The following is a 56811-nucleotide window of genomic DNA, read 5'->3' as shown; positions in this document are numbered from 1 at the left end:
CGGTCGAACGATCGATGAGAATCGGGCGTTGGACGAGCCTCGGGATTTTTCGATCAATCCTCGAGTTCGCGCCCTCGCACCCGATCGAGCAATGTAGCGCAGGCGGGTTCGAGGGGATCGATGCGCGCAAGCCTCAACCGCGCCAAAGTCGCCGTCGGCAGCAGTTTGGTCTTTTTCGGCACGGCATCTACGAGATGGACGAGCAGATCTTCGAGCCCCGGGTTATGACCGAGGATCATCAGCCGCTGCGTCCCCTGATGTGCATGTCGCCCCGGCAGGGTGAGCAGATAGTCGAGTTCGGCTCCGTAGATCTTCGGATCGAAGAGAACGCCGGCTTGCGAGCGCCCCGCCCCTTGCGTGATCCGATCCAGAGTTTGCACGGTACGCACCGCGCTCGAGCATAGAATCGTATCCGGCCACCAGCCGGATCGTTCGAGATGGCGCCCCATCTTGAGCGCCTCTTTGCGTCCTCGCTCCGAGAGCGGACGCTCGAAATCCACCGAGGTCGATGCCTCCCAAGTGGCTTTGGCGTGGCGCAGGATCAGCAGTTCGTACATCGTCGATTCACCCCGACATCATGCCGGATGCTCGGATGATCCCGGGAGAAAGTGGATCAAGGCCACGAGGCCGCTCAATAAAAGGATGGCTCCGAATTGATGGGCGGCGGCGACGGCGATGGGGACATGGAGCAGCAAGGTGGAAATCCCCAATCCCGCTTGCAGCAAGGCCATCAGCAGGCAGGCGTGGGCCATCGAGCGGACCTTGCGGCGACCTTCGATTCCGACGATCGCCACCCATGCCCCGGCGATCGACAAGACGGTGAGCATCGCCAGCCAGCGATGGACGAACTGGGCGGCGACCGGATTCTCCCAAAGATTATTCCACCACGGGGAGAGATCGAGGATCCCCGGCGGGATCCAAAATGCCCCCATCTTCGGAAATGTCGGATAGACCAACCCGGCATCGAGGCCGGCGACGATGGCTCCGACGATCAAGGTCGCAAAGACCATCACTGTTGCGGCGATCGTCAAGCGCCGAGCGAGTGCGGTCTTCGGCGCGAACCCAGGTGAGAAACCCAAGCCCCTCGAAGTCCCTGCGGGGGTGGCCGATCGCGTCCTCGAAAGGGCGCTTGCTTGCGGGGCGAGGATTCGCAATCCCGACGCCAAGAGCCCGACCAAGATGGCGGCGGCCAATCCGAGGTGTGCCGCCAAGCGCAAGGGGCTGACCCGAGGCTCGTCCACCAACCCGCTTTTCACCATATACCAGCCGAGGAATCCTTGCGCGGCGCCGAGCACGAACAAACCCGAGATCGGCAAGATCATCCCCGGGGGGATTGCCCGACGCACGAGAAAAAAGAGGAAGGGAAGGGCGAAGGCGAGGCCGAGAGCGCGACCGAGTAGCCGGTGCGCATATTCCATCCAGAAGATGCCCTTGAAATCCTCCAAGGACATGCCGCGATTGATCAATCGGTACTCGGGGGAGGCGCGATAGGCATCGAATTCGATCTGCCAAGCGTGATCGCCGATCGGGGGGATCGTCCCCGAGATCGGCTCCCACCGGACCATCGACAAGCCGGATCCGGTCAGGCGGGTCAGCCCCCCGACGACGACCATCACGCTGACGAGGCCGGCGCAGACTATCAGCCACCAACCGACGGCCCGCACGAGGCGATCTCGCTTGTCCTTCGCCTCGATATGGGCTCCATATCGTGCATCGGGGCCGAAAGAATCGATGGAGGAGGTGGTCAAGGCGATCCTTCTTCCGATGAGGGGTAAAAAAGCGTTTTCGCGCTTTCCGGCGCTTTTCGGCAACGATGCGATCCAAGCGATGAATCGGTATCGAGGCAATGATAATGCCTTCCTTCGGGGCCTGTCATCGATCGCTCGATGATTCGACCGATCGTGCAAGGCCGCGGGTGGCGGATGAAGATCGGGAGTGTCAAGGAAATCCACCGGGAATTCGAAAAAAGACCCCCGAAAAAAAGTTCGTCTTCCAAGCGATATCGAGATCCGTTCGATCCCCTGCACCATCGTCTTTCGCAAAGGCATCGCGCATCGTCGCCTTCGGCGATCCATGGATGCGCCGAGGGCTCTTTGCCTTTATTCTTAAGGGATCGGGGACGGGGTGTCGTTTTATCCACGCACCGATACTTCGGATCTTTTCCGACAAGCCTTCCAAATTCTTGCAGTGTCGACCGACACTTATCCAAAGCGAGCCGAAAAATCCATGTCATCGACGACCCCTTCCACTTCGCTATCCACCCCTCGGCATCTGCCGGATACCAAGGTCTCGGTGCGCCGGGCCTTCAATATCGATAGCGATCTCGAAGTGCCGGCCTTCAGCGAAGCCACCGAACATGTTCCCAATGTGGACAGCGCCTATCGTTTCGATCCCGATACCACGCTTGCCATCCTCGCCGGTTTCGCCCATAACCGCCGCGTGCTGATTCAGGGATATCACGGCACCGGTAAATCCACCCATATCGAGCAGGTCGCGGCAAGGCTCAACTGGCCTTGCATTCGCATCAATCTCGATAGCCATATCAGCCGTATCGATTTGGTGGGCAAGGATGCCATCGTGCTGCGAGACGGCAAGCAGGTAACCGAATTTCGCGAGGGCATTCTTCCTTGGGCCTATCAGCACGCCTGCGCCTTAGTCTTCGATGAATACGATGCCGGTCGGCCGGATGTGATGTTCGTCATCCAGCGAGTTTTGGAGGCCGAGGGTCGTCTCACCCTCCTCGATCAATCGCGGGTGCTGCATCCCCATGCCGCCTTTCGCCTCTTCGCCACCTCCAATACCGTCGGCTTGGGCGATACCACCGGGCTCTATCACGGAACCCAGCAGATCAATCAGGGACAGATGGATCGTTGGAGTCTGGTTGCGACCCTCAATTACCTGCGCCATGAAGCGGAGTGCGATATCGTCATCGCCAAGGCTCCGGAATACGACAACCCCGAGGGCCGCGAACAGGTCGCAGCGATGGTCGAACTCGCCGCGCTCACCCGATCGGGTTTTGCCGCCGGGGATGTGTCGACGGTCATGAGTCCGCGGACCGTGATCACATGGGCGCAGAACGTTCGCATTTTCGCAGGGAGTATGGATTTCGCTTTCCGGCTGACCTTCCTCAATAAATGCGACGAAGTGGAGCGTCCGATCTTCGCCGAGTACTACCAGCGTTGCTTCGATACCGAGCTTGCGGAGACCGGTGTCGAGGCCAAGTTGAATTGAAATCACCGAGCCCGATGCATCGGACCGACCCTTGGCCGCCGAGGATCGTATCGCTCGCGGATTTCCTTGGCGCCACCGGCTCGGCGCCGGATGCGATTTTGCCGAAGAACAAAATTCCCACCGATTATTTGCCATGAGCACGAAAGTCAAGCAGCGCTCGAATCGGGTTCGCGCCGTCGATCCCAAAAAGGATGATCGACTCGATGAATTCCGGCGATCGGCGTCGGCCGCGGTGCGGGCGCTGGGGCAAAACCCGGCCCTCGAGGTCGAGTACGCAGGCGAGAGCGGCGGTGGTCGAGGCGGATCCGCCAAGGATCGAACCGCTTCGGGAACCGTGGTCAGGATCGATCGCCTCGATGCCTCGTTGCCCCGGGATCAAGTGGAGCGGGCTCGAGGGCAGGCTGATTCCCAAGCCTTGAAGGAGCGCCATCACGATTCGGCTCTCCATGCCCGCCGCTTGCCCGCAGCCCCTCCGGCTCGCCGTATCTACGATGCCTTGGAAAAGGCTCGGTACGAGTGCATCGGGGCGCGCTCGATGGCCGGGGTCGCCGTCAACTTGGATGCCGCGTTGGCCTTTCACCTTCGCAAGCTGGAATCGGAGGGTGCGCCGGAGGCCACCGCCGAAAGCGATCGTTTGCCCGCCGATGAAATGATCGCCTTGTTGGCGCGAGAGGCGATGCTCGGCCGGCCCTTGGCCGCCTCCGCCGCCTTCGCCGATTCCGATCGCTGCCTTGCGAAGTGGCGCGCCCGTATCGACTCCTTGGCCGAGATCGATCTCGCCTCCCTTGCGGATCATGTCGACGATCAGGCAGCTTATGCCAAGGAGATGCGCCGGCTGCTGTTGGGATTGGGATTCCCCGAGGAGCAGGTCGATCCGCCGCAGGATCGAAGCGAGGAAGACTCGGACGAGGATCAATCCGGGGCGCAGGAGGAAGGCGATGCCGGCGAAGGCGATGCGCAGTCGCTTCCCGGCGGGGATGAGAGCCTGGAGGCGGGCGATGCCGGCCAAGATGAGGGGGAAGAGGGGCAGGCGGATATCGCCGAGATCGGGGATATCGATCTCGACGAGGAGGGTAGCGGGGATGCCGGCGAAGCCCTCCTTCCATCGCCGCCCGCGGCGAACCGGAATTCATCGGAGGACTATCACGCCTACTGCACCGATTTCGATGAAATCGTCGATGCCTCCAAGCTTTGCGAGACCGATGAACTCACCCGGCTTCGCTCCACCCTCGATCAGCAGCTGACGCACCTGCAAAGCGTCATCGGCAAGCTCGCCAACCGCCTTCAGCGTCGATTGCTGGCGCGTCAGGTGCGTTCTTGGCAGTTCGATCTGGAAGAGGGCTATCTCGATACCGCCCGCTTGGCCCGGATCGTTGCCAACCCCGCCCATTCCCTGTCCTACAAGATCGAGACCGAGACGGGTTTTCGCGATACGGTGGTCAGTTTGCTGATCGACAACTCCGGTTCGATGCGTGGGCGGCCGATCATGGTGGCGGCGATGAGCGCGGATATCCTCGCCCGGACCCTCGAGCGCTGCGGGGTCAAAGTGGAAATTTTGGGGTTCACGACCTGCGCATGGAAGGGAGGGCAATCCCGCGAGCGCTGGCTTGCGCAGGGCAAGAGGCGCAATGCGGGGCGACTCAACGATCTGCGTCACATCATCTACAAATCCGCAAGTCAACCATGGCGTCGGGCGAGGCGCAATTTGGGGTTGATGCTGCGAGAGGGATTGCTCAAGGAAAATATCGACGGCGAATCCTTGGAATGGGCCCATAGGCGCTTGCTGGATTGCCCCGAGCAGCGGCGGATCTTGATGGTCATCAGCGACGGAGCCCCGGTGGACGATTCCACCCTCTCGGTCAATTCGAGCAACTATCTGGAGCGGCATCTGCGTCAGGTGATCGAGCGCATCGAGAGCCAAAATACGGTGGAGCTCCTGGCCATCGGGATCGGCCACGATGTCACCCGCTATTATCGAAGGGCGGTGACCTTGGTCGATGCCGAGCAGCTCGGGGGGACGGTGATGGAGCAGCTGGCGGATCTTTTCGATTCCGACCGCCCGCCGTCGTCGAAAAGAAAGACCAAGCGTTGAAAAGCGCCCTCGCTCGGTATTCATGGAGCGATCGTCGAAGGCCTATCGACCATGTCCGGTGCCGAGCCTCGTCTCATGCACCGTCGATGAGTGACTTAAGAGGCGGGCATCGGATCGGGCATCGCAAAAAGGAAACGAAAAGAAGCGGTGTAGACTGCGAACGCCATGTCCGATCCCTCTTTCACTTCCGTGCCGCCGAACCCGGTATCCGAGCCCCCGAACGCTTCTCGTCGTCGGATGTCGCCTTTCGATCTTCGTCGCCCGCTGTTGATGGCAGGGGTGCCCTTCCTCTTCGCCTTCGGTTTGGGGGCGGGGCTTTTCGATGGAGTGGGATCCTTCGGTCTTCGGGTGTTGGATATCTACGCCCAATCGCAGCTTGCGATCTTCGGGGCCTCGGGGCATGTCATCGACGGCCGTGCGCAATATGCAACGTTGGTCGAGGACGGGATATCGGGCGAGAATTTCGAAGCGGCATTGAATGCGATGGAGGGGATTCATTTCGAGCGCAAGATGGATCTTGCACATTGGTATGTGGTATCGACGGTCCCCGGGGATAGTCGATCCGTCGATGCTTTGGAGTCGGCCTCCTTCGTTCGCCTCGTGATCCCCAACCGGGGTTTGTGGTTTTGCGGTTGATAGCGACCTAAGCGGGATCGCTCGTGGAGGTCGGATCCGCCTTCTTTCTCGGCTACCCCCTTTGCGCTCGAATCACGAAAAAAACGATTGATGATAAGGCCTATCGAAGATCGGGAGCGATGAAATGTCCAAAGAGAAAAACCGTCCCATCGAACAGGATATCCACGAAAAGACCTGCACTTCGCTGGCCGAGGATCTTCGTGCGGGGAATTTGACTTCGGTTGCGATCACCGAGCATTTTCTCGCCCGCATCCATGAACGAAATCCCCGCCTCAACGCCTTTAGGCTCGTATGCGAGAAGCGGGCGTTGGCGCAGGCCAAGGCCGCCGACGATCTCTTCGAAGCGGGTGTCGACTTGGGTCCCTTGCACGGCATTCCTTATGCGGCCAAGGATCTTTACGATGTGGCGGGGTTGCCCACCACCGCCGGCTCTCCATTGCTCGAAGACAATATCGCAAAGCGCGATTGCGCGGTCGTCGCCTCTTTGAATCGGGCGGGGATGGTGCTGCTCGGCAAGACCAATACCGTGCAGTTCGCCTACGGCGGGGTCGGCATCAATCACCATCACGGAACCCCGCACAATCCATGGCATGCGCTCCCTCATGTGCCGGGGGGGTCGAGTTCCGGCAGCGGGGTGGCGGTGGCGGCGGGGATGGCGCCGATGGCCTTGGGCAGCGATACCGGCGGATCGGTGCGCATCCCGGCGGCGGTGTGCGGGATCACCGGACTCAAGACCACTGTCGGCAGGGTCAGCCGAGCCGGGGTGCAGCCCTTGAGCCACAGCCTCGATACCGTCGGTCCCTTGGTGCGCCGAACGATGGATGCGGCCCTTGTGCTCGATGCGATTCAAGGCCCGGATGCCGACGATCCCACCACCTCGGGGCGCACCTTCGGCAGCGTTTCCAAGGAGATCGATCGCAAGGCGAAGGATCTCGTTCTCGGCGTGCCCCGTCGGGTCTTTTTCGATGATTGCGATTCGGAGGTCGAGCGCTGCGTGCGAGATGCCATTGCCACATTCGAATCATGCGGCGCTCGGGTGGTCGATATCGATTTCGACGAGGCCACCCAAGCCATGGAGCTCAATCCTCGAGGCCTGATCATCGCCGCCGAGGCCTATTCCGTCTACGCCGATCTGCTCGAATCCGAGGGGGCCAAGGTGGATCCCGTGGTGGCCGGTCGCATCGAAAGGGGGCGCGATATCCCGGCCCATGAATATATCAAGACGGTGCGCTCTTGGGAGGCATTGCGGCGGCGAGCGCTCGACAGGCTGGCCGATATCGACGCCCTGCTTTGCCCCACGGTGATGATCCCGCCGCCGTCGGTCGAGGAGGCGATGCGCAGCCTCGATGACTATACAAGGTTCAATTTGCAGATGCTCAGGAATACCACGATCGGCAATATCCTCGATCTTTGCGGGCTGAGCGTCCCTTGCGGATATACCGAGAAGGGATTCCCGGTGGGGTTGATGATCTACGGACGACCTTTCGACGAAGCCGGCATCTTGCGCATCGGCCGCACCTTCGAGCGCATGACGAGATGGCATGAGCGGCGCCCTGACCTGGCTTGGATCGGCTGATCGCTATCGCTATTCTTCCGATCACCGGAGATGGGCGATCTAAAAGCGCCAGTCCTCTCTAACGATCAAGTCCACGATCGGAAATCCAATCAAGACCCATATCAACGCATACATCGGGGATATTCGGCTTTTCGATAACGTTGGTCGGGCCTTGTAGGGTGATGACCACGAAAGGGGGTTCGCCAAGGCCGGCAACGGCGATCACGAAGGGATCGGCGGCCGAACGATTCTTGCGGGTATCGACAAGGCGAGGGTAGCGACGCAGGATATCCGCAACTTTGATCTGCAGATCGTCTCCTTCGATATCGACAAATATCGAAAGCCGCTCGTTGGCCCACCTCAACAGACCGTCATTGCGTTTTTTTATTTCGTTCAGGACCTCGATGGATGCGCATAGTCGATCCGCATCGATGAGGTCGTCGATGCGATTTAAAAAAGGACGGAAAATTCCGGATAGGATAGGAGCCCTAAGCATGAATCAATGCGCTGGTATCGATACAGAATCGATCTTCGATCATCGGGCGGCTTCCCCAAGGAGCATTCGTTCGACCTTGGGGATGTGATCGGTCTTCAAATTCAAATAATCCGATACATCCCGTAGCGTGATGCGATCGCCGGGAGATGGGGCTTGCATTTTATTTCTCTGCAAAGAAAATGGATTGCAACATATCATTACAATCGTTGCGGGGGAATTCATCGCCCTTTCATCGTGCATGCCTCGATGAAAAAGGGCATCCGATCACCGTGAACTTCGGGGTGTGAAACAAAGATTCGAGGCCGGAAAAAAGCGTCGATGGGGGGCTTTGAAATGATCGAAGACGATCCCGATGCCGTGATTCGAAGGGCGGCATTTCGTCATGTTCGCCACAATGTCGATCGAGACGGTTGTATCGAGGAAATCGAGCTGAGGAGGGGATTCGATTTCGGCGGGCAGCGGATGACCATCGTTCATCCGCAGATGGGGATCCACAAGCCGGCGAGGATGCGATTTTTGCTTTCGATCAAAACCGTCTTCCCCAGGCCCGGGGGACGCGTTTGGTATGACGATCAACAAGATATCCGAAAAAGGGTATTCGAAAGCGAAGAGAGTCTGGATTACGCCTTCATGAGCCGCGATCCGAAGCGGGCGCAAAATCGTCATCTTCGCGCGGCGATGGAAAATGAAATCCGGATCATCTACTTTTTAGGGGTCGCCCCCGGGCGTTATCAGGTGTTGATGCCGAGCTATATCACCGCTTGGGATGCCGATGGATTCAAAGCGGGCATCTCCTTCGGTCTTCCGGATCAAGAGATATTGCCCGCCCCTAACTTGAGTCAACGCCGCTACGCCCTGTCTTTATATAAACGGCGCCTGCACGATACATGGTTCAAGATGGCGGTCAGCCAAGCATACGACCATCGCTGTGCCATATCGCGCCTGCGAGATGCGAAGTTGGTGGAGGTGGCGCGTATCTTGCCGATCCGAACGGATCGCATCGCCCATTTCGAGGTGCGAGACGGATTGCTGCTTTCGAGGATGCATCATGCGGCGTTCGAGGAGGATTTGATCGGTATCGATGCCGATTATCGCTTGCATCTATCCGAGCGATTGAGCGGGTACGATCATGCTCCGATGCTGGATTCGTTGGTAGGATTGCAAGGTACGAAGATATCGCTTCCCGAGAGGATGCAAGATCGTCCGCATCGCGATCGCCTTGCGATGCGATTCGAACGTTTCAAAGAGCGAGGCTGAAATGAAACGATGGAAGGGACATGCGCTTTTTGCGCTCTTGGCGGTTTTGGCCCTCGCCCCCCGTTCGGGGCTGGCTTGCAGTTGCGTGGAGGCGACCCTCGATCAGCATGTCGATCGATCCGCTCGCATTTTCATCGGGCGCTTGATGGAGGCGAGGATCATCGAGCCGAAAGTTTCGCCAGGGGCATCCGCCGCCGACGGTGAAGCGTCAGGTCTCATGGACGAGTGGGAGCGGGTCGAGGCGATCTTCGAGCCCCGTTATCGGATAAAGGGCGAGATCGGGGATCGGGAAACGCTTCGCACCGGGATGGGCGGTGGCGATTGCGGGGTGAGGATGGAGGTGGGTTCGCTCTATATGATATTTCTCGACGAGGACGACCTGCGAATCGATATCTGCAGCGGCAGTCGGCAGATCGATCGCCTCGATCCGAGGGAGAAGGCCTTGGAACTGAAGTCGCTGATCGATTGACGAGAGGGCCCTTGACAACTGATCTAGCACCGCTTGCGCCGAGTATCACTCGAATCGCCTTCGAAGATGGGCCGGCGAAGATGATCCGCCCCTTTTCGAAGGCGCTTTTTTATGTCTTGCCGAAAGGCCTCTCGATATCCCCGACGATTCCGATCGATACTCAAAGTCCGGGGAAAGTACGAAGCCTTGGGGTGGGCGAATCGAGAGCATCGCCCCGATCGGCGATCTCCTTGTTCCCTTCGATGTCGAACAAGCCGCCGGCGGCTTGAATCGGAGGCAGTTCTCCCGCCGGACTCACCCAAGCCACGATCCCCTCTCGCTCGGCGGATACGATCGCTTCGGGCAGGGCTCCTCGGGCTCGCCAAAAGATATCGCCGGCGTCATCGGTGCGCACGAGTCGATGCACGCTTCGGCCAAGGGATACGAAGTCGTGGTGCAAGGTGCGGCCGCGGTTTTCTCCGGCGAGGATCGAAGTTTCGAGATCGAAGCCGATGCGGGCGATATGCAGATCCAGGGCCGGGGCTTGGATCACCGCCGGGGAAAGAGCCTCGAAACTCGCTTCGAAATGCCCGTCTCGGGCCTTGATTCGGATCGATCCGATCCGTTTTCCGGCCTCGGCGAGATCGAGTTCCCGGTTTCGAAACCAACCCCGCCATTCCCGTCCGCCGACGAAGAGTCCGGGGGTGTAGACCCCGCGAGAGAGCCCGTCCTTGCGGTATGTGCGCTGGCGGAGGCTGTTCTTCGAGGTGGCGAATCGATCCGGCCAGCCGATGTAATCCCAATAATCCACATGCAATGCGATCGGCACCACCCGTTGCCACAGATCGTCTCGATCCTTCAAGGCGTTGAGCCATTTCTCCGCCGGAGGACAGCTGCTGCAGCCCTCGGAGGTGAAGAGCTCGACCAAGAGGGCTCTCGTCGGCGGTCCTTGGATATCGACGGTTTGTGCGGACAAGGGGCGCATCGATAGCCAAGCGATCGCCAAGACGAGGGCGGCGACGAAGAAGCGGGGAGCGGGTCGGGATCGGGTCATGGTTTTTCTCGGGCGGGGATCGTTATCGAACCAAGGACGGGTTTGATCGGGCGGCGATGATATCGGCAACGGCCCGCATCGCCATGACGGTGATGAGATGAGCCCGATATTCGCCGCCGGCGTGAATATCGCTGTTGAGATCGTCGGCGGCGACCGATATCTCGGATATCGCCTCCGGGGTGAAGGATTCGCAAAGCGCTTTTTCCATCTCCCTCACCCGGAAAACGCTCGATCCGGCACCGGTGACCGCCACTCGCACCGCATCGCTCACCCGTTCATGGTCGCCCGCCTCGTTTAGCGCGCGGGCGATGAAGACGCCGACCAAGGGATAGCGCGAGGCGGGGTTGGGGAATTTTCGATAAGCGCACAAGGGGCGAAGGGGGAAGGAAATTCCGGTGATGATTTCTCGTTCGTCGAGGGCGGTTTCGAACATGCCGGTGAAGAAGGTATCGGCGGGCAGATCGCGGGCGTGGGTATGGACGATGGCATCGAGAGCGACCAGCGCCGCGGGATAGTCCGCCGCCGGATCCGCATTCGCCACCGAGCCGCCGATGGTGCCGAGATTCCTCACTTGGGGATCCCCGATATCCGCAGCGAGGGCCGCCAATCCCGGGAGGGATTGGCGGATATCGCTCGATTCGGCGATCTTCGAATGCCGGACCATGGCCCCGATCCTGATCCGATGGCCCTCGCGCCGGATCCCGCGCAGCGATTCGATGCCCGCAAGATCGATCAGATCCGAGGGGCGGGCGAGGCGCTGCTTCATGGTCGGCAAGAGGGTTTGCCCTCCGGCCAGCATCTTGGCTTCGGGGGCCTCGTTCAGTTTGGTCAGGGCCTCTTCGACGGAAGAGGGGCGGAAATAGCCGAAGGAATACATGGTTTTTTCTCTTGGACGGGATCGCCGTTCGAACAAGGCGAAAGATGCCGCTAATCGATCGCCGCCGTAGGATCGGGGCGATCGGCTTTTTGCATCTCTTTTTGCATCTCTTTGGCCCCGGCGATGATCGCCTTGACGATATTGTGATAGCCGGTGCAGCGGCATAGATTGCCCTCGAGCCAGCGACGAACGGTCGCCTCGTCCGGCTGCGGATGATGCCGCACGAGATCCAATGCGCTCATGATCATGCCCGGGGTGCAAAAGCCGCATTGCAGGCCGTGATGATCCTGAAAGGCCTGTTGCATCGGATGCAAGACGCCATCGCTCGCCAGCCCTTCGATGGTGCGCACCTCGCAGCCGTCGACCTGGACTGCGAGCATCGCGCAGCTCTTGACCGAGCGCCCGTCGACATGGACGACGCAGGCCCCGCACTGGCTGGTATCGCATCCGATATGGGTGCCGGTGAGGCGGAAACGATCGCGCAGCAGGCTTGCCAGCAGGGTTCGTTCCTCGACCGTCGCCGATACCGCGTCACCGTTCAAATCGAGGGATATATCGATGCTCATTCGGGATTCCTGATCGAGTCGTCGGGTATCGAGGATTTCGAGGGCGGGAGTCTTCCTTCCTCGAAGGCATGGCAAGCGACCAGCCGACCGTCTCTTCGGGTCGATTGCGGGATCTCCCTTCGGCAGCGCTCCTCGACATGCGGGCAGCGGGGATGGAAATGACATCCCGAGGGAGGGTTCAAGGGACTCGGGACCTCTCCCGCTACCGGGATGCGATCTTGCCCGGTCATCTTCAAATCGGGGATCGCATCTCGCAGCATGCGGGTATAGGGATGCATCGGGGCGTCGAAGATCGTGGCGGCATCGCTCCACTCGACCAGTCGCCCGAGATACATCACCCCGACTTCGTCGGAGATATGTCGCACCACCGCCAGATCGTGGCTGATGAACAGGCAGGTGAGTCCCAGTTCTTTTTGCAAGGATTTCATCAGGTTGAGGATCTGAGCCTGGACCGAGACATCCAAAGCCGAGGTCGGTTCGTCGCAGATCAGGAATTCCGGGCGACTGGCCAGCGCTCTGGCGATCGAGATCCGTTGGCGTTGTCCGCCGGAGAATTCGTGGGGGAATTTTCTGCCATCGAGGGGAGAAAGACCCACTTGCACCAAGAGTTCGGCGATGCGGGCATCGATCGCTTTTCGCCCTTGCAGCAGATTGCCCGCCCGAATCGGTTCGGCGATGATATCCTCGACCCGCCAGCGTGGATTCAGGCTGGCATAGGGATCTTGGAAGATCATCTGCATGCGCTTGCGGATGCCTTCGATCTCGCCTCGTCCGTCGATCCGAGCCAGATCCCGGCCCTCGAATTCGATGCGTCCCCCCGAAGGGGTATAAAGCCCCACGATGAGGCGAGCGACGGTGGATTTTCCGCAGCCGGACTCCCCGACCAAACTGAAGGTGCGCCCGCTTCGGATCGAAAAATCCACTCGATCCACCGCTTGGACCACGGATCGCTTGCCACCTTCGAAGATGCGATTGAGAAGGGGAGGCGAGATATCGAAATCCCGCGCCAGATCGCTGACCTGAACAAGGATATCGTCGGTGCCATCGGCCATGGTCGCCGTTCGTCCTTCGATCTCGTCGGTTTTTCGATCGATATCGCTTGCGCCCGCAGACGCTCGCTCTTTCGCTCGATCCGCGATATCGCTGTTCGCCTCGGCTTCGAGTCTCGCCGCATCCGGATCCGAGCCTTTGCCCGCCGCGTTGGCCTCCTCGCTCCTTCGCCCGGTCTTTTCGTCGCCTTCGAAGAGCCAACAGGCGACCTTGGCGTCGCCCACCCGGGCCAGATCCGGTCGCTCGGAGAAGCAGGTGGGCATCGCCTCTTTGCAGCGGGGGCTGAAGGCGCAGCCGGGAGGGATTTCCGTCAACCGCGGCATGGCGCCGTCGATCTGCACGAGATGATCCATATCGCGATCGATCATCGGGATCGAGCCCATCAGTCCGTGGGTATAGGGATGCATGGCACCCAAGATGACCTGTTGCACGGCCCCGATCTCGGCGATCCGGCCTGCGTACATCACCGCCACCCGATCCGCGGTCTCGGCGATGACGCCCATATCGTGGGTGATCAGCATGACCGAGGTCCCGTGCTCGACGCACAGGCGTTTGAGCAAGGTGATGATCTGGGCCTGAATCGAGACATCGAGGGCGGTGGTCGGTTCGTCGGCGATGATCAATCGGGGGTGGGCGGCCAAGGCGAGGGCGATCACCACCCGCTGCCGCATGCCCCCGGAAAATTGATGCGGATATTCATCGACCCGCTTCCCGGCATCGGGGATCCCCACTTCGAAGAGCAGTTCGATCGCATGTTTTCTGGCGGCCCTTTCGCTCATATCGAGATGGGTTCGGATGGTTTCGATCAGTTGGTGAGCGATGGTGTAGAGCGGATTCAAGGAGGTGAGCGGATCTTGGAAGATCATCGCGATATGGCGCCCGCGCAAACGGCGCATCTCTTGCCGACCCAAGGTGTCGATGCGCTCGCCCGCAAAAAGGATGCGTCCGCCCGCGATGCGTCCCGGGGGTTCGAGCAAACCGATGATCGCCGCCCCGGTCAGGGATTTTCCGGCTCCGGATTCCCCGACCACCCCCAAGACCTCGCCGGGATCGATCCGAAACGAGATATCGTCCACCGCCACCAGAGTGCCGCGCCGGGTCGGGAATTCCACCCGCAGGTTTTCCACTTGGAGGACCGGCGCTTTCGCGCTGCCGGCGGATTCGAGGACCGGGGCGCGGGTATTCATCGCAGTTTCGGATTGAGGGCGTCGCGCAGCCAGTCGCCGAGGAGATTCACCGCCAAGGCGAGGGCCACCAATGCCGTTCCCGGGAAGATGGTCATCCACCATTGACCGGAAAAGAGAAAGTTGTTTCCGAAGCGGATCAAGGTGCCCAAGGAGGGCTGGGTCGGCGGCACCCCGACCCCGAGAAAGGAAAGCGTGGCCTCGGTGATGATCGCCAACGCGAGATTGATGGTGGCGATGACCAATACCGGCCCCATCACGTTCGGAAGGATATGTTGCAGCATGATCGGCAGCGGACGCCGCCCGATGACCCTCGCCGCCTGAACGTATTCCTTGTTTTTCTCCACCATCGTCGAGCCCCGCACGGTGCGGGCGAATTGCACCCAACTGGAAAGGCCGATGGCGAAGATCAGCACCAATATCGCCACATCGTCCTGCATCCCTCGGGGCAGCACGGTCTTGGCGAAACCGAAGAGCAACAGGGCCACCAATACCGAGGGGAAACTGAGCTGCACATCCGCCACCCGCATGATGAAGTGATCGAGGCGACCGCCGACATAGCCCGATATCAAACCCAAGCCGACCCCCAACACCATGGCGAAAATGACGCTGGCAAAGCCGACGATCAGGGAGACCTGCATCCCGAACATGATCGCCGAGAGCACATCGCGTCCTTGATCGTCGGTCCCCAGGATATATCGCCAATCCCCTCCTTCGAGCCATACCGGGGGCAGCTCGGCGTTCATCAGATCCAAGGTGGCGACATCGTTGGTATCGTGCGGGGCGATCCACGGCGCCCCGAAAGCGCAGACGAAGCACAGCAAGGTCACCGCGAAGGCCGCCACGGTGATCGGTGATTTCCGAAAACTGTAGAAAACATCGCTGTCGACGAAGCGGTGCAAACGATCTCGCGCTCGGGCGAGGGTCCCGCCGCTTTCGGCCGCGGCAGCGAGATCCGTCGTCCCCGGTTGCCGCCGCTCGTGGTCGTCAGTGAATGGCATCGTTATTGACCGTGCACGCGCTTGTCGATGCGAAGACGGGGATCGATGGTGTAGTAAAGGAGATCGACCACCAGATTGATCAGCACGAAGATGAAGGCCACCAAGCATAGATAGGCGGCCATCACCGGAATGTCCACGAACTGAATCGCTTGCAGGAAGAGCAGGCCCATCCCCGGCCATTGGAAGACGGTCTCGGTGATGATGGCGAAGGCGATCAGATTGCCGATCTGCAAGCCGGTGATGGTGATCACCGGCACCAGCGTGTTTTTGAGGGCGTGGCCGAAATGGACGGCGCGGTTGGTCAGCCCCCGGGCGCGGGCGAATTTGATGTAGTCGGTGCGCAATACTTCGAGCATCTCGGCCCGCACCAAGCGCATTACCAAGGTCAGCTGGAAAAGACATAAGGTCAAGGCGGGCAAGATGATCGAGCGTAGACCGTCGAGCGAGACGAGATTGCTCTGCCAGCCGATATCCACGGTCTCTCCGCGGCCGAAGGAGGGCAGCCAATTCAGCCATACGGAGAAGACGAGGATCAGCAATATGCCGATCAGGAAGGTCGGCAGCGAGATGCCGATCAAGGAGACCGTCAGCAGGAGTCGCGACAGGGGGCTGTTGCGGTGCAATCCGGTATAGACCCCGAGCGGTACCCCGATGGCGAGGGAGAGCAAGGCGGCGACGAAGACGAGTTCCAAGGTCGCGGGCAAGCGCTCGGCGATGGCATCCTCCACCGGGACCGAAAGGCGAAAGGATTGGCCGAAATCCCCCCGAACGGCATTGGCGGCGAAGCGCGCGAACTGCACCGGGAAGGGATCGTTGAGCCCCAAGGATTCCGCCATCCGTTGGCGCTCTTCGATGGTGGCATCGATCCCGACCATGTTGTTGACCGGATCGCCGACGAAGTTGAACAAAGAGAATGCGATGAATCCCACCGCCACCATCACGAGCAGAGACTGGAAAAGACGCCGGATGATGAAAGCGAGCATCGAGTCGATCCCTTGTCGAAGGCTGCGGGTGGGCGAGGCTCTCGATCACTGAGGTCCGAGCCGATCGGGCTCGATCGCTCGAAACTCACCGATATCGGGCACTTGCGCCCGAAGGCGCTTTATTCCAGGAAAAAGAACGAGGGAGCGGGCCGACACTCGGTCGGCATCGCTCCTCGTCCGTGAAGCACCGTCTCGATCCTGCGCGATATTGCATGAAAGGGCTTGCGGTTTTCCGAGCCCCGAGACCCGACTACCCGATACCCCGGGGCCGACGGGATTCGATCCCCCTTGTCAGTTCATGATCACATAGCGCAGGTCGACATCGTTGAAGGGACGCTGCTTGACTTCCTTGACCCGCTTGCCGATCCCCCACGCCAAGGCTTGTTGATGCAGCGGGATATGTCCCACCTCGTCCTTGTGGATCTGGAAGGCTTCCCGGATCATTTCGTTGCGCTTGGCGGTATCGGTTTCCTTGGCGACGAGATCGGTCAGTTCCTCGACCCGGGGATTGGAATAGCGCCCGCTGTTCCAAGTGCCTTGGCCCTCGCCGTCGACGCTCATCAGCTGGTTGAGGGGATTGTGGGCATCGTAGCTGCCCGGAGTCCAGCCGAGCATGAAGAAGCTCGTATTCCAGTTCTCCGTCTGGCCGATCTTTTGGAAGTGCAACGATTTGGTCTGGGCGTTGAGCTTGACGTCGATTCCGACGCGTTTGAGCATCGGCACCACGGCGATGCAGATCGCCTCGTCGTTGACATAGCGATCGTTCGGGCAATCCAAGGTCACCTCGAAGCCATCGGGGTAGCCGGCCTCGGCCAGCAAGCGCTTGGATTCTTCCGGATCGTAGGCGAAGCGATCGTTCATATCCGCTTGATAGCCGTTGATTCCGGGGGCGATCATCAATCCTGCGGGAATCGAGGCATTGCGCATCACCGCTCGTTTGATGGCTTCGATATTGATCGCCTGGTAGAAGGCCTTGCGCACCCTGACATCCTTGAAGGGATTCTTGCCCGATCCCGGCATATCCAGCAGTTCGTCGCGATGTTGATCGAAGCCGAAGAAGATGGTGCGCAGCTCCGCCCCTTGCAAGGCGGTGATTCCCGGGGTGTTTTCCAATCGAGGAATATCCTGCAAGGGAACCGGATACATCAGATCGATTTCGCCGGAGAGCAAGGCGGCGACGCGGGTGGCGGCGTTGCCGATGGGGGTGAAGACCGCTTCGGTCAGGTTATGAGTCGGCGTGCCCCACCAATTCGGATTGGGCCGCAGCACGGTGCGGGTATCGGGTACCCACTCCGAAAGCATGAAGGGTCCGGTGCCGTTGACATTGAGGTTGGCGAAGGTCTTGACCGTCGCTCCGGTCTCGAGGGTGAAGGCGTCGTTTTCTTCCAGCCACTCTTTATCCATGATCCAAAAAAGAGGGAGGTTGAGCAGCAAGGTGGGATCCGGATTCTTGGTGATGATATCGATGGTGTGATCGTCGATCTTGTCGATCCGGTCGATGGAGGCGACCGCGAAGGTCATGTCGGAATCCGGCTGGCGTATGCGATCCAGCGATGCCAGCACATCGTCGGCGGTGAAGGGATTGCCGTTGTGGAATGTCACCCCTTTGCGCAGATTGAAGCGCCATTGCGTCGGCGTGTTTTGCTCCCAGTCCGTGGCCAGAGCGGGGTGTAGGGAGAGATCGTGAGAACGGTGCAGCAATCCCTCGTAGAGGTTGGATTTCATGGTATTGGTCGGCCCCTCGTTATTCGTATAGGGGTCGAGTCCCAAGATGTCGCCGGAAGTGGAGTAGCGGAAGGTCTCGGCGCCGACCGTCGTTCCGGCGACGGTGGTGAAGACGGCGACGATTGTGACGATCGTTTTCTTGATGTCCATCGAATCGGTTCTCCTGTCGGGGGTCGAATGGCTTCGCTCACCCATGATGATGCGTCGGATTTTCGTGCAGCCCGAGGCGCCGGGGCGGCGCTCGGGATTGATCGGCATCGCTTGCGAGCGATCGAGGTTCGGTCCGTCGATCGCTCGGCGAAGCCATTATGACCCGAAAGGCCATGTTTTTGGTTTTGAAAACGCATATCGCGCTCTTTTAGGTCCGGTACCCCTTTTTCTCGATCGAATCGATATCGGTGCGAAGGAATCCGCCTTTTTCGATGAGGCGATGGGGCGTAAGCCGGCGAAGAACGAGGGGTTAGAAGTCCGCGGCGACTTGATCGAACACGACGATGGGCGCTGCCCTTTTGCGTATACTCGGTTTCGTTTCATTCTCGATCGGTCGGATTCGACGCTTCGGATTCGAACCATCGAGTGCGCATTTCGGCAGCATCCACCTACAAAGATCATTTTTCGAGGAGGGTAAGGAGATGAACAAGCGGATAGGGATATCGCTGGGGGCGGCGCTGGCGTTCACGATGCTGGCGCCTTTGCAAGGGGCGCGCTCGGCCGATGTGACGGTGGGCTATCAGTTGGTCTACGGCCCGTGGAAGGCGAAGATGGACGAGTTGAAGGAAAAGGGCTTGGGAGGCAAGACCATCGAGTTCGTGAAGTTCACATCGGGAACCGAGGTGATCAACGCCATGGCATCGGGCTCGGTGGATATTTCCTTGAACGGTTCCTCGCCGACGGCGGCGGGATATAGCCGGGGGGTGGATCTGCAAGTGATCTACGTCTACGACAATATCAACGATGCCGAGGCCTTGGTGGTCGACGACACGATCGTGGCCCCGCAGGATTTGAAGGGCAAGAAGATCGGGGTGCCCTTCGGCTCGACGACGCACTTCCACATGATGTTCGCCTTGGAGCAGTTCGGCATGTCCCCGAGGGATTTGGATGTATTGGATATGTCGCCGCCGGATATGGTCGCCGCTTGGGAGCGAGGGGATATCAACGGCGGGTTCGTATGGGATCCGGCATTGGGGGCGATGAAGAAGAAGGGCCGGATACTGCTCACCTCGGGGGATTTGAGCAATTGGGGCAAAGCGACCTTCGATGCGATGGTGGCGCGCAAGGGGTTCACCTCGGAACACCCCGATTTCGCCTGCGAGTGGGTGAAGATGGTCTCGTCGGCGGATGCGGATTATCGTTCGAATCCCGATGACTACGGCCCGGGGACGATGAAGGCGATGGGGGTGGCCAAGGCGGTATCGGGGGACGAAAGCCAAGTGGGGATGGTGCTCTCGCTCTACGATTATCCGACCTTGGAAGAGCAGGTATCGCAGACTTGGTTGGGTGGCGGGGTGCAAAATGCGTTGATGGCGGCGTCGGAGTTTTTGGTATCGCAAGGCAAGCTGGATGGGGTATTGGATAGCTATGCGGATTCGGCGACCCCGAAATTCGCGCAAATGGTCTTGGACGGGGGGTGCTGATCCGGCGCTCGATCGACCGAGGTCCATCGTTTTTCCATTCGATTTCGCTCGAAAAGGCTCCGAAGCGATCCGCCCTTCGCGGACCCCTCCCTCGGATCTCGATCCCGAAAAGGCAAGGTGGTCAAAGGCAAGGGGGTCGATTTTTTCGACCCCCTTGTCGAAGGCTGCGAGATCCTCGATCCGATCCTAAAAAGGGGGGATCGTCTCCTTCCTTGCATGCTCCAAGAGCATCGGCGAGGGAATCGGGGAGCGAAAAGCGGATTCGGATGTTGCCGAAGATCGAGGGCTTCGGCGATGGGCGGCCATCGAATCCGATGCCAAGGGGAGGGCGCGCATGGCGACGGTGATCAGCCTGTCTCGGGTCTCGATGGAATTCCCGGCACTCGAGGGCGCAGGTACGGTCAAGGCTCTGGACAATATCGACTTCGATTTTCGAAGCGGTGAATTCGTGGTTGCCTTGGGGGCCTCGGGTTGCGGCAAGACCACCTTGCTCAATGTCATCGCCGGTTTTCTCACCCCCACCTCGGGGGAGATCCTCAATCACGGTCATCCGATCACCGGGCCGGGTCGCGATCGGGGGGTCGTCTTTCAAAAGCATGCCTTGCTGCCGTGGCTGAATGTGGTCGAGAACACCGAGTTCGGCCTGATGCTGCAAGGGATCCCGGCATCCGAACGCCGCCGGCGGGCGCAAGAGAACCTCTCGCTGGTGGGGCTATCCGATTTCCAACGCTATCCGATCTACCAGCTCTCCGGAGGCATGCAGCAACGGGTGGGGTTGGCGCGGGCCCTTACTTGCGATCCGGATATGTTGTTGATGGACGAGCCCTTGGGGGCGTTGGATGCCTTCACGCGGGAGAATATGCAAGAACTGATATTGAGAGTGTGGAAAGCCACCGACAAGGTGGTTTTTTTCATCACCCATAGCGTCGAGGAGGCGCTTTTCATGGCCACTCGCTTGGTGGTGATGTCTCCTCGACCGGGAAGGATCACCCACGAATATTCCTTGGATTTCTGCCATCGCTTCCTCGAAATCGGCGATGCCCGCAAGATCAAATCATCCACTGAATTCATTCGCATGCGAGAGGAGATCCTCTCGATCATCCATGGCGAGGAAGTCGACGAGATCGCCGATACCACCGCCGCCGGAGGTGCGCCGTGAGCCTCAATCCCTTCGCTCGCAAGGCCTCCCTTCCCATCGTCGATCAATACGGGGCTCCCGGGCGAGGCAACAGCACCTTCATCAGTTTGGTCACCATCGTGGTGATCCTCGGGGGCTGGTGGCTCATCACCCATCTCGAACTGATCCGTCCGCTTTTCCTGCCATCGCCGGAGATGGTGATCTCGAAATTCAACAAGATCGCCTGCACGAGCCACTATACGGAGGTGTTTTTGGTCTTCATCGGGGCCTTGGACGAGGTGAGCGCTCCCTGCCACGGATTCAGCGAGCACGCCCTGCACGAGCATATTCTGTGGAGTCTTTATCGGGTATTCACCTCGTTTTTCCTTGCGGCGATCACCGCCATACCCATCGGGGTGGCGATGGGCATGAGCCGCTTCACCCGCGGGGTCTTCGACCCCCCGATCGAGTTCTACCGCCCGATTCCTCCTTTGGCCTACCTGCCGCTGACCATCATCTGGTTCGGTATCGGTGAATCCGGCAAGATCTTCTTGATTTATCTGGCCTGTTTCGCGCCGATCGCCATCAACGCCCGCGCCGGGGTGCGATCGGTTTCGATCGAGCAGATCCACGCCGCCTATTCGATGGGGGCGAGCCGGGGGCAGGTGATCCGGCAAGTGGTGATCAAGGCCGCACTGCCCGAGATCCTCACCGGGATGCGGGTCGCCATCGCCTTCGGCTGGACCACCTTGGTGGCGGCGGAGATGGTGGCGGCGAAGGCGGGGATCGGGGTGATGGTGCTCAATGCCGCTCGCTTCCTTGCCACCGATATCGTCTTTCTCGGTATCGTGGTCATCGGGGCGGTGGCTTTCGTTTTCGACTTGGCCATGCGCCGGCTCGAAAAATCACTCGTTCCTTGGAAGGGCAAGGTCTGATGGGCGCTTTTTCGGGGAATAACGGCCGCCGATCGAAAAAACGCTTGCGCAAAGACGAGCCGTCGATCGGGGGCGAAGATCGATAAAGAGGAGATAAGACGATGACGAAGGATCGTTCGATATCCGCTCGAGGCATCGTGATGGCGGCGCTCGGCGCGCTCGCCCTTTGCGCCCTTTCGGCCTCGGCCGAGGCGGCCAAGGTGCTCAAACTTCAAGCCAGCCAGAATGCCGGCGATTTCACCTATCGGCAGCTGACCGAGGTTTGGGCGCCCAAGGTCAAGGAGATGTCCGGGGGCTCGTTGGAACTTCAAATCCTCCCCACCCGTTCGGTGGTTCCGCATCGAGAGACCATCGATGCCGTGGCCGTGGGTATCTTGGACGGCGACCTCAATGCCGTTTCCTATTTCTCGGGACGCGATCCCGTTTTCGCGATGCTCGGCGACCTCATCGCCGGCTACGACAATCCGGATCAGGTGCAGATCTTCTGCATGAACGGCGGCGGCAAGGAGATCTTGCAAAAGGCCTATGATCGATACGGCAAGGGCAAGATTCACGTCATCGGCTGCGGCCCTTACGCCCGGGAGGCATTGGTATCGACGAAGCCCATTCGCGGGGTCGACGATCTCGAAGGGATCAAAATCCGCTCTCCCGAGGGTCTGGCGTCCGAGGTCTTCAAGCGGGCGGGGGCGAGCCCGGTGGCGATTCCCTTCTCCGAGGTCTATACCTCGCTCGAAAAGGGCATCGTCGACGCCGCCGATGCCAGCGCCTATGTCAATAACAACGCCTCGGGGATGCACAAGATCGCTCGTTATCCGATCTATCCCGGCATCCACAGTCAGGCGGTATTGCAGTTCATCGTCAACAAGGATGTTTGGAACGATTTGAGCGAAGCCGAGCGTTCGATCCTGGAAGTATGGTATCTGGCGGCCTATACCGACCTTCGACGCACCGCCGATATCGAGGATCGCAACTTGGTGGCGAAGGATCGGGCCGGGCAGGGGACGGTCGAGGAGATCGTCGATTGGCCGCAAGCCGAGCGCGATCGATTTCGCCAAATCGCGATGTCCGCATGGGCCGATTTCGCCGAGCAGTCCGATCTGGCCAAGGAGGCCTACGAGGCTCATATCGACTTCATGAAGCGTTACGGCCTGCTCAAATAGTCGGATGCTCGAATGCCCAATCGCGAGAAATCCTCTCGCTTGGCCGGATCGGACAAGCCTTGATCGTTCGAACGCGCGAAAAGGCGAAGGCGAGGGGGTCGATGCTTTGATTGAAAAAGAGCGTCGTCTTCGGATGCTGCCTTGCCAAGGAATCCTCCCTGGCAAGGCAGCGAGCGTAAGCCGGTTGCAGGATCGACTCGTCGCCGGGCGGCGAAGACGGCTGCCCGGGGCGGGCGATCATCGGTCGCCGAGGGGCTTGCACCTCTTGGCTCCCTTTCCAAGGAGCGGGGAATGAAAGCCTTGAGGGCCTTGTCGATATCGGCGCTCATCGCCCTTTGGTTGACGGCCTGCACCTCGGCCGAGGATATCGTCTCCTCGGCCACGGGAGAGAGGATCGTGAATATGAAAGCGCATGGCCCCGGTGCTCGCTCCGGTTTCGACGGGACCGTCGACAGCAAGGCCGACCTCGAGCGATTGGTCGTTGCCGCATGGGGGGACGGCAGGCTGGGGCTCCATCGGGGACACGCCGACATTCAAAATGTGCTGGAGGCCTATCTCGGCATCACTCATCGGGAAATGCATGTATTGATGGAAGACGAGGGGATGAATTTGGCGGCGATTTGCGAAAAATTCGGATTCGATCCGGTCGATCTGATCGATACCCTGACGGCGAGCTTCGCCCCCTTCGTCGAGGAGGGGGTCGACAACGGCGTGATTTCTGCCAAGGAAGCCGATATCTGGATCGAGCGAATCGGAGCCGAATTTCGCAATCGGGTGCACTGGGAAGGGTGATCGGATGACTTTGCATCGGGCTCCGGCGCAAAGAGGCATCGCAATGAGCCTTGGCATGAGACTTGGGATCGAGCGCCCGCTCTTTTCTCGGACGGCCTTGGGGTAAGCCTTCGATGTCCACTTCATCCACGGGCTTGTCCGGCTTGCTCGGCTCGGCGTCGCCGACGCCGGAAGAGCCCGGGCACATCCCCCCGACGAAGGATCGATATACGGCGATCGACCATCTGAGCCATTTCAGCGGTCTCGCCGTGGCTCAGTTTTACATCCTGTGCGCGGCGATCACCTTGTACGAGGTGGTCATGCGCTACGTCTTCTCCGCTCCCACCCAATGGGCTTTCGAAGTGGTGATGGTGCTGTGCGCCTTCGCGTGGATGATCTCCGCAGGCTACGTCACCTTGAAGCGGCGCCATATCGGCATCACCGTGATCTACATCCTGATCGGTCAGCGGGCCAGGTGGCGCTTGGATCTCTTTGCGATGACGGTCGGGGTGGCGGCGCTTTTCCTGCTGCTTTGCGATGCCCTGACCCATGCCTTGGATTCGATCGATCTGATCGAGCGGGCGGGCAGCGCTTTCAATTCCCCGCAGCCGATGTTGCTCAAAAGCGTATTGGCCATCGGCGCCCTTCTTTATCTCTCGCAGCTCTCGGTCAATCTCTATCGTCATTTCGAAACGCCGCTGGCCAAGGGGATCGTGCTCATCGTTCTGGCCCTGATCGCGCTGCGCCTGTTGGCCATCGTGGTCGCCCATTACAGCGATGATGCGAGCGCGCTGGCCGCCCCGGATCGCTTTTTCTCGGGACTGGGGCAAGCCCTCGATCCCTCGCAAATGGTCGATATCCGGGGGCTGGGGATCGGTTGGCTCAGCCTGATCATCGTCGCCGCTTTGGTGCTGCTGATGATCACCGGGATGCCGCTGGGCATCGTCACCTTGATCGTCTCCGTGATCTGCGCGCTCTTCTTTTTCGGCCCCAAGGGCCTGTATCTGGTATCGACCAACGCCTTCGGCTTGTTGGAAAAATATCCGCTGGTGGCGGTGCCGCTTTTCGTGCTGATGGCTTCCATCTTGGAGCGCGCCGGGGTCGCCGAGGATCTTTTCGATGCCATGTCGATCTTCGCCGGCAATCTACGCGGCGGGGTCGCGGTGCAAACCGTGGTGGTGGCGGTGATCTTGGCGGCGATGTCGGGGGTGATGGGGGGCGAGATCGTGATGCTCGGGCTCGTCGCCTTGCCGCAGATGCTGCGCTTGGGCTACGACCGCAAACTGACGGTGGGGGTGATCTGCGCCTCCGGGGCGCTGGCGACCTTGATCCCGCCGAGCATCATCATGATCGTCTACGGGTTGACGGCGGAGGTCGCCATCGGCGATCTCTTCATGGCCGGGGCCGTACCGGGTTTGATGTTGGCTTTTTTCTACGCCTCCTTCGTGCTCCTTCGCTGCCATCTCAATCCCGCCTTGGCCCCCACGGCGGCGGAGGTCGCGAAGTTGACCGGTTCGAAATCCGGCCTTTCCCGCTCCCGCATGACCGCGGTGATCCTGTGCATTTTCCTGATCGCCTGCGTGATGGGATCGATTTATGCCGGGATCGCCTCGGTGACCGAGGCCGCGGCGGTCGGGGTCTTCGGGGCCATCGTGGTGGCGGCGGTGCGCAATCGCTTCGATTGGGATCTGTTGCAGGCCGCCCTTTCGGGCACCATGAGCACGGTCGGCACGATTATCTGGTTGATCTTGGGGGCGGTCAGTTTCGTCGGCATCTACAACCTGATCGGCGGCGGCGATTTCATGCGCAGCCTCCTGCTCGATCTCGGCTTGCCCGCCATCGGGGTGATCTTCGTGATGATGGGTATCCTCGTGATCCTGGGCACGTTCATGGAGTGGATCGCCATCGTTTTCATCACCGTGCCGGTTTTCGCCCCGGTGGTGACGGCGATGGCCCCGGAACTGGGTCTGGATTCCGATTGGGCGGCGGTCTGGTTCGGCATCCTCTTCGTGATGAGCATCCAGATCTATTTTCTCTCTCCGCCCTTCGGTCCGGCATGTTTTTGGTTGAAATCGGTGGCCCCGCCGCAAATCAGCCTGCAGGAAATTTTCGTTGCCGTGCTCCCCTTTATCGCCCTGCAAATCATCGGATTGATGCTGGTGATGTTTTTTCCGCCGATCGCCTTGTTCTTGCCCCAGTGGCTCGGTAGTTGACGCCTTCGGCTTCGAGCGATCCGCACCGCATTGCTTGCGCAATTGTGCGCTTTCGGGCGAGGCTTTCGATGGTGGGTATACTCGCCGATGGTCGACATCGCCGCTTCAATCCTTGCCTGCGAGGTCGATGTCGATCTCGGCCACTTCGAGGAATATCGACGAAATGATCGAAAAAGACTGGCGCGAAACGGATCGCACTTACGGTGTGTGGCCCGGTATCGTCGGCTTTGCCGCCGCCGCCGGCATCATCGTATCGATGTTCGCCCTTGCCACCGGATTTGCCTGATATGAGCCAAGAAAAGCCGGATAAACCCCAAATCTTTCGCAGCGGGCGTTGGTTCGACCCCGACGATCTGCGCAGTTTCGGCCATCGCTCCAGGGCGATGCAGATGGGCTACTCGCGCCGGGACTTCGAGGGCAAGCCCTTCATCGCCATCGTCAATACCTGGTCGGATATCAACCAATGCCATCAGCACTTTCGGCATCGGGTCGAGGATATCAAGCGCGGGGTCTTCCAAGCCGGAGGATTCCCCTTGGAACTGCCGGCGCTCTCCTTGTCCGAGCCCTTCGTCAAGCCGACCACCATGCTCTATCGCAACCTCCTCGCCATCGAGACCGAGGAGCTCCTGCGCAGCCATCCGATCGACGGGGCGGTGTTGATGGGAGGGTGCGACAAGACCACCCCGGGGTTGTTGATGGGGGCTTTGAGCGTCGGGCTGCCTTTCATCTTTTTCCCGGCGGGGCCGATGCTGCGGGGCAACTATAGGGGCGAAGTCTTGGGGAGCGGATCGGATACTTGGAAGTATTGGGACGAGCGGCGGGCGGGGAAGATCGGAATCGAGGAGTGGAACGAAGTCGAGGGCGGGATCGCCCGCTCCTACGGTCATTGCATGACCATGGGTACGGCCAGCACCATGACCGCGATCGCCGACGCCTTGGGATTATGCCTGCCGGGGGCGAGCTCGATCCCCGCCGCCGACTCCGGCCACCCTCGCATGGCCGCCGATTGCGGAAGGCGTATCGTCGAGATGGTGCTCGAAGATCTTCGCCCGGATCGAATCCTCGATGCCCGCGCCGTCGCCAATGCGCTGGCGGTGGCCATGTCCTTGGGTTGCTCGACCAATGCCATCATCCATCTGATCGCCATCGCTCGTCGAGCCGGGGTGCCTTTGTCGCTCGATGATTTCGATGCCGCCGGGAGGTCCACCCCGGTGATCGCCAATATTCGTCCATCGGGCGATCGCTATTTGATGGAGGATTTCTTCTACGCCGGCGGCTTGTGCGCCTTGATGCGGCGCCTTTCGGATCGCCTCGATCTCGAGGCCATGACCGTCAGCGGCCGGAGTCTCGGGCAGAGCATCGCCGATGCCGAGGTCTTCGACCCCGATGTCATTCGCTCCTTGGAGGATCCGATCTATCACGAGGGATCGCTTGCGGTGTTGCGGGGCAATCTCGCCCCCGACGGTTGCGTCATCAAACCGGCGGCTTGCGAGGCGCGCCTGCGTGAGCATGAGGGACGGGCATTGGTCTTCGACGACTATCCGCAGATGAAAGCGGCCATCGACGACGAATCCCTCGATGTGGATGCCGATACCGTTCTCGTCCTTCGCGGGGCCGGACCTCAAGGCGGCCCCGGTATGCCGGAGTGGGGGATGCTTCCGATCCCGAAAAAACTGCTTCGACAGGGGGTGCGAGACATGGTGCGCCTTTCCGATGCCCGCATGAGCGGGACCAGCTACGGGGCCTGCGTGCTCCATATCGCTCCCGAGTCGCATGTCGGGGGGCCGCTGGCCCTGCTTCGCAGCGGGGATCGGGTGCGTATCAGTGTGGGGGAGCGCCGCATCGACATGCTCGTTCCCGAGCAGGAGATCGCCGCTCGGCGTTCGGCGTGGATAGCGCCCGAGCCGCGTTTTCGGCGGGGTTATGGATGGATGTTCGCCCGTCATATCACCCAAGCCAACGAGGGCTGCGATTTCGATTATCTGCAAAGCGATTTCGGATCCAATCCCGGCGAGCCGGATATTTTTTGAAAGGGCGGCATTGGCCGCATCTTTGCCGCCCGATATCGTTTTCCGATATCGCTTGTCATGATCTCGTTCGAGATATCGTAGATCCGCAGGCGGGGTATCGATTGACGATCTCGCCGGGGCGATTAAAATAATCGACCCGGACTTATCCCAAGGCATCGACAAGATCTTTTGCAAAGAGCCATCATTCGCCTCGAACCGATATCGAAAAAACGCCATCGAGCCTCGAAGGGCGATGAAGCGCTTTTTCGGCTGCCTTGATAAGGGATATCCGCTCGAGGGATAGGGTGGTGGGCGCCCGAGGATATGATCGAGGCGCCGGCGTCGATGCCCTCGCTCGGGCTTTCGAGCGACGCCTTCTTCGGCGCACAATGCGGGCCTCGGATAAGGGCGGCGATCGATCGTCGCTTGCGATATCGCCTGTTCATTGCCCGCAAGGGGGCGGGATTCGTCGAAGGGCGAAGGGTCTTGCGGCATGGACAATATCGGTGCGAGCCGCCTTTCGGCTCCTTATGAAAAGGGGGAAATGCGATGCTTCTCATCCCGGCAATCGATATCAAGGATCGTCAATGCGTGCGCCTGCAACGGGGGCGGATGGAGACCGCGACCGTCTTTTCCGACGATCCTCTGGCGATGGCCGAGCGTTGGATCGAGGCCGGTGCCCGGCGCTTGCATATCGTCGATCTCGACGGGGCGGTCGCCGGCGAGCCGAAAAATGCCGGAGTGATCCGCTCCATCGCCGAGGCCTATCCCGAAATACCGGTGCAAGTCGGCGGCGGCATCCGGGACGAGGAAAAAATCGAGAGTTATATCCATGCCGGGGTGCGTTTCGTCATCCTCGGCACCCGCGCCGCCACCGCCCCTCATTTCATCGCCGATGTCTGCGCCGAATTCCCCGGCCGGATCATCATCGGCCTCGATGTGCGCGATGGAAAAATTGCGGTGGATGGCTGGTCGAAACTCTCAGGTCACAATATTCTCGATCTCGCCCTGCGCTTCGAACGAGATGGGGCGGAGGCCTTCGTCTTCACCGATATCAGCCGGGACGGGATGATGGACGGGGTGAATTTGGAAGCGACGGTCTCCTTGGCAAGGGAGGTATCGGTGCCGATCATCGCTTCCGGCGGGGTCAGTAGTTTGGATGATATCCGCGCGCTGTGCGAAGTCGAATACGAGGGGATCACCGGAGCGATCATCGGCCGCGCTCTTTATGAAGGAACGCTGGATTTCTCGCAAGCCCAAGCGCTGGCGGACGAGCTCGGCTCATAGGGAAGCCTTCGATCACCCTATCGCTGTGCCGGCGGCGACCATCCCACGATCTCTTGTAAAGAGTGTCCTCGACCGTTTCGGGTCTTCCAGCCAATCATCATGGCCTTATGAGTCTTCATCGACAAGAGCCGGAGGGCGCAGGGTGAGTCGAAGCCCGTATTTGATAAAGCGGTCTTTTTTGCCGGTGATGTCAGTGCAACGATTTTTTTCGATTCTTTTATATCGAGTCCTTATAAGCACGGCTTTTTAAAAGAACCATATTGAATAGCGCCGAAGGATCACCGAAGAAAAAGGGGCTCGTACGGAGCCCCTTTTTTTCTCGATTAGTCATCATACGCCCCGTTGTAGTTGCAGTAGAACACGCAAATAATGATTATAGGAATGAGAAACGCCTGCTGCGCTTCACCAAGAGTCTCCGCCGTCCTAATTACGGTTGCATCGTTATCTGCGAAATGAAAGCAGGAGTACGGGTCGGTATCGCAAAGCGGGTCGGTGCCTAGTTTGATGTCGTATTCCGGCTCCGGCTCCAAAAACGCTCCGCCGGTGCTGTCAGCCGGCATCGTCTCCGGCTTTGCAGAAGCCTGTCCGCTGAAGTGGTTGTCGCAGCTCTCATAACACCCTTTCCATCCAGACGAACCATTATCGTGGTGGTTGTCACATTGGAATTGGCATTCACCCAAAGTACTAACAGCAACCATCACCGGTTGTTCGACGCTTGCCTGCGGATTGCCGATTCCGCCTTGATTCGTCGCTTCTTGCAGGCCGGCGTGCACCGCACCGGCGAAGCCGAAAAGCACCGCAATCATTGCTATCTTTTTCATGGTTATTTCCTCCGTGATGATCAGTTCCGTACCTGTCCCTATACCTCTACCTTATTTTGAGCGAAATGTCAAGATGTTTCTTCGGCACTTTTCCGTATAACTTTCTATCGAATCGTCGAAGGTCTCGGATGAATCGAGGGCGTGCCCCTTTTTTCAAAGATCCTCGCTCCCGATCGCTCCTTCCTCCCGGGCTTTTTCGATGGTGGCATCGTCGAAACCGAGCACCTCGCGCATGATCTGCGTGGTGTGCTCGCCCAATAGCGGAGAGCGTTCGACCTCGGTGGATGAATCCGAGAGTTTGATCGGGTTGCCGACGGTCAAATAAGTCCCTCGCTCGGGGTGGTCCACCTCGACCACGGTACCGGCATCGTGCAACGAGCGCTCTTGCGCCAGCTCCTCCATCGAGAGGATCGGCCCGCATGGAATATTCAAGGGATTGAGAATATCCATGACCTCCAGTTTGGTTCGGGTCATGGTCCATTTCTCGATTTCGGCGAACATCCGATCGAGCTTCGCCAACCGAGCCTTGGGTGTATTCCACGTCGGATCTTCCAGCCAATCCTCATGGCCGATGACCTTGGCCAAGGCGGGGAAGGCCGCGGCTTGGGCGATGACATAGATATAGGCATTGGGATCTTTTTCCCAACCCTTGCACTTGACGACCCAACCCGGTTGTCCGCCTCCCGAGGCATTGCCGGATCGCGGTACGGCGCTGCCGAATTCACCGTTCGGATATTGGGGGTATTCGGTCAGCGGGCCGTGGGCCAAGCGTTGCTGATCCCGCAGTTTGACCCGACAAAGATTGAGCACCCCGTCTTGCATCGCACAGCTGACCCGTTGTCCGCGCCCGGTGCGCTCGCGTTGGAAAAGGGCGCCGACGATGCCCAATGCCAGATGCAAGCCGGTGCCGGAATCGCCGATCTGGGATCCGGTGACCATCGGCGGCCCATCGTCGAAGCCGGTGGTGCTTGCGGAGCCGCCGGTGCATTGGGCGACATTTTCGTAGACCTTGCAATGCTCGTAAGGCCCGGGACCGAAGCCCTTGATCGAGGCGTAGATGATGCGAGGGTTGATTTGCTGGATGCGTTCCCAAGGAAAGCCCATCCGATCGATGGCCCCCGGGGCGAAATTTTCGACCAGTACATCGCATTTTTCGAGCAAGCGTTCGAAGATGCGTTGGCCGGATTCGGTTTTGGGGTTGAGGGTGATGCTGCGCTTGTTATGGTTGAGCATCGTGAAATAAAGGCTATCGACATCGGGGATATCGCGTAGCTGTCCGCGGGTGGCATCGCCGACCCCCGGTCTTTCGACTTTGATGCAATCGGCGCCGAACCAAGCGAGCAGCTGGGTGCAGGTGGGTCCCGATTGGACATGGGTCATATCCAATATGCGAATTCCTTCGAGTGCTTTGCTCATGAAGTCTTTTTCCTTGTAGTCCATCGAAACACGTAGTCCATCGAAACACGTACTCCATCGAAACATGAGGGCGCTTTGGCGATAAAGCCGCCGTTTGCAAGGCTCGATCGCCGAAGGTTTTCGAGAATTTCGAGCCCTTATCGTGCCGGAACCGGATACGAGCCCCTTATTTATACATCGTCTGGTTTTTGGTTCCCGGGGCGTATTCGTCGGGATCGACCCAGATATTGATCACCGCCGAGCGGCCGCTGCCTCGCACTTCGGCTCTTGCGCGTTTCAATGCCGGGGCGATCTCGGCGGGGTCATGGACTTCCTCGCCGTAGCCGCCGAGCATCTGCGCGAATTGCGAGAAGGGGATATCTCCCAAGAGATTGCCGATATCGCCCCGATTCTCGCCGTATTTGGCGATCTGGCCGTAGCGGATCTGATTCATCGCCGAATTATTGCCGATCACCGCGATATAGGGGGCGCCGAAGCGATTGGCGGTTTCCATGTCGAAGGCGGTCATCCCGAAGGATCCATCGCCGTAGTAGCAAAGGATCTCTTTGTCGGGGTGGACGAGCTTGGAGGCAAGGGCGAAGCCGGTGCCCACCCCCAGCGATCCCAGCGCCCCGGGATCCATCCAATGCCCCGGGCGACGGGGCTGCACCGCTTGGGCGGAGATGGTGACCACATCGCCGCCGTCGCCGATATAGATCGTATCGTCGCCGAGAAATTCATTGAGTTCCCATGCCACTCGATAGGGGCTGATCGGAGTCTTGTCGGAGGTCAGCATCGGCATCAGGCGCTCGGTCTTGCTGCGCTCCAAGGCTCTTAGCTCGTCGAGCCAAGCGGTGCGCGTATTCGAGCGATTGTCCGAGCGGCCGCTGACGGCATCGCTCACCGCTTGGAGCACCGCTCCCGGATCCCCGACTATCCCGAGATCGACATCGCGGTTTTTGCCGACGGTGCGGTAATCCAGATCGATCTGCACGATGGTGGCCTGCGGGCTCAGTCGCTTTCCGTAGCCCATCCGAAAGTCGAAGGGGGTGCCGACGATCACGATGACATCGGCTTTTTTGAAGGCATCCCCGCGGGTGCGATGAAAGTGATGGGGATCCCCGGGGGGCAGCAGGCCGCGGCCGGAGCCGTTGAAGTAGGCGGGCAGGTTCAACGATCGCACGAGCCCCAAGGCTTCCTCGTGTCCGCGACAGGTCCAAACCTGAGTGCCCAAAAGAATGGCGGGACGCTCGGAGTGAACCAGAAGATCGGCGAGGCGTTCGATATCGGCCGGATCCCCGGCGGAGCGGATCGATGCCCGATATTTGCCGGCATCGGGCAGTACCGCGCTCTCGAGCGGCACTTCGCGATCCAGAACATCGCGGGGGATCTCCAAATAGCTCGGCCCCGGGGCCCCGGTGAAGCACTCCCTGGCGGCCATCGCCACCATATCCGCAACCCGCTCGGTGGAGGCGACGGTCGATGAGAACTTGGTGATCGGGCGCATCATGTCGACATGGGGCAGATCTTGCAAGCCCCCCATCCGATGTTGGCTCGAAGCGGCCTGTCCGCCGATATGCAGCACCGGGCTTTCGGATCGAAAGGCGGTGGCGATGCCGGTCACCGCATTGGTGCAACCGGGGCCTGCGGTCGTGACCACGCAGCCGAGCCTTCCGGTCTGGCGGGCATAGCCATCGGCGGCATGCGCGGCGACCTGTTCGTGACGCACATCGACCACCTTGATCCCTTCGTCGATGCAGCCGTCGTAGATATCGATGATATGCCCCCCGCAGAGGGTGAAGATGGTATCGACCCCCTCGCATTTCAGCGCCTTGGCCACCAGATGACCACCGGAGACGATCGTTTCCTCCCGGCTTTTTCGGGCCAGCGTATCGTGGGCGGTGCGCGAATTCGATGCTTTTTCTGTCGTATCGTTGGCCATGGGGGATATTCCTTCCTCGAAGGGTCTTCGTCGACGCCGAATGCAGGCATCGGAAAAAGACGAGTGGGGGGCGGTTTCGAATGGTTTTGGCCGATATCTCGGATCCGATATGCGCTTTTGCCGGTCAAAGAGATGATCGGGATCGTGAAGGGGCGTTTCGCTCTTCGTTGCCGGCTCGTGCCATCGAATCTCTCATCGCCCTCGAAGGCATCTACAACCCCGCCGCTCGATCCGATAGCCGGGCCCGGATGTATTTCACCAAGGGCAAGGCGAAGAGGACGAAGGAGATGGCCATGATCGTCGCTGCGATCGGGCGTTCGAAGAAGATCATCGGCGAGCCGTGGGCGATCAGCAGCGATTGGCGCAACGAGACCTCGGCCAAGGGGCCCAAGACGATCGCCAGCACCGCCGGGGCCATCGGATAGTCGAGTTTGCGCAGCAAATAGGCGGCGATGCCGAAAACGAACATCAGCCAGACATCGTGCATATTCTGGGTCGGCGCATAGCCACCGACCACGCAGAGGATGAAGATCACGGGGGCGAGGATCGTGAAGGGCATTTTCAATACCCAGATAAAAGCCGGGATGAAAGCGATATTCACGAGCACCGCAAAAAGATTGGCGATGTAGAGGCTGGCGATCAGCCCCCAGACGAACTCGGCTTGATCGACGAAGAGCCTGGGCCCGGGTTCGAGCCCCCAGATCACCATCCCTCCCAAGAGGATGGCGGTGGTCGGGGATCCGGGGATTCCCAAGGTCAGCATCGGCAGCATCGAGCCGGTGCTGGCGGCATTGTTGGCCGCCTCCGGAGCGGCGACCCCCGAGATATTGCCCTTGCCGAAGGAATCGGGTTTTTTCGATATCATCTTGGCCACGCCGTAGGCCATCATGGAGCCTGGGGTGGCCCCGGCGGCGGGCAGGATACCGACGAAATAGCCGAGAAAGGAACCGGCGAAGATGGCGCCCACCGCCTCCTTGGTGCGGCGTAAGGCCCCCAAGATGCGATCGACGCTGACCATGGCTTTCGAGACCCGGACATTCCCCCGGCTCGATTCGATGGTCCATAACATCTCGCCGATGCCGTAGATACCGATGGCCAATACGAGAAAGTTGATGCCGTGGAAGAATCCCTGGATATCGAAAAAGATCAGCCGCGGCTCGCCGCTGATGATATCGAGCCCCACCGCGCTCAACGCCAAGCCGATGAAAATCGAGAAGAGGGTCTTGGGGATATCGTCTCCCCCGAGCCCGATGAAGGTGGCGAAAGCCAACATCATCAACGCGAATTCCTCGGGGGAGCCGAAGGCCAGCGCCACCTCGGCCAAGGGGGGGGCGAAGCCGGTGAACAGGAGTACCGAGATGGTGCCGCCGACGAAGGAAGCCACCGCGGCCGCCGTCAGCGCCTGATCCGCCTCTCCGCGCAGGGCCATCGGGCGCCCGTCGAAAGTGGTCGCCACCGCGGTCGATGCCCCGGGAATGCCCAGCATGATCGAGCTGATGGCTCCGCCGTACATCGCCCCGTAGTAGATGGCGGCGAGAAAGATGATGGCCGAGGTCGGCGGAACGAGGAAGGTGGTGGGGAGCAGGATCGCCACCCCGTTGACCGAGCCCAAGCCCGGCATCGCTCCGATGAACAAGCCGACCGTGACCCCGACGATAACGAGAAGTAGATTGATAGGCTCGAGGGCGACGATGAATCCCTGTAACAGCGCATCCAAGATTTCCATCGCTAGACGCCTCGCATCACAAGAAGATTTCGTAAAGCGGGAAGAAAATGACGCGCTCGATCCATTCGATCGAGCCCTTGGGCAAGGTGATCTTCAGCGTGACTTCGAAGAAGAAAAAGATCGCTACCGGTATGGTCAAGGCCAGAGCGGAGGTCAATCTGAGGGAGTGGTTGCCGAACAGGCGAAGATAGAAGACCAGAAAAATGGGGACCGAGCCGTAGATGCCGATCAGATGGACCAAGCCGATCATCAAGGCCAACGAACCGGCGGCGATGATGAACAGGATCAGCGCCGGGCGATCCATGAAGGCTTCGACGGAGGTGGATGGCGGGGAGGTGCGCTGCCACCAGTTGAAGGCGATCCAGATACAGCAAACCAGCATGCCGGCGGCGAGCCAAAATGGAAAGGCTCCGCCGCCCGGTCCCTCATCCGGTATCCATCCGATTTCGAGTTCGGCGGATTTGATCATCAGCCCGATGGAGCATAGCCCCATCACGATGGCCATGATAATTTCCATTCGGCGCACGGAAAATGACTCTCCTATCGATATCGACATCAAGAACGCACGTCTTTTCGTACGCGCAGCGAAAAGAATCCGCTATCGAATATTCGACCTTCGGCAATTCTCAGTTAATGGGGTATTCGTCGAAAGAAAGTTTCGGCCTCGAAAGGGATCGGCTCTTGGGTGATATCGAGCCGATCCCTTTCGATGATTGACCGAAGTGGCTTTGAGGGCGCGGGCTTATATTTCCCCGATCGCCTTGAGGATCGTCTCGTGCCGGCCGTTGTTGTCCGTCCAGTAGGCGATCAGTTCATCACCGGTGATGAACTCGCCTTGGAGGCTTTTATCCGTCATGTACTTCTGCCACTCGGGAGAGTCGTAGACTTTCTTGAAGACGCCCCGATAATACTCCTCGGCCTCGTCGCTCATGGCTTGAGGGCCGACCACCGAGCGCTGCATGAAGTAGACGAAGTTCTTGCCGAGCTCCTTGAATGTCGGAGCCTCTTGGAACATCGGTAGCCGTTCCGGGGTGAAGGAGGCGATGGGCATCGTGGTTCCCGCCTCGTAGAAGCCGAGCTGCTCCGAGGGGTTGTTGACGGTGGAGTGGGCGTGTTTCCCCGCCAGCTCCTTGGCCACCCGACCGCCGCCTTTGAAGGGAACGTATTTCATTTGCAGCCCGTAGGCACCGTTGAGGAAGTCGGTGAGGAGCTGATCCTCCTGACCCTTGCCGGTCCCCGCCATGATCCAATCGCGCCCTTCGGCCTTCGCCGCTTTGACGAAGTCCTCGATATTGGTGATGCCGCTGTCTTTATGCACCCACAGCAAGAAGGTATCCTCGGCCATGCGTCCCACCGGAGTGAAGGATAGGGGATCGATTCCCAAATTCTTCTGGCGCATCGGGGTGGTGTAGAAGCTGTTGAGGGTTACCATCACGGTATGATCGGCGGCGATTCCCTTGGCGTTCTTCAGATGCAGCAGCGCTTCGGCACCGCTGCCGCCGGGTTTGTTGATGGGGATGAAGGGCTTCGATGCGAAATCGTTTTTTTCGATGACGCTTTGCATCAAACGGGCCATCCGATCGGCTCCGCCGCCTTTTCCGGCCATGATCACGAAATCCACCGGCTTTTTCGGCTCCCACGCGAAAGCCGCTTGGGAAAATGCCAACATGCTCGTGCCCAGCGCGAGAGTCGCTGCGAGACATCGAATGAAAAGTCCTTGCATTGTCTTCATGATCGAATCCTCCGTGCGATTCGGTTGGTTGCCATATCGATTCATGTTGCATCTTCGAGTGCGAAATCGATCTCGTCGATGCGCTCTTCCTTACCGTAAAGAGTACAACGCCAAGAGATGATAATCATGACACAAAAACACTTGCAATGCGAGAAACGAAAAAAAGAGGATCGGAAAACGAATCCGAGGCGTGGATGCGATCCTTGCGATGCCGGCATCGCAAGGATCGTCGAGCGCTCTTTCGAACCCGCCTCCTGTCGCCCCTTTCAAGCCTGTTTTTCAAGACCATGACCCTGGCCCGACGCATCATACCCTGCCTTGATATCGATGCCGGAAGGGTCGTCAAGGGCGTTCGTTTCGTCGATATCCGGGATGCGGGAGATCCGGTGGAGGTCGCCCGACGCTACGACGAGCAGGGAGCGGACGAGATCTGCTTTCTCGATATCACCGCATCTTCCGACGAGCGGAATACGATCGTTGCGGTGGTCGAGGCCGTTGCGGATCAGGTCTTCATTCCCTTGACCGTCGGCGGCGGGGTGCGCGGCATCGACGATGCCCGCCGCTTGCTGAATGCGGGAGCCGACAAGGTCTCGATCAACACCGCGGCGATCATCGATCCGGATATCGTTTCCCGCCTTGCGAATCGCTTCGGATCGCAGTGCATCGTGGTTGCGGTGGACGCCAAAATGACCGCCCCCGATCAGTGGGAGATTTTCACCCACGGGGGAAGGCGCGCCACCGGATTGGATGCGGTGCAGTGGTGTCGGCGGATGGCGGATCTCGGCGCCGGGGAGATCCTGTTGACGAGCATGGACAAAGACGGCACCAGGGACGGCTTCGATCTGGCATTGACGCGCTCGGTGAGCGATGCGGTGCCGATCCCGGTCATCGCCTCCGGCGGGGTCGGGGAATTGGAGCATTTGGCGCAAGGGGTGATCGATGGCGGCGCCGATGCGGTATTGGCCGCCAGCATCTTTCATTTCCAGGATCACCGTATCGTCGATGCGAAGCGTTATATGGCGGCGCGCGGGATCGAGGTGCGTCTATGAGGCAAGGTCCATCGATCCCTTTTCGCTGTCGGACTCAATCGAGATCGGCATATCCGTTATCGAGAACGATGACATCGCGTTCCAAGGCCCGGGTACGAAAGGAAACCCCCTTTCGCTGCGGCCACATCTCGGTTCGCAGGGTCTCCCCCGGCCATACCGGGGCGGTGAAACGAACCTGCATCGATCGAATGCGCTCGCCCTCGTAATCGCAAAGTGTGGCCATCAGCGAGTGACCGGCGTAGCCCATCGTACACATTCCATGCAGGATCGGGCGTTCGAAGCCCGCTTGGCGCGCCACCTCCGGATCGATATGCAAAGGATTTCGATCCCCGCTCAAGCGGTAGATCAGCGCGGCATCCAAGGGGATCGCCAGGTCGTGATGACGATCCGGCAGGCGATCCGGCAGGGGATGGATTGGCCGCGGCGGGGGATCGTCCCCGCCCCCGCCGCCGTCGCCTCGCAGCATCGTCGTTTGTTCGGCGGTGCAAAGCAAATCCTTGGAGTCTTCCGCCTCCACCTCCCGACGAGTGAAGAGGATCGCCCCCTTGGCCGGACCCTTGTCGTTGATCCCGATGATGCGACTGCGCCCGATCAGGCGCTGCCCGGGCTCGATCGGGCGATGGATGGTAAAGGCCTGCGCAAGATGCAATACCCTTTTCCAGTCAAGATCGAACTCGGGATTTCGTAGCCAAAAGCCGGGATGGGCGAGGATATTGGCCATCGTCGGCAGCACCCTCAACCCCTCCTCGTAGAGGTAGCGCAGTTGCCCCTCGTGCGTAGGATCCCGCCCGAAGCCGGTGCCCAAGGCGTAGAGGATGCAGGCATCGTCGCTCAACGCCTGCCTTGCCTGCGGGATCGACAACGCCATCATTCGCTCGTAGTTCATGCGGATATTCCTATCTTTTCCCGCTCGTCTTTTCTTGGTCGGCCGGCTTTGTTCGCGCTTGCCCGCCGTCGAAGACGATCCCGTCATCGACAAGGCTCTCGATTTGTTCCGGGTCGTAGCCGATCTCGCCGAGCACCTGCGCGCTATGTTCACCCGGTAGAGGCGGCGGATGACTGATCGAAAAAGGGGTCTTCGAGAAATTCATGGTCGCCCCGGGCATGCGCAACGAGCCCAGCGTGGGATGTTCCACCTCCTGCCAAAACCCCGTGGCCTTCAAATGCGGATCGTCGATCAGATCATCCGGACGATTGACCGGGGTCGAGGGAATATCGGCGGCATCGAGGGCTTTCAGCCAATCGGCGGTGCTTCGCTTGCCGATGATATCGGCCAGGGTTTCGTAGACCTCGTCGATATGCGCCAAGCGGTCGGCGATCGAGGCGAAGCGTGGATCGGTCGATAGATCCGGGCGCTGTGCGAGGTCGAAGAGCCTTTGCCATTGGGCATCGGTATAGGGCATCACCCCGATCCAGCCGTCGAGGGTGCGATAGGGGCGGCGCCACGGGGAAAGCGATCGCGGATAGCCCGCTCGCCCCCTCGCCGGAATATGGGTGCGTCCGTAGAGGTGCTCGTTCATATTGAAAGCGACCATGCTCTCGAACATCGGCACCTCGATGCATTGCCCTTGCCCCCTTCGCTCTCGATGCAGCAATGCGGCCAGTATCGCCACCACCACATTGAGCCCCGTCACCTTGTCGGCGACCACCGAGTGCACATAGGCGGGGTTGTCGTTCGTAGCCTGCAAGAAAGCGAGCCCCGATACCGCTTGGATCAAATCGTCGTAGGCCGGCTTGTGTCCGTAGGGTCCTTTGCGGGCGTAGCCATAAGATCCGCAATGGATGATATCGGGATTGATCTTGCGCACCGCCTCATACCCCAAGCCCAGACGATCGAGGGCATCGGGGCGCATGTTGTGCACGAAAACATCCGCTCCTTGCAACAGCCGCCGCATCGCCTCGTATCCTCGGGGGCTTTTCAGATCGAGCACGAGCGAGCGCTTGTTGCGATTGTTGGTAAGGAAGATCGCACCCATCCGCCGATCGGGAGCGTCGGGGGAGTTGCCGGGAGGGTTCGGCGGCGCCTTCGAGCAAGGATCGCCCGATTCATCGACTCGCCCGTCCCCTTCGTTGTCGGCGGCGATATCGCCGGATTGCTTCGGCGCCGTCGGTTGCGCTGATCCCAAGGCCCCGGCTTCTCGCATGGGATCCCATGAAAGAGGCTCGACCTTGATCACATCCGCTCCCAAATCCCCCAATAACTGGGTCGCCGTCGGGCCGAGAACGATGGTGGTCAAGTCGATGATGCGCACCCCTTGGATCGGGCCTGCCGGAGAAGGGTCCTCGGGCGCGCCGTCGGCGGAAGGTGCGAAAGGGCGTTCGGTCATCGTCGGAAGCCTCGGGGACACAAGGAGGTCGAGCGAATGCGAATCCGAGTCATCGATCGAGGCGGCTTTCGATCTTCGATATCCATTGACCTCGATCTCATGACGTCGATCTCGCAACGTCGATCTCGAAGGCGGTCTTTCGGCAAGGAGCGGCGAAACCGTAAAGCCAAGCCGCCCGATGAGGCTTGGGCGCCGCCGATCCGAGATCATCGGCAAGCCCCGTGAAGCATGACGGGGGATCTGATGAGCGTTGCAAGATAGCCTCGGCGTTTATGATAGCCGCTCGTTGCGCTCCCCGACCGGAGGCATTCTTGGGGGTGCATCGGGGATGCGTTCTTTTTCGTAAAAGGGCGCATCATCGTTGTTAAAATCACGCCGGTCGCCATCGAATGGAATCGAATCGAAAATCTCTTTTGCGACACCATCGGCGTATCGCCGCGCGCTCGGATCTCGTGGTCGAGCATCTCGATCGAGCATCATGATCGAGAGGTGGATGCGCGCTCGGCATGAATCGTTCTTTTTTTGAAGGGAGGTGGCAGGTGCAATGAAGATCCTGGTCGCGGTCAAGCGGGTGATCGACTACAACGTCAAGATACGCGTCAAGGCGGATCGAAGCGGTGTCGAACTCGCGAATGTGAAGATGTCGATGAATCCCTTCGATGAAATCGCGGTCGAAGAGGCGCTTCGGATCAAGGAGGCGGGCAAGGCGAGCGAGGTGATCGCGCTTTCGATGGGGGTGGCGCAATGCCAGGAGACGATTCGCACCGCCCTTGCGATGGGTGCGGATCGCGGGATATTGGTCGAGAGCGAGGCCCCGCTCGAGCCGCTGGCGATCGCCAAGATGATGAAGGTGATCGTGGAGCGCGAGGAGCCGGGATTGGTGATCGTCGGCAAGCAGTCCATCGACGGCGACAACACCCAGACCGGGCAGATGCTCGCAGCATTGCTCGGCTGGCCTCAAGGGACCTTCGCCTACCGCATCGAGATCGAGGGAGACAGGATGAATCTGACCCGCGAGATCGATGGCGGGTTGGAGACCTTGAATCTTTCGATGCCTGCGGTGGTCACCACCGACCTTCGTCTCAACGAGCCTCGTTTCGCCTCGCTTCCCAATATCATGAAGGCCAAGAAGAAGCCGATCGAGATGACGACTCCGGAAGCGCTCGGGGTCGATATCACGCCGCGGGTGAAAACCATCGAGGTTTGCGAGCCGCCGAAACGCGAGGCCGGGGTGCGGGTGGCGGATGTGGCCGAACTGGTCGAGAAGCTGAAGAACGAGGCGAAGGTGATCTAAATGAGCATTCTTGTCATAGCGGAACACGATCATCGCGATCTGGCGCCGGCCACATTGCATACGGTGGCGGCGGCGGGTCGGCTCGGGGACGATATCCATCTCTTGGTGGCGGGGGCGGACTGCTCCTCGGTGGCCCAAGCGGCAGCGAGGGTCGATGGGGTGAGCCGGGTGCGCGTTGCCGACGATGCGGCCTATGCCCATCAGTCGGCGGAAAATATAGCGAGCCTCACCGCGAAGATCGCCGGTGACTATTCGCATGTGCTGATCCCGGCCACCAAGGCCGGCAAGAATATATTGCCGCGGGCCGCGGCCCTGCTCGATCTTTCCCCGATCTCGGATATAAGCGGCATCGAATCCGCAGATACCTTCGTACGCCCCATCTATGCGGGCAATGCGATTGCCAAGGTGCAGTCCGTGGATCCGATCAAGATGATTTCGGTGCGCACCACCGCCTTCGATGCCGTCGCCGATCAAGGGGGGCAGGCGTCGGTGGAGGCCATCGAGTCCTCGGGCGACAGCGGTCTTTCCACCTTCGTCGGCCAGGATCTCACGCGCTCGGAGCGACCGGATCTGACCGCGGCGCGGATCGTCGTTTCCGGCGGTCGAGGCATGCAAAGCGGGGAGAATTTCTCGATGCTCGAGGGCATCGCCGACAAACTCGGGGCCGCGGTCGGGGCTTCGAGGGCCGCGGTCGATGCCGGCTTCGTTCCCAACGACTATCAAGTCGGGCAGACCGGAAAGGTGGTCGCTCCGGATCTCTATATCGCGGTCGGGATCTCAGGAGCGATACAGCATCTGGCGGGGATGAAGGAGAGCAAGGTGATCGTGGCCATCAACAAGGACGAGGAGGCGCCGATCTTTCAGGTCGCCGACTACGGGCTGGTAGCGGATCTCTTCGAAGCGGTTCCCGAACTCGACGAGAAGTTGTCGTCTTGAAAAGATCGTGGATTCGTCGATCACACCGAAGGGGCTTCGGCCGAAGGGGCCTCGGGGAGTGTCTTCTCCCGAGGCCCCTTCGGTTTTTTCGGTACTTCAATATTCGGCCCGACGGCTCGCCCTGCCGATCCGATGGGCGATGACGATCGAGGATTCGGCTTCGCCGGGATTCGATATCCTGTCCTAAGGTGTTAGCCTTCAAAGGACGGCGAGCACCGATTCCGCGCTTGATTTTTCGACCTTCGGGGGCTCGTCCTCGACCATCAGGTGGGTGATGGTGCCGTCCTCGACCACCATCGCATAGCGGTGGGAGCGAACGCCGAGCCCCTTGTCCCTAAGGTCGAGTTCCATCCCCGCGGCTTTGGTGAAGATGCCGCTGCCGTCGGCCAGCATGGCGATCTCCTCGGCATTTTGCTGACGACCCCAAGCGCCCATCACGAAGGGATCGTTGACCGAGATGCATACGATCTCGTCGATCCCCTTGGCCTTGATCTTGTCGGCGTTGGCGACGAATCCCGGCAGATGGCTGGCGGAGCACGAGGGGGTGAAAGCCCCCGGTACCGCAAAGACCACGACCTTGCGTCCGGTGAAAATCTCGTCGCTCGAGACTTGGCTCGGCCCGTCGGCAGTCATGCGGCCGAAGGTCGCTTGGGGGATCTTGCTTCCTGCTTCGATAGCCATGGTGTTGTCCTTTTATCGATGAATGGAAGAGTCGTACCTACCGCTTTGCGGATGCGTTTGATTTCGCCTGATTTCGCCCCGTGGAGCCATCGCACCTTTCGATCTCGTCCAAGGGGAAGGGCGTTTCGAGCGATTCCCGCCCTCACCCCATCCGGATCGGCAGCTCGCGCACCGGGGTGCCGGTCAAGGCGAAGATCGCATTGGCGATGGCGGGCGCCGCCGGCGGCAACCCGGGCTCCCCGGCCCCGGTGGGGGGCTCGGCGGAGGGGACGATATGCACGTCGATCGAGGGCATATCCGGCATCCGGGCCACGATGTAGTCGTTGAAGTTGCCCTGCTCGACAGCCGGATTTCTCGACCACCAGATCCAGCGTCGCCAAGTGCCTTGGATGTTCGGCGAGCAGTGTACGCCGCAGCGCGACCGGATCGCGATCCCCGGCGCGGGCGATCTCGTCGATCAGGGTCTCCATCACGAAGGCGGTATGGGTATGTTCGACCGACCGCGCTCATGATCTGTCCGCTTTGGCAGTAGCCGCATTGGGGGACATCGTGCTCGACCCATGCTTGCTGCACCGCGGATCCGACCTTGTCTTCGCCGATGGATTCGATGGTCTTGATCGATCGACCCTCGATCGCCGCCACCGGAGTGACGCAACTGCGGATGGCCTGGCCGTCCAAGTGCACCGTGCACGCTCCGCATTGAGCCAATCCGCAGCCGAATTTGGTTCCGTTGAGTTTCAAGGTATCGCGCAATACCCATAGCAAGGGAGTGGAGCCGTCGATATCGATATCGACCGGCCGGTCGTTGAGGATGAAGTTGGCCATCGACATTACCTTGAGGATTGTTTTGAAGATATCGATCGCCAAGGGATCGAGCGGGGTATTCGAAAGGATCCCTCGTAAGGAGTTCGGTGCGGGAGTATCCGGTGTGGAAGAACGCCGCAATCGACGAGTCGATCCGAGGAAGGTCCGAGGATTTCCCGGCTTTTTCTTTGCCGACGGGATATCTTCGAGCGATCGGCAATCGATCATCGGCAGTCGACGATCGGGGGCCAAGAAGAAGATGCCCGTTTGCGTTTTTCGATGAGGATCAAAAGTGGCGATTTCGATATCGGGCGCTACCGAGATCGAGATCGCTACCGTTGAATTATATCCCCCGATCGTCGATCTCCTTGCCGGGATCGAACCATGCGAGGGATTCGCGTAGCCTCACGACATGACCGATGATCAGCAAGGTGGGCGGGCGGGGGCGCTCGCGTTCGACGATGGCGGGCAGGCTTCGCACCGTTCCGGTGAGCACCCGCTGCGCGGCGGTGGTCCCTCGTTGCACGAGGGCCGCCGGGGTCTCGTGGGCAAGACCGTATTCGATCAGCCGGGTGCAGATCACCGGCAGGCTCACCAAACCCATATAAACCACCACCGTTTGCAGCGGCCGAGACAGCGCCTCCCAGTCGAGATCGATTTCTTCGTTCTTGCGATTGCCGGTAACGAAAAGGCAGGCATGGGCGTGATCGCGATGGGTCAGCGGGATCCCGGCGTAGGCCGCACAGCCCGAAGCGGCGGTGATCCCCGGCACCACTTGAAAGGGGATGCGCTCATCCGCCAGGGTCGCGATTTCCTCGCCGCCTCGACCGAAGATGAAGGGATCGCCGCCTTTGAGTCGCAGCACCCGTTTTCCTTGCCTTGCCAATCGCACCAACAAACGATTGATATCCGGCTGCGGCAAGGCATGATCGGCGCGCCTTTTTCCGGCATAGATCATCTGCGCTTGGGGGCGGGCGAGGGCGAGGATTTCGGAGGAGACGAGTCGGTCGTAGACGATGGCATCGGCGCATCGGAGCAGGCGCATCGCCCGCACGCTGAGCAGATCGGGATCCCCTGGCCCCGCTCCGACGAGGGATACCTCGCCTGCACCCGGTTCGGATAGGGCATCGCCGGTATCAATGGCTTCGGATTCGAGCCCCGGATCGTCCGAGGGGAGGATCGAGGGTGTCGAGGGATCTGCGGTCGCCCTCGTCGCCTCGTCCTTTGCCTCGCTCAGCTCGAAGATACGCTCGATCAGGGTATCGATCACCCCCGGATGATCTTCGAGGCAACGGCTTTTGATGAACTCGATCCCCGGATTGCCCCGGGCGAAGGCATCGCAATGGCCGAGGATCTTCTCCCACAAGATGCCGGCGAAGAGAAAGCAAGGGAAGACGACGATCCTGAGATAGCCGAGCCGCACCGCATGCTCCAAGGCGGATTCGATACTCGGAGGGCTCGCTCCCACATAGGCGGGCATGGCCCAGCCGGGAGCCAAGCGCTGCCACAGACGACGGGCGGCATCGGCGATACCGGCATTGGCGCGGTCGTTCGAAGCCCCGCTGCCGACAACGATCAGCAGTGTCTTCGACAGCGGGATATCGAGCGCACTGCAACGTATCGCTTGGAGGATGCGTTCGCCGGCGGCATCGAGCATCCTCGACTCGAAGCCCAAGCATCGCCCGTAGCGGATATCGCTTTCGGGGTCGCTCGTCGAATAGCGAGCGAGGGCTTCCGGGATATCCTTTCGGGCATGATCGCCATCGAAGACAAGTCCCGGTATCGCCAGCACTCTTCGATTGCCCTTGGCGCGCAGGCGGGCGATCGCGGTGGGGATATCGGGCTCGGCGAGACTCATGAAAGCGCATTCGATATCGATCCCCGGCAACTTCGCCTGCAGCCTGTCGGTCAGCTCGGCGAATCCCCGGGTCGCCGTCGGCCTTCGGCTTCCGTGGCCGCAGATCACCACGCCGGTCTTGATGGCCTCGTTGGCGAGGATCGTCGGCGGCAAGGGCATGGGTCGATCTCCGAAAAAGGGGCGTGTTTTTTTCGATATCGTCTCATCGAAGGAAGAGTGATTTTATGATCGAAGATTCATGAACCGGATATCCATTAACGGATAGTCGTCGATTTGGATCGTTGTCATGCAAAGCCGACGATATCCCGTGGAGGCTTCGAGGTGTCGGTTCATCCAAAGACCATCGACGATGCCCCTTAAGGAGGATGAATCATGGGATCCGCAATTTGCCTGGTGGTGAAGTTCGAGATCAAAGCGGGGTGCAAGGAGCGATTCATCGACATCATCGAAGAGCATGCCAAGAGCACCTTGGCGAGCGAGCCGGGCTGTCTGCGCTTCGAGATCTGCAATATCTCGAAGGACGATGATCGGGTTTTTCTTTTCGAGATGTATCGCGATGCCAAGGCCTTCGAAGAACACAAGGCATCTACGATTTTGGCCCGCACTCGCAAGCGCTACGCCGATCTGATCACTGCCAGGGAGATCCATATCTCGGATCGGGGTCGAGATTGAAAGCGGATCGCAGATGCACGCATTGCATCTTCAATACGAAGCAAATGGGAATGAATCGCTTGGAAGCCAAGGGCTTCATCGTCTCGAAGGGTATCGTTCGATCATCGATCCTTTGAGCTATGGAGCGAAAAGGGCTTGGGGGAAAGTCCTCGCAGTTCGACCCGAGCCGACCCCAATACCGACCCCGACTCCGAACCGTCATCGCCCCATCGAAGGAGATCGCTCATGAATGTCGAAAAAGCCCCCTATATCTTCATCGCCGCCATGGATGTGGACCCGGAAAAGGAGGCGCTTTTCCATGAGGTCTACGACAGCGAACATGTTCCGGCGTTGCTCGAGGTGCCCGGGGTGATTTGGGTCCGTCGCTTGCAGGCTTGCGATTTTTCATTGGCGATCGGCGCCGGGCTGTCGCGCATAGAGCGGGGACAAACCCCGAGATGGCATGCGCTCTATGGAATCGAGAGCCCCGAGGTGCTCAAAAGCGCGGCGTGGTCCGAAGCGATAGAAAGCGGACGCTGGTCGAGCCAAGTGCGCCCCTTTACCCGTCATCGTCGACATACACTGCTGCATGCGATGCCGCCTTGTCCTGACGCCAACGAGAAGGAATGATCCGCCATGTACGGAATCCTCGAGGGGCTTCGAATCGTCGAAGCCTCCGCTTTCGTCGCCGCTCCCACCGGCGGACTTGTGCTCGCCCAGCTCGGGGCGGATGTGATTCGCATCGATCCCCCGGGGGGCGGGGTCGATGCCGGTCGCTGGCCGCTCACCTCCGACGGCACCAGTTTGTACTGGGCGAGCCTGAATAAATGCAAACGCTCCATCATGGTGGATACGAAAACCCCCGAGGGACAGGAAATCGTCGCCGAGTTGATCGCCCGCCCCGGCGAGGACAGCGGCTGTTTTTTGACCAATCTTCCGCCCCGAGGGGAGCTTTCGTGGTCCTCGCTGTCCGGACGCCGCGCCGATGTGATCATGCTGCGAATCATCGGCCATCGCGATGGATCCACGGCTTTGGACTACACCGTCAACAGCGCGGTCGGATATCCGCTGGCCACCGGGAATGCCCGCGCCGATGCCCCGGTCAACCATGTCTTTCCCGCTTGGGATGTCACCACCGGTTTGACCGCGGCCTTGGGGCTGATGGCCGCCTTGCGTCGACGGGCGAAAACCGGCGAGGGCGAGGAGATCGTTCTTGCGCTTTCGGATGTCGCTTATGCGACGGTCGGCAATCTCGGGCATATCGCCGAGGCGATGATCAACGGCACCGAGCGCGAGCCGACGGGGAACGATATCTACGGCGCCTTCGGGCGCGACTTCGCAACGAGCGACGGCCACCGGGTGATGGTGGCCGCGATCACCTCTCGACAATGGCGCTCGCTGCTCGACGCCATCGACGGGCATCGAGCGATATCCCGTCTCGAGGAGATGCTCGAGGTGGATCTAAGCGATGAAGGCCGGCGCTTCGAGGCCAGGGATTCGATCGCCCCCATCGTTGCCCGATGGATCGGGGCGCACACTCTCGATGAAGTCCGCGCCGCATTCGATCGATCCGGTGTTTGCTGGGGGCCCTATCGAAGTTTTGCAAAGATGGTGCGCGACGATCCGCGCTGCTCCACCGACAACCCCCTTTTCGAGGATGTCGAGCAGCCGGGGGTCGGCACCTTCATGATGCCGGGATCTCCCTTGGAATTCATGGGCCACAAGCGCAAGCCGATCCGCCCGGCACCGGCTTTGGGGCAGCATACCGACGAGATCCTTGCCGATATCCTGGGTTTGAGCGACGCCCGGATCGGCGATCTGCGCGATGCCAAGATCGTCGCATGAACCCGAACGAACACGAATGATCGCGAACGATCAGGGGATGATCGGATAGAGGAATCATCGGGTAGATCAGTGGCCGGATGGGATAGGGATCGGCGGACGATCCTTTTTCGAAGGCCGCGCGGCGGGGTATCGAAGCGAAAACCCGAAGCGAAACCCCAAGGCGCGGCATTTTCAAACGACTCGCCGAACGAGGGAAGGAACGATGAGCGCGAAGGCCATGCAGGTGATTCGTATGCAGATATTGTGGAATCGCCTGATCGCGGTGGTCGAGGAGCAGGCGCAAACCCTGATGCGCACCGCTTTTTCCCCGATCGTGCGCGAGGCCGGGGATCTTTCCGCCGGGGTCTTCGATATCAAAGGCCGGATGCTCGCGCAAGCCGTAACCGGAACCCCCGGGCATGTCAATTCCATGGCGGAGTCGGTCAAGCATTTTCTGCGCCGCTTCCCGGTCGATACCATGTCCGAAGGCGATATCTACATCACCAACGATCCGTGGATGGGAACCGGCCACCTCAACGATTTCGTGCTGACCACCCCTTGTTTTCATAAGGGTCGGATCGTGGCCTTGTTCTCCTGCACCTCGCATCTGACGGATGTCGGTGGCATCGGTTTCGGCCCCGATGCCACCGATGTGCTGATGGAGGGGATCCATATCCCGTTGCTCAAATTCTCCGATCGCGGCCGCATCAACGAGACATTGATGGAAATGGTGCGGGCCAATACCCGTCAGCCGGTGGAATCCGAGGGCGATGTCTATTCGCTTGCGGCCTGCAACGATGTGGGATGCGAGCGCTTGGTTCAGATGATGAGGGAATTCGATCTTGGCGATCTCGAGGAACTCGCCGACCATATCTGCGAGACTTCGGCCCTTGCGGTGCGGCGCGAAATCGCCAAGCTTCCGGCGGGGGAATATCGAGGTTCGATGCGAATCGACGGCTACGAGAAGCCCTTGGATCTGGTGGCGAGATTGACGATCGATGCATCGGGGATCGAGGTCGATTTCGATGGCACCTCGCCGAAGTCCCTCTATGGCGTCAATGTCCCGATGGCCTATACCGCCGCCTATACCTGTTTCGGCCTTTCATGCATCGTCAGCGCCGAGGTGCCGAACAATCACGGCTCCCTTTCTCCTTTCACCGTGCGGGCTCCTAAGGGTTGCGTACTCAACGCCCCTTGGCCGGCGCCGGTTTGCTCTCGGCATGTGATCGGTCAGATGCTTCCGGATGTGATCTTCGGAGCCTTGGCGCAGGCGATCCCCGAGCGAGTGCCGGCCGAAGGTGCCTCCTGTTTATGGAATGTGACCATGCGCGGAGAGAATGCAAGGGGCGCCAACCAACAAGGCGGGGCGCTGTTCGCGGTCACCGCGGTCTGCAACGGGGGCACCGGGGCGCGCCCCGGCAAGGACGGCCTTTGTGCCACCGCCTATCCGAGCGGGGTGCGGGGAACGCCGGTGGAGATCAACGAGTCGGTGGCCCCGGTGATCTTCAGGCGCAAGGAATTGCGAGCCGATTCCGGGGGCGTCGGTCGGTGGCAGGGAGGCTTGGGGCAGGTGATCGAAATCGAGTCGGCTTTCGATCGGGATTTCGAACTCCTTGCGGCCTTCGATCGAGTGATACATCCGGCGAGGGGGCGAGAAGGCGGCTCCCAAGGGGATCGAGGGGGCGTATGGCTCGCCTCCGGTAAGACCTTGAAGGGCAAGGGAACGCAGACTATCCCCCGAGGCGATCGGTTGATCTTGCATACCCCCGGCGGCGGCGGACTGGGCGATCCTCGTTTGCGGGATCCGAAACTCGTCGCCCAAGACCTCTTGGCGGGAAGGATTTCACGTACCAAGGCCTTCGATTCATACGGTATCGAGCCGGAATCGAAGGCCGACGAGATCGACTGAATCGAGCCCCATCGTATCGAATCGTATCGAATCGTATCGAATCGAGTCGGATCGAATCCGTGACGGCGTGCGATCGATCGCAGGCGGTGGCTTTCGAGGGTTGTCGGTAAGCGACGGCATCCTCGACGGATAATGCGCTCGATATCGATCATCGAGTCGATTACCGAATCGATTCGATGATCCGATGACGGGATGTTCTACTCGATCGTCCAAGTATCACCGGCACGGAACAGGGCTTCGAGATCCCCGGCGCCGTCGTGCCGAAGCTCGGCATCCACCTGCTCGTTGACGAGTTCGTCGAAGACCGGTCGCTCGACGGCGCGCAGGACGCCGATGGCCTCGGGCATCGCCGGATACCGCATCCGCGCCAACATCATCGCCAAGATCGGATCCGGTGCCCGCTCATCGTGTACCAATAGATCCTCGGACTTGGAATCGTCGGTGATCGCCACCGTCTCCAAGCGAAGACCGTCGAGCCTGATACCTCGATCCCTTTTCGCTCCGAAGAGCAGCGGTTGCCCGTGTTCGACCTCCACGAGGCAATCGTTGCGCGTTGATTGATTCTTGGCGTATTCGAAGGCCCCGTCGTTATAGATATTGCAGTTTTGGTAGATCTCGACGAAGGCGGATCCCCGGTGCGCCGCCGCCCGCCGCAGGATTCCCCCCAAATGCGCGGTATGGGTATCCACCGAGCGGGCCACGAAGCTCGCCTCGCTGCCAAGGGCGATCGACAGCGGATGCAAGGGGGCATCCACCGAGCCTTGGGGGGTGCTGCGAGTGATATGTCCGGGTAGGGAGGTCGGGGAGTATTGCCCCTTGGTCAGGCCGTAGATGCGGTTGTTGAAGAGCAGGATCTTGATATCGACATTGCGCCTCAAGGCATGCATCAGGTGGTTGCCGCCGATGCTCAGGGCATCGCCGTCGCCGGTGATGACCCAGACCTGCAACTCCGGCCGCACCGTTTTCAGTCCGGTGGCGATGGCCGGCGCCCGCCCGTGGATGCCGTGCACACCGTAGGTATTGAGGTAGTAGGGAAAGCGGCTCGAACAGCCGATGCCGGAGACGAAGACCATGTTTTCCGGTCGAACGCCGATCTCCGGCAAGACCTTTTTCATCTGGGCGAGGATCGAGAAGTCGCCGCATCCGGGGCACCAGCGGATTTCCTGATCGCTGGCGAAGTCGGTAGCGCTCGGTTTGACGGCGGGAGCCGCCGTCGACCGGGATGTGCAGGCGTGAGTCTTGGTTGGGGCGCTTGTCGTCATGCGAGCGATTCCTCGATGGCATCGACCAATTCCCGGACCATGAAAGGGCGCCCTCGAACCCGGTTCAGCGAGATGATATCCACCAGATAACGGGCCTTTAGGATCATCGCCAGCTGCCCCGAATTCATCTCCGGAACCAACACCCTTTCGTAGTTGCCCAAGATATCGCCCAAGTTCGCAGGCAAAGGGTGCAGGTGGCGCAGATGGGTATGGGCAACGGCCTTGCCTTTCTTGCCGATCACCTCCACCGCTTGGCGGCAGACCCCCAAGGTGCCGCCCCACGAGAGGATCAGCAATCGCCCTCGATCCGGGCCGAAAACCTCCTGATCCTTGATGAGATGGACCGCATTGGCCACCTTGCGCGCCCGCAAGCCGACCATTTTTTCGTGATTATCCGGATCGTAACTGACGTTTCCGGTGCCGTGGTGCTTTTCCAAACTCCCCACCCGATGGGCCAGGCCCGGTGTTCCCGGCAAGGCCCATGGGCGAGCCAGCCATTCGTTGCGCGAATACGGCAAGAAGGGCGCATCGTCGGCGCTCGGTGCTTCGGGGTGGGCGATATCGATGGGTGGGATGCGCGCGATATCCGGGATGCGCCACGGCTCCGCTCCGTTGGCGATGAAGGCGTCCGAGAGGACCACCACCGGGGTCATCAAGCGGGTGGCGATGCGCCAAGCCTCGATCACGATATCGAAGCAGTCGGTCGGCCCGCCGGCCGCCAGCACCGGCAAAGGGGATTCGCCGCTGCGCCCGAACATCACTTGCAAGAGATCCGATTGCTCGGGTTTGGTCGGCAAGCCGGTGCTCGGCCCCCCGCGCTGGATGCTCAATATCAAAAGCGGCAGTTCGAGCATGATCGCAAGCCCCATGGCCTCGGTTTTGAGTGCGATCCCCGGTCCGCTCGATGCCGTGACCCCCATCGCCCCGCCGTAGGCGGCGCCGATGGCGGAGGTGATGGCGGCGATCTCGTCCTCGGCTTGGAAGGTGCGCACCTTGAACCGTTTGTGCCGGGCGAGCTCGTGGAGGATATCGCTGGCGGGGGTGATGGGGTAGGAGCCGTAGAAGATCGACTTGTCCGAGAGTCTCGATGCGGTGATCAATCCGAGGGCGAGGGCTTGGTTGCCGGTGATATTGCGATACTCCCCCGGCGGAAGATCGGCGGGGGGCACGCGATAGCTGCGCTCGAAGGCTTCGGTGGTCTCGCCGAAATTCCACCCGGCGCGCAAGGCCAGAGTGTCGGCCTTGGCCACATCCGGGCGATCGCCGAATTTTCGGTCGATCCACTCCAAGGTGGTTTTCGGATCGCGGCCGCAAAGCCAATAAACAAGACCCAAAGCGAAGAAATTCCGGCAGCGGGTGGCGATTTTGCGCCCCACGCCGCTTTCGGCCACCGCATCTCGGGTGAGCGAAGTCAGCGGCACCCGGATCAGGTTGAAGGCGTCCATCGCCCGCTCTTCCAAGGGATCCTTCTCGATGCGGGCGAGTTTCAGATTTTTCGCATCGAACATATCCTCGTCGACGATCAAGGTGCCGTGGGGGCGCAAGAACGAGAGGTTCTGCACCAGCGCTGCGGGGTTCATCGCCACCAGAATATCGACTTCATCCCCCGGGGTATGAATATCGCGGGCCGCGAAATGCACTTGGAAGCCCGATACCCCGGCCAGGGTGCCCTTGGGGGCGCGAATCTCGGCCGGAAAATCCGGGAAAGTGGAGATATCGTTTCCAAAAAGGGCGGAAGTCCCGGCAAGCCGGTCGCCGGCGAGTTGCATGCCGTCTCCGGAATCCCCGGCAAAACGCACCACCATCGAATCGAGGGATTCGATCGGCTTCGTCGGTGTCTTCAATGGATCGGATGGGCCGATGCTATGACTCATCTTCGGTTCGATCGTTGCCATTGTCAGGTTCGATGCATTCCAAGGCCGCCGGCGGCTCTTTGCGCCATCGGCGATCGAAGGTTTCGGGTGAAGGCGTCGATCCGCCTTTGGCGAGTTTCATGCCCTTGAATCTTCGGCGAGCGTTTGAACGGGTGGCGATACCGTTGTAAAGGGCAAAGTCGATGGGCGAGGCGTCGGTGAGGGCGCAGCGCAAGCGATATTCGCCTGTCCTTTTTTCCATCGGCGAAGCGGCATCGCAGCGCTCGACTTGCCGCCATTTCGCTTTTCGGATCGAATCTTTGAAAGCATCGAGCCTTGTGCGTCCCGATTCGTTATTTGCTTTTTCGAATCATGGATGCGGGATTTTAACCCGACAGACCCCTTTCGAGAGTCTTGATATCGTCGAAGGAACGCTTTTTCATCCTCGAAATTCCTTGCATTCGAGGCGAGCGATGATGGCCGGAGTCTTCGGCATTTTTTCTCGGATGAGTCCTCTCGGGCGCTTATGATCGATCGCAAATCATCCTCGCTCACCGATTTTTGAGGAAACCCCCGAGATGAAACTGTTGATGTTCCATGCCGAGCGTTTCGGCTACCGAGCGCAAGGCGCCGATGGTTCGAACGCCGCTCATCGGGCGGATTCGCTTGGGGCCTCGGTGAGTGAGCCCTCTTTGCGCCGGATCGAATCCTCTTCGCTCACAGGTCGGGTCGAGTCGGCGATCTTGGTATTGGTGCAAGTCGAGTCCGGCGATATCGATCGACAAGAGCGGCTCGTCGCCAAGGCTACCCGCAATGTGAAGTGGTTTGCGAGCAAGCGTTCCCTCGATCATGTCGTGCTCCATTCCTTCGCCCATTTGGGAGGAGAGTCCTCTTCGCCCGATGCCGCCCGGGAGATCCTCGGTCGACTCGCAGGCAGGCTCGAATCGAAGGGCTTTTCGGTCTCGTTGACCCCCTTCGGCCGCAGTTTCGCTCTCGATATCGCCATCCACGAGGATCCCGGGGCCAAGGTATTCAAATCGATATGAGCGATCTTGCGCCGCTTTGCGGGCTCTTTTACGCGATATTCGGCTCCCTCCGCTCGTTCCCCGCTCTCATCGCTCTTCGGCGGCCGATCTTCGAAAAGCGGGTTTCGACCCCATCGAGATGGCTCGGGTGGATGGCCCGATGCGATGCTCCGGGGAATGTCGCCGGGCTTGGCCGGTCACGATGCGCTGGATCCTCGGATGGCTTCCAGGTGCCGGATCAGTCGATCGAGGGCTTGACCTCGATGGCTGACGGCGTTTTTTCGCTCAGGAGAGAGTTCGGCGGCGCTCATCCCGATGGCATCGTCGAAAAAGATCGGGTCGTAGCCGAATCCCGACCGGCCTTCGGGGGCCTCGAGGATGCGTCCGGCCCACCGACCCTCGCAGATCAGCGGGCAGGGATCGTTCTCATCGAGCATGAAAACGATGACGCAGATAAAGGTGGCGGTTCGCTCGGGCAAGGCCACCCCTCGCAGTTCGTCGAGTAGATGGGCGATATTCTCTCGATCCGAGGCATGTTCCCCGGCGTAGCGGGCGGAGCGAATGCCGGGCCTGCCACCGAGGGCGTCGACGGCGATGCCGGAATCATCGGCGATGGCGGGCAAGCCGGTGTTGGCGCAAGCCGCGCGGGCTTTGATCAGCGCGTTCTCGACGAAGGTGGGGGCATCCTCGGGCGGCGGGTTTCCGGCGAAGGGATCCTCTCCCGAGAGGATCGGAGCTTCGTCCCCCAGCGTCGACAGCCGCCGACGGATCTCGGCGAGTTTGCCGGAGTTGGTGCTCGCAAGGACGATCCGCATCGATGTTCTCGAAAACTTTTTTGCAGTGTCGAATCGTGCAGTGTCAAAAACGAGGGCGAAGAGCGGCTCGTCGCTTCGATCGAGGGATCGAATCAACCCTCGGCCAAGGCCGTCCGTTGGGCTTCGATCAGATATCCGATGCCCTTTCGCGCCAGCCCCAACATGGCGTCGAGATCGGTGAAGGAAAAGGGTTCGCTCTCGGCCGTTCCTTGGATCTCGATCAGATCGCCGGCATCGTTCATCACCACATTCATATCGGTCTGGGCGCAAGAATCCTCGGCGTAGTCGAGATCGAGGCGGGCTTCGCCTTCGCAGATCCCCACCGAGACCGCCGCCACTTGGGTCCGAAGCGGATTGCCTCCCTTGGCGGAGCCGGGGGCGATCTTCGCGATGGCGTCGACGAGGGCGACATAGCCCCCGGTGATGGCTGCGGTGCGGGTGCCGCCGTCGGCCTGCAGGACATCGCAGTCGACGGTGATGGTGCGTTCCCCCAAGGCTCGGGTATCGACCGCCGCCCGTAGCGAGCGCCCGATCAGGCGTTGGATCTCGAGGGTCCGACCGCTTTGGCGACCTCTGACCGCTTCGCGCGGCGAGCGCGAGGAGGTGGCGTGCGGGAGCATGCCGTATTCGGCGGTTATCCAACCCCGACCTTTTCCGCGCATCCACCTCGGTACCTGATCCTCGATGCCGGCGCAGCAAAGCACCTGCGTGGATCCGAATTCGACCAATACGGAACCGTCGGCATATCGGGTGTAATGGCGAACAAGGCGCACTTTGCGCATTTCATCCACCAATCGTCCGCTCGGGCGCATCGCTTTTCCTTTTCATGAGGGTGTCGGTATAGAGGGTCATCGATGATGCCCCCGATCGTGTGGGGTGGGGGAGGTATTGCGAAGCCATGAAGCATCGCCGCCGATCGTCGGCGCCGAGGTTCTTCTCGGCAGGGCGATGCCGCTCGAAGAGTCCGGAGAATGTCACTCGCTCCCGGTGTAGTGCTGCGGCCAGTGCTCCTTGACCACCGGACTATCGCTCGCCAAGGCGTGGCAAGTACCGATGAAGCGAGCGGATTTCGGTGAATTCGTGCCATCGTCCCCGGTCGTTTTCGCATTGGCATGATGGCGTCCGGCGAGGGTCTGGAAGGCGGCGGTGCCCAAGGAGAAGGCCAGCTCGACCAGATGCGTACAGCCCTCGGTGCCGCCGAGTCTTTGGCGGACCGCTTGCCGAAAGCCCGGTCCGATGACCAGACCCTCGAGCCGCCGGAACGCGGGAGTGATTGCCGGGCAGACATGGAAGGGTCCGTAATCCGTCGCCGCCTCGGCCTTGTGGATCAGCATGTCGTCGTCGATGGTGATGCGAAGCCACATCTCATGAACCGGCTCTCCCGGCGGAATTTCTCCTCGATGCCGGTTGGAGAACGAATAGGTCTTGGTATCGACCAGATGCCCCTCGATATCCCATAGGCCATCCTCCCGGAGGTAGCCTTGGCACTCGATATGTCGGGTGTGGATGGGTTCTTTGGGGACGGATTCAGAAAGAGGCATGAGGATGATCTCCCGATCGACGATGTCCATGATGAAAAACCGGCCCGCCATGAAATATCCTCGCACCGATCGGTGCATTCCATGG

General features: G+C 60.2%; 51 protein-coding genes and 3 pseudogenes. 24 read left to right on the top strand and 30 right to left on the bottom strand.

What is annotated here, in order from left to right; all coding sequences use genetic code 11:
* Nucleotides 1-53: 53 nt before the first annotated feature.
* Together BF99_RS0105325 and BF99_RS20270 are read right to left on the bottom strand one after the other, a co-directional pair.
* Nucleotides 54-557: a SixA phosphatase family protein gene (locus tag BF99_RS0105325; RefSeq protein WP_025770061.1), complete on the bottom strand. Its 504-nt coding sequence runs from the start codon at nucleotides 555-557 to the stop codon at nucleotides 54-56.
* 18 nt (nucleotides 558-575) lie between these two features.
* Complete coding sequence (locus BF99_RS20270) at nucleotides 576-1748, bottom strand: COX15/CtaA family protein (RefSeq protein WP_231471311.1); 1173 nt, start codon at nucleotides 1746-1748, stop codon at nucleotides 576-578.
* 478 nt (nucleotides 1749-2226) lie between these two features.
* Here BF99_RS20270 and cobS point away from each other — a divergent pair, with 478 nt between their 5' ends.
* The 4 genes from cobS (at nucleotide 2227) to BF99_RS0105300 (ending at nucleotide 7535) form a co-directional block, all read left to right on the top strand.
* The gene (cobS, locus tag BF99_RS0105315) at nucleotides 2227-3231 is read left to right on the top strand and encodes a cobaltochelatase subunit CobS (RefSeq protein ID WP_025770059.1); all 1005 of its coding nucleotides are present in this window, start codon (nucleotides 2227-2229) and stop codon (nucleotides 3229-3231) included.
* Between the two features lie 133 nt (nucleotides 3232-3364).
* On the top strand, nucleotides 3365-5323 hold the full coding sequence (locus BF99_RS0105310) for a cobaltochelatase CobT-related protein (protein ID WP_038097402.1): 1959 nt from the start codon (nucleotides 3365-3367) through the stop codon (nucleotides 5321-5323).
* A gap of 165 nt (nucleotides 5324-5488) precedes the next feature.
* Complete coding sequence (locus BF99_RS0105305; RefSeq protein ID WP_025770057.1) at nucleotides 5489-5959, top strand: hypothetical protein; 471 nt, start codon at nucleotides 5489-5491, stop codon at nucleotides 5957-5959.
* Between the two features lie 124 nt (nucleotides 5960-6083).
* Nucleotides 6084-7535, top strand: coding sequence for an amidase (locus tag BF99_RS0105300; protein ID WP_025770056.1), 1452 nt, complete (start codon nucleotides 6084-6086; stop codon nucleotides 7533-7535).
* Nucleotides 7536-7593: 58 nt separating this feature from the next.
* On the opposite strand, the gene BF99_RS0105295 is transcribed toward BF99_RS0105300, so the two are convergent.
* On the bottom strand, nucleotides 7594-8010 hold the full coding sequence (locus tag BF99_RS0105295) for a DUF4411 family protein (RefSeq protein WP_025770055.1): 417 nt from the start codon (nucleotides 8008-8010) through the stop codon (nucleotides 7594-7596).
* 333 nt (nucleotides 8011-8343) lie between these two features.
* Here BF99_RS0105295 and BF99_RS0105285 point away from each other — a divergent pair, with 333 nt between their 5' ends.
* Both BF99_RS0105285 and BF99_RS0105280 read left to right on the top strand, forming a co-directional pair.
* Entirely contained in the window at nucleotides 8344-9267 is a 924-nt protein-coding gene (locus tag BF99_RS0105285) for an HNH endonuclease (protein WP_038097399.1), read from the top strand.
* A gap of 1 nt (nucleotide 9268) precedes the next feature.
* Nucleotides 9269-9736 (top strand): hypothetical protein, encoded by a 468-nt coding sequence (locus tag BF99_RS0105280; RefSeq protein WP_025770052.1) that lies wholly within the window; start codon nucleotides 9269-9271, stop codon nucleotides 9734-9736.
* Between the two features lie 160 nt (nucleotides 9737-9896).
* Here BF99_RS0105280 and BF99_RS20265 read toward each other — a convergent pair whose 3' ends face one another.
* The 7 genes from BF99_RS20265 to BF99_RS0105235 all read right to left on the bottom strand — a co-directional run bounded on the left by BF99_RS20265 (nucleotide 9897) and on the right by BF99_RS0105235 (nucleotide 18305).
* On the bottom strand, nucleotides 9897-10769 hold the full coding sequence (locus tag BF99_RS20265; RefSeq protein ID WP_025770051.1) for a DUF1223 domain-containing protein: 873 nt from the start codon (nucleotides 10767-10769) through the stop codon (nucleotides 9897-9899).
* 22 nt (nucleotides 10770-10791) lie between these two features.
* A complete protein-coding gene (locus BF99_RS0105265; protein ID WP_025770050.1) occupies nucleotides 10792-11646 on the bottom strand; it encodes an FAD binding domain-containing protein in 855 nt (284 codons plus the stop codon).
* A gap of 50 nt (nucleotides 11647-11696) precedes the next feature.
* Nucleotides 11697-12188, bottom strand: coding sequence for a (2Fe-2S)-binding protein (locus tag BF99_RS0105260; RefSeq protein ID WP_306699571.1), 492 nt, complete (start codon nucleotides 12186-12188; stop codon nucleotides 11697-11699).
* A 20-nt stretch (nucleotides 12189-12208) separates the two neighbouring features.
* Complete coding sequence (locus BF99_RS0105255; RefSeq protein ID WP_025770048.1) at nucleotides 12209-14449, bottom strand: dipeptide ABC transporter ATP-binding protein; 2241 nt, start codon at nucleotides 14447-14449, stop codon at nucleotides 12209-12211.
* Nucleotides 14446-15447 carry an ABC transporter permease gene (locus BF99_RS0105250; protein ID WP_025770047.1) on the bottom strand — a complete coding sequence of 334 codons (1002 nt, stop codon included), beginning with the start codon at nucleotides 15445-15447 and terminating at the stop codon, nucleotides 14446-14448. Before BF99_RS0105250 ends, BF99_RS0105255 begins: the two co-directional genes overlap by 4 nt.
* 2 nt (nucleotides 15448-15449) lie before the next feature.
* On the bottom strand, nucleotides 15450-16430 hold the full coding sequence (locus BF99_RS0105245) for an ABC transporter permease (RefSeq protein ID WP_025770046.1): 981 nt from the start codon (nucleotides 16428-16430) through the stop codon (nucleotides 15450-15452).
* 291 nt (nucleotides 16431-16721) lie between these two features.
* Nucleotides 16722-18305: an ABC transporter substrate-binding protein gene (locus tag BF99_RS0105235; RefSeq protein WP_025770045.1), complete on the bottom strand. Its 1584-nt coding sequence runs from the start codon at nucleotides 18303-18305 to the stop codon at nucleotides 16722-16724.
* A 482-nt stretch (nucleotides 18306-18787) separates the two neighbouring features.
* Here BF99_RS0105235 and tauA point away from each other — a divergent pair, with 482 nt between their 5' ends.
* From tauA to BF99_RS0105195, 4 genes are all read left to right on the top strand, one after another.
* Nucleotides 18788-19789: a taurine ABC transporter substrate-binding protein gene (tauA, locus tag BF99_RS0105225; protein ID WP_025770043.1), complete on the top strand. Its 1002-nt coding sequence runs from the start codon at nucleotides 18788-18790 to the stop codon at nucleotides 19787-19789.
* Between the two features lie 334 nt (nucleotides 19790-20123).
* A complete protein-coding gene (locus BF99_RS0105210; RefSeq protein ID WP_025770041.1) occupies nucleotides 20124-20948 on the top strand; it encodes a taurine ABC transporter ATP-binding protein in 825 nt (274 codons plus the stop codon).
* A complete protein-coding gene (locus BF99_RS0105205) occupies nucleotides 20945-21841 on the top strand; it encodes an ABC transporter permease subunit (protein WP_025770040.1) in 897 nt (298 codons plus the stop codon). Before BF99_RS0105210 ends, BF99_RS0105205 begins: the two co-directional genes overlap by 4 nt.
* Before the next feature lie 101 nt (nucleotides 21842-21942).
* Nucleotides 21943-23001 carry a TRAP transporter substrate-binding protein gene (locus tag BF99_RS0105195; protein ID WP_156013174.1) on the top strand — a complete coding sequence of 353 codons (1059 nt, stop codon included), beginning with the start codon at nucleotides 21943-21945 and terminating at the stop codon, nucleotides 22999-23001.
* Here the strand turns inward: BF99_RS0105195 and BF99_RS0105190 are convergent.
* Entirely contained in the window at nucleotides 22994-23263 is a 270-nt protein-coding gene (locus BF99_RS0105190; protein WP_156013173.1) for a hypothetical protein, read from the bottom strand. The genes BF99_RS0105195 and BF99_RS0105190 overlap by 8 nt on opposite strands.
* A gap of 29 nt (nucleotides 23264-23292) precedes the next feature.
* On the opposite strand from BF99_RS0105190, the gene BF99_RS0105185 reads away from it, so the two are divergent.
* The 5 genes from BF99_RS0105185 to hisA all read left to right on the top strand — a co-directional run bounded on the left by BF99_RS0105185 (nucleotide 23293) and on the right by hisA (nucleotide 29281).
* Nucleotides 23293-23793, top strand: coding sequence for a hypothetical protein (locus BF99_RS0105185; protein WP_025770037.1), 501 nt, complete (start codon nucleotides 23293-23295; stop codon nucleotides 23791-23793).
* Between the two features lie 113 nt (nucleotides 23794-23906).
* Nucleotides 23907-25985, top strand: coding sequence for a TRAP transporter large permease subunit (locus BF99_RS22390; RefSeq protein ID WP_081759114.1), 2079 nt, complete (start codon nucleotides 23907-23909; stop codon nucleotides 25983-25985).
* A gap of 163 nt (nucleotides 25986-26148) precedes the next feature.
* Nucleotides 26149-26271: a hypothetical protein gene (locus BF99_RS23905; protein ID WP_306699567.1), complete on the top strand. Its 123-nt coding sequence runs from the start codon at nucleotides 26149-26151 to the stop codon at nucleotides 26269-26271.
* Nucleotide 26272: 1 nt separating this feature from the next.
* A complete protein-coding gene (araD, locus tag BF99_RS0105170) occupies nucleotides 26273-28015 on the top strand; it encodes an L-arabinonate dehydratase (RefSeq protein WP_025770034.1) in 1743 nt (580 codons plus the stop codon).
* Nucleotides 28016-28543: 528 nt separating this feature from the next.
* Entirely contained in the window at nucleotides 28544-29281 is a 738-nt protein-coding gene (gene hisA / locus BF99_RS0105150) for a 1-(5-phosphoribosyl)-5-[(5-phosphoribosylamino)methylideneamino]imidazole-4-carboxamide isomerase (protein WP_025770032.1), read from the top strand.
* Between the two features lie 323 nt (nucleotides 29282-29604).
* Here the strand turns inward: hisA and BF99_RS0105145 are convergent, their stop codons facing one another.
* The 6 genes from BF99_RS0105145 to BF99_RS0105110 all read right to left on the bottom strand — a co-directional run bounded on the left by BF99_RS0105145 (nucleotide 29605) and on the right by BF99_RS0105110 (nucleotide 36897).
* Nucleotides 29605-30102, bottom strand: coding sequence for a hypothetical protein (locus BF99_RS0105145; protein ID WP_025770031.1), 498 nt, complete (start codon nucleotides 30100-30102; stop codon nucleotides 29605-29607).
* A gap of 153 nt (nucleotides 30103-30255) precedes the next feature.
* Nucleotides 30256-31542: a formyl-CoA transferase gene (gene frc, locus BF99_RS0105140; RefSeq protein WP_231471310.1), complete on the bottom strand. Its 1287-nt coding sequence runs from the start codon at nucleotides 31540-31542 to the stop codon at nucleotides 30256-30258.
* 142 nt (nucleotides 31543-31684) lie between these two features.
* The gene (locus BF99_RS0105135) at nucleotides 31685-33439 is read right to left on the bottom strand and encodes a thiamine pyrophosphate-binding protein (RefSeq protein ID WP_038097356.1); all 1755 of its coding nucleotides are present in this window, start codon (nucleotides 33437-33439) and stop codon (nucleotides 31685-31687) included.
* Nucleotides 33440-33650: 211 nt separating this feature from the next.
* Complete coding sequence (locus tag BF99_RS0105125; protein ID WP_025770028.1) at nucleotides 33651-35165, bottom strand: tripartite tricarboxylate transporter permease; 1515 nt, start codon at nucleotides 35163-35165, stop codon at nucleotides 33651-33653.
* Between the two features lie 16 nt (nucleotides 35166-35181).
* Entirely contained in the window at nucleotides 35182-35670 is a 489-nt protein-coding gene (locus BF99_RS0105120; protein WP_231471309.1) for a tripartite tricarboxylate transporter TctB family protein, read from the bottom strand.
* Nucleotides 35671-35907: 237 nt separating this feature from the next.
* Nucleotides 35908-36897, bottom strand: coding sequence for a Bug family tripartite tricarboxylate transporter substrate binding protein (locus BF99_RS0105110; RefSeq protein WP_038097386.1), 990 nt, complete (start codon nucleotides 36895-36897; stop codon nucleotides 35908-35910).
* A 287-nt stretch (nucleotides 36898-37184) separates the two neighbouring features.
* Here BF99_RS0105110 and hisF point away from each other — a divergent pair, with 287 nt between their 5' ends.
* Nucleotides 37185-37946, top strand: a complete 762-nt coding sequence (gene hisF / locus BF99_RS0105100; protein ID WP_025770025.1) for an imidazole glycerol phosphate synthase subunit HisF — start codon at nucleotides 37185-37187, stop codon at nucleotides 37944-37946.
* Nucleotides 37947-37980: 34 nt separating this feature from the next.
* Here the strand turns inward: hisF and BF99_RS0105095 are convergent, their stop codons facing one another.
* Together BF99_RS0105095 and BF99_RS20260 are read right to left on the bottom strand one after the other, a co-directional pair.
* Nucleotides 37981-38832 (bottom strand): MaoC family dehydratase, encoded by an 852-nt coding sequence (locus BF99_RS0105095; protein ID WP_081759113.1) that lies wholly within the window; start codon nucleotides 38830-38832, stop codon nucleotides 37981-37983.
* A 10-nt stretch (nucleotides 38833-38842) separates the two neighbouring features.
* The gene (locus BF99_RS20260) at nucleotides 38843-40273 is read right to left on the bottom strand and encodes a CaiB/BaiF CoA transferase family protein (protein WP_197019048.1); all 1431 of its coding nucleotides are present in this window, start codon (nucleotides 40271-40273) and stop codon (nucleotides 38843-38845) included.
* Between the two features lie 544 nt (nucleotides 40274-40817).
* On the opposite strand from BF99_RS20260, the gene BF99_RS0105080 reads away from it, so the two are divergent.
* Nucleotides 40818-41567, top strand: coding sequence for an electron transfer flavoprotein subunit beta/FixA family protein (locus tag BF99_RS0105080; protein WP_025770021.1), 750 nt, complete (start codon nucleotides 40818-40820; stop codon nucleotides 41565-41567).
* Nucleotides 41568-42503, top strand: a complete 936-nt coding sequence (locus tag BF99_RS0105075; RefSeq protein ID WP_025770020.1) for an electron transfer flavoprotein subunit alpha/FixB family protein — start codon at nucleotides 41568-41570, stop codon at nucleotides 42501-42503.
* A 198-nt stretch (nucleotides 42504-42701) separates the two neighbouring features.
* On the opposite strand, the gene BF99_RS0105065 is transcribed toward BF99_RS0105075, so the two are convergent.
* Complete coding sequence (locus tag BF99_RS0105065) at nucleotides 42702-43184, bottom strand: peroxiredoxin (protein WP_025770019.1); 483 nt, start codon at nucleotides 43182-43184, stop codon at nucleotides 42702-42704.
* 142 nt (nucleotides 43185-43326) lie between these two features.
* Entirely contained in the window at nucleotides 43327-43479 is a 153-nt protein-coding gene (locus BF99_RS23695; protein WP_231471313.1) for a hypothetical protein, read from the bottom strand.
* Nucleotides 43480-43507: 28 nt separating this feature from the next.
* Here BF99_RS23695 and BF99_RS23690 point away from each other — a divergent pair, with 28 nt between their 5' ends.
* Complete coding sequence (locus BF99_RS23690; RefSeq protein ID WP_025770018.1) at nucleotides 43508-43696, top strand: hypothetical protein; 189 nt, start codon at nucleotides 43508-43510, stop codon at nucleotides 43694-43696.
* Nucleotides 43697-43898: 202 nt separating this feature from the next.
* Here BF99_RS23690 and BF99_RS23990 read toward each other — a convergent pair.
* The 3 pseudogenes from BF99_RS23990 to BF99_RS23675 form a co-directional block, all read right to left on the bottom strand.
* A pseudogene (locus tag BF99_RS23990) lies at nucleotides 43899-44009 on the bottom strand ((2Fe-2S)-binding protein); the annotation flags it as partial.
* A gap of 322 nt (nucleotides 44010-44331) precedes the next feature.
* Nucleotides 44332-45147: pseudogene (cobA, locus tag BF99_RS23680) on the bottom strand (uroporphyrinogen-III C-methyltransferase); the annotation flags it as partial.
* A gap of 105 nt (nucleotides 45148-45252) precedes the next feature.
* A pseudogene (locus BF99_RS23675) lies at nucleotides 45253-46005 on the bottom strand (sirohydrochlorin chelatase); the annotation flags it as partial.
* A gap of 213 nt (nucleotides 46006-46218) precedes the next feature.
* On the opposite strand from BF99_RS23675, the gene BF99_RS20250 reads away from it, so the two are divergent.
* The 4 genes from BF99_RS20250 to BF99_RS0105010 all read left to right on the top strand — a co-directional run bounded on the left by BF99_RS20250 (nucleotide 46219) and on the right by BF99_RS0105010 (nucleotide 50230).
* Entirely contained in the window at nucleotides 46219-46518 is a 300-nt protein-coding gene (locus BF99_RS20250; RefSeq protein ID WP_025770015.1) for a putative quinol monooxygenase, read from the top strand.
* Between the two features lie 225 nt (nucleotides 46519-46743).
* The gene (locus BF99_RS0105020) at nucleotides 46744-47127 is read left to right on the top strand and encodes a hypothetical protein (protein WP_025770014.1); all 384 of its coding nucleotides are present in this window, start codon (nucleotides 46744-46746) and stop codon (nucleotides 47125-47127) included.
* 6 nt (nucleotides 47128-47133) lie between these two features.
* Complete coding sequence (locus tag BF99_RS0105015) at nucleotides 47134-48342, top strand: CoA transferase (protein WP_025770013.1); 1209 nt, start codon at nucleotides 47134-47136, stop codon at nucleotides 48340-48342.
* Nucleotides 48343-48544: 202 nt separating this feature from the next.
* Nucleotides 48545-50230: a hydantoinase B/oxoprolinase family protein gene (locus BF99_RS0105010; protein WP_025770012.1), complete on the top strand. Its 1686-nt coding sequence runs from the start codon at nucleotides 48545-48547 to the stop codon at nucleotides 50228-50230.
* Nucleotides 50231-50427: 197 nt separating this feature from the next.
* Here the strand turns inward: BF99_RS0105010 and BF99_RS0105000 are convergent, their stop codons facing one another.
* Genes BF99_RS0105000 through BF99_RS22795 form a run of 3 tightly spaced genes read right to left on the bottom strand, consistent with a single transcriptional unit; the run spans nucleotide 50428 to nucleotide 53607 of the window.
* The gene (locus BF99_RS0105000) at nucleotides 50428-51492 is read right to left on the bottom strand and encodes a 2-oxoacid:ferredoxin oxidoreductase subunit beta (protein ID WP_025770010.1); all 1065 of its coding nucleotides are present in this window, start codon (nucleotides 51490-51492) and stop codon (nucleotides 50428-50430) included.
* Nucleotides 51489-53366, bottom strand: coding sequence for a 2-oxoacid:acceptor oxidoreductase subunit alpha (locus BF99_RS0104995; protein ID WP_038097371.1), 1878 nt, complete (start codon nucleotides 53364-53366; stop codon nucleotides 51489-51491). The genes BF99_RS0105000 and BF99_RS0104995 overlap by 4 nt, the downstream gene beginning before the upstream one ends.
* Nucleotides 53356-53607 carry a hypothetical protein gene (locus tag BF99_RS22795; RefSeq protein ID WP_156013172.1) on the bottom strand — a complete coding sequence of 84 codons (252 nt, stop codon included), beginning with the start codon at nucleotides 53605-53607 and terminating at the stop codon, nucleotides 53356-53358. The genes BF99_RS0104995 and BF99_RS22795 overlap by 11 nt, the downstream gene beginning before the upstream one ends.
* A 316-nt stretch (nucleotides 53608-53923) precedes the next feature.
* On the opposite strand from BF99_RS22795, the gene BF99_RS20245 reads away from it, so the two are divergent.
* Nucleotides 53924-54391: a threonyl-tRNA synthetase editing domain-containing protein gene (locus BF99_RS20245; RefSeq protein ID WP_025770007.1), complete on the top strand. Its 468-nt coding sequence runs from the start codon at nucleotides 53924-53926 to the stop codon at nucleotides 54389-54391.
* Between the two features lie 176 nt (nucleotides 54392-54567).
* Here the strand turns inward: BF99_RS20245 and rdgB are convergent, their stop codons facing one another.
* From rdgB to BF99_RS0104955, 3 genes are all read right to left on the bottom strand, one after another.
* Nucleotides 54568-55185: an RdgB/HAM1 family non-canonical purine NTP pyrophosphatase gene (gene rdgB / locus BF99_RS0104970; RefSeq protein WP_038097366.1), complete on the bottom strand. Its 618-nt coding sequence runs from the start codon at nucleotides 55183-55185 to the stop codon at nucleotides 54568-54570.
* Nucleotides 55186-55277: 92 nt separating this feature from the next.
* Nucleotides 55278-55997, bottom strand: coding sequence for a ribonuclease PH (gene rph, locus BF99_RS0104965; protein ID WP_025770005.1), 720 nt, complete (start codon nucleotides 55995-55997; stop codon nucleotides 55278-55280).
* A gap of 162 nt (nucleotides 55998-56159) precedes the next feature.
* The coding region (locus tag BF99_RS0104955; protein ID WP_231471308.1) for a DUF2889 domain-containing protein at nucleotides 56160-56811 on the bottom strand (652 nt) is incomplete at its 5' end.

The sequence above is a fragment of the Thioalkalivibrio sp. HK1 genome (assembly GCA_000583135.1).
GTDB lineage: Bacteria > Pseudomonadota > Gammaproteobacteria > HK1 > HK1 > HK1.
This window is presented reverse-complemented; position numbering and strand designations above follow the sequence as displayed.

What these genes read in the sequence shown, in the direction of transcription:
- BF99_RS0105310 (WP_038097402.1), top strand. Translation starts at nt 3,365, where the DNA reads ATGAGCACGAAAGTCAAGCAGCGCTCGAATCGGGTTCGCGCCGTCGAT.
- rdgB (WP_038097366.1), bottom strand. Translation starts at nt 55,185, where the DNA reads ATGCGGATCGTCCTTGCGAGCACCAACTCCGGCAAACTCGCCGAGATC.
- BF99_RS0105245 (WP_025770046.1), bottom strand. Translation starts at nt 16,430, where the DNA reads ATGCTCGCTTTCATCATCCGGCGTCTTTTCCAGTCTCTGCTCGTGATG.
- BF99_RS0105125 (WP_025770028.1), bottom strand. Translation starts at nt 35,165, where the DNA reads ATGGAAATCTTGGATGCGCTGTTACAGGGATTCATCGTCGCCCTCGAG.
- BF99_RS0105325 (WP_025770061.1), bottom strand. Translation starts at nt 557, where the DNA reads ATGTACGAACTGCTGATCCTGCGCCACGCCAAAGCCACTTGGGAGGCA.
- hisF (WP_025770025.1), top strand. Translation starts at nt 37,185, where the DNA reads ATGACCCTGGCCCGACGCATCATACCCTGCCTTGATATCGATGCCGGA.
- BF99_RS23905 (WP_306699567.1), top strand. Translation starts at nt 26,149, where the DNA reads ATGATCGAAAAAGACTGGCGCGAAACGGATCGCACTTACGGTGTGTGG.
- BF99_RS20265 (WP_025770051.1), bottom strand. Translation starts at nt 10,769, where the DNA reads ATGACCCGATCCCGACCCGCTCCCCGCTTCTTCGTCGCCGCCCTCGTC.
- BF99_RS0105280 (WP_025770052.1), top strand. Translation starts at nt 9,269, where the DNA reads ATGAAACGATGGAAGGGACATGCGCTTTTTGCGCTCTTGGCGGTTTTG.
- BF99_RS0105295 (WP_025770055.1), bottom strand. Translation starts at nt 8,010, where the DNA reads ATGCTTAGGGCTCCTATCCTATCCGGAATTTTCCGTCCTTTTTTAAAT.
- BF99_RS0105145 (WP_025770031.1), bottom strand. Translation starts at nt 30,102, where the DNA reads ATGAAAAAGATAGCAATGATTGCGGTGCTTTTCGGCTTCGCCGGTGCG.
- BF99_RS0105195 (WP_156013174.1), top strand. Translation starts at nt 21,943, where the DNA reads ATGACGAAGGATCGTTCGATATCCGCTCGAGGCATCGTGATGGCGGCG.
- BF99_RS0105305 (WP_025770057.1), top strand. Translation starts at nt 5,489, where the DNA reads ATGTCCGATCCCTCTTTCACTTCCGTGCCGCCGAACCCGGTATCCGAG.
- BF99_RS20250 (WP_025770015.1), top strand. Translation starts at nt 46,219, where the DNA reads ATGGGATCCGCAATTTGCCTGGTGGTGAAGTTCGAGATCAAAGCGGGG.
- BF99_RS20260 (WP_197019048.1), bottom strand. Translation starts at nt 40,273, where the DNA reads ATGACCGAACGCCCTTTCGCACCTTCCGCCGACGGCGCGCCCGAGGAC.
- rph (WP_025770005.1), bottom strand. Translation starts at nt 55,997, where the DNA reads ATGCGCCCGAGCGGACGATTGGTGGATGAAATGCGCAAAGTGCGCCTT.
- BF99_RS22390 (WP_081759114.1), top strand. Translation starts at nt 23,907, where the DNA reads ATGTCCACTTCATCCACGGGCTTGTCCGGCTTGCTCGGCTCGGCGTCG.
- BF99_RS0105110 (WP_038097386.1), bottom strand. Translation starts at nt 36,897, where the DNA reads ATGAAGACAATGCAAGGACTTTTCATTCGATGTCTCGCAGCGACTCTC.
- BF99_RS0105265 (WP_025770050.1), bottom strand. Translation starts at nt 11,646, where the DNA reads ATGTATTCCTTCGGCTATTTCCGCCCCTCTTCCGTCGAAGAGGCCCTG.
- BF99_RS0105065 (WP_025770019.1), bottom strand. Translation starts at nt 43,184, where the DNA reads ATGGCTATCGAAGCAGGAAGCAAGATCCCCCAAGCGACCTTCGGCCGC.
- hisA (WP_025770032.1), top strand. Translation starts at nt 28,544, where the DNA reads ATGCTTCTCATCCCGGCAATCGATATCAAGGATCGTCAATGCGTGCGC.
- BF99_RS0105020 (WP_025770014.1), top strand. Translation starts at nt 46,744, where the DNA reads ATGAATGTCGAAAAAGCCCCCTATATCTTCATCGCCGCCATGGATGTG.
- tauA (WP_025770043.1), top strand. Translation starts at nt 18,788, where the DNA reads ATGAACAAGCGGATAGGGATATCGCTGGGGGCGGCGCTGGCGTTCACG.
- BF99_RS0105285 (WP_038097399.1), top strand. Translation starts at nt 8,344, where the DNA reads ATGATCGAAGACGATCCCGATGCCGTGATTCGAAGGGCGGCATTTCGT.
- BF99_RS23695 (WP_231471313.1), bottom strand. Translation starts at nt 43,479, where the DNA reads ATGCCCTCGATCGACGTGCATATCGTCCCCTCCGCCGAGCCCCCCACC.
- cobS (WP_025770059.1), top strand. Translation starts at nt 2,227, where the DNA reads ATGTCATCGACGACCCCTTCCACTTCGCTATCCACCCCTCGGCATCTG.
- BF99_RS0105000 (WP_025770010.1), bottom strand. Translation starts at nt 51,492, where the DNA reads ATGACGACAAGCGCCCCAACCAAGACTCACGCCTGCACATCCCGGTCG.
- BF99_RS0105235 (WP_025770045.1), bottom strand. Translation starts at nt 18,305, where the DNA reads ATGGACATCAAGAAAACGATCGTCACAATCGTCGCCGTCTTCACCACC.
- BF99_RS0105135 (WP_038097356.1), bottom strand. Translation starts at nt 33,439, where the DNA reads ATGGCCAACGATACGACAGAAAAAGCATCGAATTCGCGCACCGCCCAC.
- BF99_RS0105210 (WP_025770041.1), top strand. Translation starts at nt 20,124, where the DNA reads ATGGCGACGGTGATCAGCCTGTCTCGGGTCTCGATGGAATTCCCGGCA.
- BF99_RS0105255 (WP_025770048.1), bottom strand. Translation starts at nt 14,449, where the DNA reads ATGAATACCCGCGCCCCGGTCCTCGAATCCGCCGGCAGCGCGAAAGCG.
- BF99_RS0105300 (WP_025770056.1), top strand. Translation starts at nt 6,084, where the DNA reads ATGTCCAAAGAGAAAAACCGTCCCATCGAACAGGATATCCACGAAAAG.
- frc (WP_231471310.1), bottom strand. Translation starts at nt 31,542, where the DNA reads ATGGACTACAAGGAAAAAGACTTCATGAGCAAAGCACTCGAAGGAATT.
- BF99_RS0105095 (WP_081759113.1), bottom strand. Translation starts at nt 38,832, where the DNA reads ATGAACTACGAGCGAATGATGGCGTTGTCGATCCCGCAGGCAAGGCAG.
- BF99_RS0105185 (WP_025770037.1), top strand. Translation starts at nt 23,293, where the DNA reads ATGAAAGCCTTGAGGGCCTTGTCGATATCGGCGCTCATCGCCCTTTGG.
- BF99_RS0105010 (WP_025770012.1), top strand. Translation starts at nt 48,545, where the DNA reads ATGAGCGCGAAGGCCATGCAGGTGATTCGTATGCAGATATTGTGGAAT.
- BF99_RS20245 (WP_025770007.1), top strand. Translation starts at nt 53,924, where the DNA reads ATGAAACTGTTGATGTTCCATGCCGAGCGTTTCGGCTACCGAGCGCAA.
- BF99_RS22795 (WP_156013172.1), bottom strand. Translation starts at nt 53,607, where the DNA reads ATGGAAAAAAGGACAGGCGAATATCGCTTGCGCTGCGCCCTCACCGAC.
- BF99_RS0104995 (WP_038097371.1), bottom strand. Translation starts at nt 53,366, where the DNA reads ATGAGTCATAGCATCGGCCCATCCGATCCATTGAAGACACCGACGAAG.
- BF99_RS0105250 (WP_025770047.1), bottom strand. Translation starts at nt 15,447, where the DNA reads ATGCCATTCACTGACGACCACGAGCGGCGGCAACCGGGGACGACGGAT.
- BF99_RS0105075 (WP_025770020.1), top strand. Translation starts at nt 41,568, where the DNA reads ATGAGCATTCTTGTCATAGCGGAACACGATCATCGCGATCTGGCGCCG.
- BF99_RS0105120 (WP_231471309.1), bottom strand. Translation starts at nt 35,670, where the DNA reads ATGGCCATCGTGATGGGGCTATGCTCCATCGGGCTGATGATCAAATCC.
- BF99_RS0105080 (WP_025770021.1), top strand. Translation starts at nt 40,818, where the DNA reads ATGAAGATCCTGGTCGCGGTCAAGCGGGTGATCGACTACAACGTCAAG.
- BF99_RS0105015 (WP_025770013.1), top strand. Translation starts at nt 47,134, where the DNA reads ATGTACGGAATCCTCGAGGGGCTTCGAATCGTCGAAGCCTCCGCTTTC.
- araD (WP_025770034.1), top strand. Translation starts at nt 26,273, where the DNA reads ATGAGCCAAGAAAAGCCGGATAAACCCCAAATCTTTCGCAGCGGGCGT.